Source organism: Clostridium sulfidigenes (assembly GCF_000732635.1).
In the GTDB taxonomy this organism is placed as follows: Bacteria; Bacillota; Clostridia; order Clostridiales; family Clostridiaceae; genus Clostridium_J; species Clostridium_J sulfidigenes.
This window is the reverse complement of sequence record NZ_JPMD01000041.1, coordinates 1-42,574: the sequence shown is the minus strand read 5'-3', so window position 1 is coordinate 42,574 and position 42,574 is coordinate 1. Positions and strand designations below refer to the sequence as shown.

The following is a 42,574-nucleotide window of genomic DNA, read 5'->3' as shown; positions in this document are numbered from 1 at the left end:
ATTAATTATGATTATAATTAATAATAAGCATATAATTATTGTTATTTGGAGGCAAGATTTATGAGTATAAAAATAATAACAGATAGTACTAGTTATATACCAAAGGAGCTCATAGAAAAATATGATATTACTGTAGTTTCTTTAGGTGTTGTTATAAATAATATAGCTAATAAAGAAATAGAAATTGAAAATGATAAGTTTTATAAAACCTTGGAGAAGTTAGATAGTATACCTACTTCATCTCAACCAAGTGTAGATGATTTGTTTAATAGCTTTGACCAGGTTATAGGTGAAGGACATGAAGCATTAGGAGTTTTTATATCCTCAGAAATGAGTGGTACATATGCTACTTGTAATCAACTAATAAAAACAATGATAATGGACAAATACCCTAAGGCTAGGATGGAAGTTATAGATTCAGCATCTAACTGTATGCAAATGGGATATGCAGTTTTAGAAGCAGCAAAACTGGCTCAGGAAGGTAAATCTATGGAGGAAGTTATAGCTGGAGTAGAGGCTATAAAGAGTAAGAGTAGGTTTTTATTTGTACCAGATACTTTAGAATATTTGAAAAAGGGTGGTCGTATAGGAGGAGCAGCCGCTTTATTTGGAGCACTTCTTCAAATTAGACCTATACTTACTGTAGAAGCTGGAAAGACTTCAGTTTTTGATAAAGTTAGAACAAAACAGAAGGCAATACTTAAAATTATAGAAAAATTACAAAAGGATATAAAAAATAGAGGACTTGGACAGGTAATAGTTCATCACATAAACTGTGAAGAAGAAGGAAGGGCTCTAGCTAATAAAATCAAAGAAATATTAGGTATAGATGTAGATATACAATGCATTGGGCCTGTGATAGGCTGTCATGTAGGACCTAAAACTGTAGGAGTTGTTTATTATACTGAAAAATAAGATTGATATTTAAACATTAATAAAATTTATTTTATAAGGAGATGTTAAAGTGGATATTAAATCAAGAATTGAAAGTTTAAGAAGTTTAATGAAAGAAAGAAGTATAGACGCTTTTATTATTCCAAGTTCAGATAATCATGGAAGTGAGTATGTAAGTGACTATTTTAGAGTGAGACAATGGATTTCAGGATTTACTGGATCTGCTGGAACAGTTGTTATAACGGAGAAAGAAGCTCATTTATGGGTAGATGGAAGGTATTTCCTTCAAGGGGAACAACAAATTCAAGGTACAGAATACATACTAGAACGTATGGGTGAACCAGATGTTAAAACCTATACACAATGGATCTGTGATAATGTGAAAACAGGAGGTACTGTCAGCTTTAATGGAAAGGTGTTTACAGTTTCTCAGCTTCATGATTTAGAAGAAGCTTTTCAAGAAAAAGGGATTAAAACAAAACCTGAAGAAGATATTTTTGATATTATTTGGAAAGACAGGCCAACTATGCCTAATAAAAAAATATTTATTCATGAAGATTCTTATGCAGGAAAAACTGTAGAAGAAAAGCTAACTTTAGTAAAAGAAGAAATGAAAAATATTAATGTAAATAACTTATTATTAGCATCTTTAGATGATATAGCATGGCTTCTAAATTTAAGAGGCGGAGATGTGGAATGTAATCCTGTATTCTTAAGTTATTTCTTAATTAGTGATGACAAGTATATTCTATATGTAGATAAGGAAAAATTAAATGAAAAAATTATAAATCTATTAAGTATCAAATCAATATCTATAAAAGATTATAATGACATAGTATCAGATCTTAAGTTAATTAAAGGAAATATAACCTTTGATCCAAGCAAAACTAATGTATGGCTTAAGGAATCTATAAATAAAGAAGTTAACACAATAGAGAAAAGGAATATAACTACGGATTTAAAAGCTAGAAAAAATTCTGTAGAGCTTAAAAATATAGAAAATGCCCATATAAAAGATGGAATAGCTATGGTAAAGTTCATAAAGTGGGTAAAAGAAAATGTAAATAATGAAGAGATAACAGAAATATCAGCGGCTGAAAAACTAAAAAAACTTAGAGCGGAAGGTGAGGATTTTATAGATATAAGCTTTGATACCATTGCGGGATATGGTCCTCATGGAGCTATAATTCACTACAAAGCATCTGAAGAGTCTAGTCTGAAACTACAACCAAAAGGATTGTTCCTAGTAGATTCTGGAGCTCAATATTTAGATGGAACTACGGATATTACAAGAACTATAGCCCTAGGTGAACTTACAGAAGAAGAAAAGGAAGATTATACTTTAGTTTTAAAAGGACATCTAAATCTGTCTACAGCAATATTCTTGGAAGGAACTCCGGGATGTAGTCTTGATGTTTTAGCAAGAAGAGCTCTTTGGAGCAAAGGATTAGACTTTAAACATGGAACAGGACATGGAGTTGGCTATTTACTTAATGTACATGAGGGTCCACAGGGGATAAGAAGAGAATTAAATCCAATTGCTTTAGAAGAAGGCATGATAGTATCTAATGAACCTGGAGTTTATAAAGCTGATAAACATGGGGTAAGAATTGAAAACTTAATAGCTGTTCAAGAAAAAGAAAAAAATGATTTTGGAAAATTTATGTGCTTTAAAGATTTAACTTTATGTCCTTATGAATTAGATGCAATAAATATATCATTACTTAATGAAGATGAAAAATCTTGGTTAAATGATTATCATAAAAAAGTATTAGAAAAGTTAAGTCCCTATTTATTAGAGGATGAGGTTTTATGGTTAAAAAATGCAACCAAAGAGATTTAAAAAAAGTAAGAAACCACAATGGATATTTGTGGTTTCTTATTTTTCTTACATATTTATTTTATTATGGTGAAAAATAAAATAAGATTACTTATTTAATAAGTAATTAGATAAAATTAAGTTTTTAAACTTAATTTAGCTACAAAGGAGGAAAAGTAATGTCATCAAAGAAAGGTAGTACAGAAAAGTTATCTATCACAGCACTGATATTAATGATTTTTACATCTGTATATGGCTTTAATAATATGCCCAGGTCATACTATTTAATGGGGTATGGTTCAATACCCTTCTTCATCATAGCTGCAATATTATTCTTTATTCCATTTGCATTTATGATGGCTGAATATGGAGCCGCATTTAAAAATGAAACCGGAGGAATATATTCATGGATGGAGAAGTCGGTAAATGCTAAGTATGCATTTATAGGGACATTTATGTGGTATACGTCAACGGTAATATGGATGGTTAATGTATCTTCTGGAATATGGGTAACTTTATCTAATGCAATTTATGGTACAGATACAACTAGTACATGGAGTATATTTGGTTTTGGAGGGCGTCAAACGCTTGCCATACTTGCTGTTCTTTGGATTATATTTGTTACCTTCGTGTCAACTAAGGGGATAGAAAAAATTAAAAAGATTACTTCAATAGGAGGTACAGCTGTAGCAGCACTTAATATATTGTTAATACTAGGTTCCATAGTTATATTAATAGGAAATGGTGGAGAATTAGCACAACCTATAGTTAATTCTACAACTTTCATATCATCGCCTAACCCAGCTTATCAAAGTTCAATATCAATATTATCATTTATGGTATTTGCTTTATTTGCCTTTGGTGGTATAGAGGTAGTTGGAGGATTGGTTGATCAAACGGATGAACCAGAAAAAAACTTTCCTAAAGGTCTTGCTATATCTGCTATAATCATAGCTGTTGGATATGCAGTAGGATTATTCTGTGTTGGAATATTTACAAATTGGGATGCTATACTTGGAACAAATGGTAAGTATGGAGATATAGTTCACATGGGAAATGTAGGTTATCTTATAATGAATAACTTAGGTTATCAATTTGGAGTAACCTTTGGAGCAACTGAAGCTATTTCAGTACAAATTGGTAACTGGATAGCTAGATTTGTTGGATTATCAATGCTACTTGCTCTTACAGGAGCATTCTTTACTTTAACATATGCACCACTTAAGCAATTAATAGCAGGAACTCCTAAGGGGTTGTTCCCCGATTCAGTTGCAAAAATGAAAAAAGGTATGCCTGTAAATGCAATGCTTATTCAAGCTATAGTAGTAATAATTATGATTTTATTAGTAGGATTTGGTGGCGAAGCTATGGAAGAATTCTTTAGTATTCTTGTAGCCATGACAAATGTAGCTATGACAATTCCATATATGTTTTTGTCTGGAGCGTTTATATCATTTAAAAGGAGGGAGGGAATACAGAAACCTTTCCAAGTTTTCAAAGGTAAAGGATATATAATACTCGTAACTATTGTAGTAACAGCTACAGTTGGATTTGCTAACTTTTTCTCAATAATCGAACCAGCTATGAATGGAGATATGGCTAAAACTATATGGAGCATTGCAGGACCAATAGTCTTTTCAATAGTTGCCTTAGTACTTTTTGCTAGGTATGAAAAGAACTTAAAGAAAAACGATTAAGAAAAATTTGAAATGAAGAATATGTTTTAAAGATTATAAAGTTCAGATAAATAATATCTGGACTTTATTTTATAAAAACAATTGAATCTAAAATTTATTATTTTAGAAGTTTTAATATGTCTTTTATTTTGGTAAAAATTTTATAAACATTTATTTATATTTATCAAATTTATTTATAAATTATAAACTTAGCTAGACAATGCTTAGGTATTGAGTAATAATATTAATATCAAGTGAAACTTAGCTTAGAAGGAGTTTTATCTCCATTGAAGTTTAGTTGAACATATACTCAAATAGTCAGTAGCTCTAGTTGATGACATTATTATTCCTTACATGGTGGCTAACCACAGTGTTAAAGCAGCTAGGCTCTAGATAAAAAGTTAAATTAAACAAAGAGGTGGAACGGTTGAATAAAATCATAGGAAGCAAAATTAAAGAACTTAGAACTAATAAAAAGATGACATTAAAGGAACTAAGCGAAAAAACATCTTTATCTACTGGGTTTTTATCTCAATTAGAAAGAGGTCTTACCAGTATAGCTACAGATTCTTTACTTAATATAGCAGAAGCTTTAGATGTTGAATTATCTTACTTTTTACTATCAACTAGTAAGAGGAGAGAAAGATTTATACAAAAGAGTTACGAAAGAGATATATATAAAATAGATAATGCCCTTCATATTAACTATGTATTATCAAATAATCCTGAAGATAAAACTATATTGCCTAGATTAATTGAAATATTGCCTACTAATACAGAGGAAAATTTAAATACTTATCAGCATGAAGGTGAAGAATTTATATATGTATTAGAAGGAATTATAACTTTATTCATAAATGATGAAAAGCAGTATCTTTACCCCGGTGATTCAGCACATTTTAAATCTTCTATTAATCATAACTATGCAAACTATACTAATAAAATATGCAAAATTTTAGTTGCAAGTGTTCCTAATCCTGCAGCAACTAGCAAAAAGTAACATCATATAAATTATAGAGAAATGTCATGTATGACTAAATAAAATAAGGAGAGTGAATGAATTGTCTTTAAAAAAACAGATGAAATTCCTTCAGCAGTGTGAAAACAACTTAGGTAAATTGAATTTTTATCTAGATATTACAGACAGTAAGATTACCTGTGAACCCTGCTTAATGATAAAGCATTATTATAACTGGTGTGTTAAAAACATATTTAGAATAGATGTAAATGAAGTAAATCTTACTGAGTTTTTTAAAAAAATTATAGAAAAGTTAGATTATAAAGTAATTGGGAATATGGAGTATGAGGATTTTAGAAATCTTATAGTATCATACTACTCACTAGGAGAAATATATTTTGAGAGAAAAGAATTTGAATTATCAAAGGATTACTTTTCTAAAGTAATAGAGGTCATGGAGGAATTCTTAAAAAGTGGAAATAAATTTCAAACCGAAGAAATTCAATGTAAAAGTGGAGTAGTATTTTTTGAACTATTAATGTGGGCAAGAAAAAATCTTGGTGATATGGTTGAAGTTGAAGAAGCTTTATACTTATATGAAAGTATAATTGGAGAAGAAGAAATATTATACATACAAAAAAACTATTGCGTATATAGAGCAAGTAAAGAATTAAACATTATAGATAAAGCAAATGAGGCAGCTAGAAATTTAATAAAAATATTATCTTCATTTAAAGGAATAAATATAGATGTTGTAGAGTATTTTACAACAGAAAAATCTTACTCTAATGCCATAGATATCTCAATAGAGGAATATTGTAAGGATAGTATCCCTCATTGGATAAATGCAATGAATACTATATGCACAAAAGCACAATCCCTAGATATAGAATGTGTAGATAAGATTATAAAGTTCTGTAATATATTAATGGAAGATCTTAAAATTGTAGAATGGAGTACTTTAATTTTAAGCTTATACAAAGGTATCAGACAAGAGGAAGAGCAACTTATTAAAGTATTAAGTTATCTAAGACAAAGTTTTAAAATTATAGATTATAAACACGGAGATTTTATAAATTGTTCTCAAGCAGTATGTGTGTTAAATGAAATTTATGAAGATATAAGAATAAGAAAGTATAAAGAAGTATTTTTAAGAGAGTATGAATTTGACTTTGCGTTTTATTTAATGAATGCTGCGGTTCAAAACAATAATTATGAAAAAGCAATTGAAACTTCAACTAAGTTATCTTCCATAATCAATATATTCAATATAAATAAGGAGCTACTTAATTATATAGAAGAATGTAAAGAAATATCTATAGATGGAACTAAAAGGGAAAACTATAATTTAAAAGAATATCCTTGGCTATACTTATATAATAATGTAAAAGATATATGTACAAGCTATGGTATAGAATCTAAATTTGATACTAGTGACTTTATTAGAAGTAGTAGTAAAAAAACAATAATAGGTATTAATGCAATTCAAGATAGAGAGGTAGAAGAAACTTTAAACAATATTGTTGGAGAAAAGATATTTTTACAAGATAAGGATATTGTGTTTATTAGCAATGAACAACTTGAGTTAAAATCATATATTAAAGATTATTATAGTTGTGAAGTTATTACAAAGAATAATTTATTAAGAGATCCTAATAAATGTATTATAACTTATGATAAGTCTATTCATGGTAAAATGGCAGATAAAAATATTATTGTAATAGATGGTCATAAAGAGTTAAGGGATATTGATGTAACTTATATTAAACATATATTGGAAGATTGTAACAATTCTATATTGGCTATTCTTATTAATACAAAAAGTGGTGATTATAAGGCTGAAGCATTAAGTTATAATAAAGCTTTATTGGAAAATATGCTAGATTATAAAAGAGAAATTATATTATTTGACCAAAAAGACTTTTCTGATTCTAGAGAGTTATTAGAAACACTTATAGGACAAACTTCAGAAAACATAATAAGTATGAAATTTAATGACTTTAAGACCAATATAAATAAAACTTTACATGGAATTAGAGAAGACATAAAATTTAAAAATGGAGTTTATAAGGAAAGAAGATATACCCTTAAGGAATGTGTATCAGAATATATAAACCTAGCAGATGAAGTTAAATCAAACTATAATGAATTTCTTACAAAAATTCAGGGTGATATAGAGTTTTTAGGAAAATATGCTGAAGAAAAGATATCAATAATTATCCCTGATCTTATAGAGAAAAAGCTAGATGCTATAGATGACTTAGAAGAAACTTCAACACTTAAGGATAAGGCTGAAAAGATATTTAGTGAAACTATTGTAAATTGGTGTAATAAAAATATATATGATTTAATGTTAGAGCAATTTGAGGTTTATATAACTAAGTATTCAAAGCTATATGGATACCATCAAGAGACTATAGAAAAGATAAAGGATAATAGAGATACTGTAATATCTGCCTATGGTGATTTTACAAGTAAAATTAAGCCCATAGATATAAAACCACTTGAAGAGCTACTGAAGGAATTTTTAGTATTACATGATGAATTCTTAAATAGTATTAATTATGAAGTTACTGTAATACCAAATGAGAAATTCTTAAGTACAGTAGCTGGTGGAATTAAGGTAATGTTTATGAAGTCAGAAGAAAAGGCAGAAAGTACTAGAATAAAAATTAAAAATCAAGTCATAGAAAATAAGGATAATATTGCTGCTATATTAAGCAATAACATAATGGAAAACTTAAGAGGACTTTCAGACAAGTTAAAGGAAGAAATAAAAGATATATTTGAAGGGACTCTAAATGATATTACAATAGATAAAAATATAGTTGAGCAAGCAGAGATGGATATGACAAAATCTCATGAAGAGATTACTAAAAAGAATGAGGAATTAGAAGTTCTTATGAAATTTGTAGATGTAGAGGTATTAAAATATATCAAACAACTTGATCATAATATGGTATATTTTAATAGTAAATGCTATAAATTAGTTTAAAATAAATGGCTATGGGATTACCATAGCCATTTATTATTCTTTTATTTCATAATTATTATTTGTAAGGGTAAATGCTTTTTTAAAGCCATTAGTTAGGTATAGTTCATGGTTCTTAGTTATAAAAATTGCCTCAACATCATCTAATGAGTTAATAAGTTTTAAACCTTCATCTACTCCAAGGGCAAATAAAGTAGTTGATAGAGAATCACCATCTATAGAGTTATTAGATAATATAGACACACCTAAGATGTTGTTGTCATATGGATAACCTGTATCTGGACTTAGAATATGGTGATAGTTTTTACCATCTTGCTCAAAGTATCTTTCATACACTCCAGAGGTTACAATAGATTTATTACTAACACTTACAAATCCAATAGTATCACTACCGGATTTTTCAGGGTTTTGAACTCCTACCTTCCAAGGGGTACCATCTATCTTGTCACCGAGTACATAAATATTACCACCTAAATCAATAATTGCACTGGATACTTCAGCATTTTTTAGAATTTTAACTATTTCATCAGCAGCATACCCCTTTGCAATTGCACCTAAGTCTATAATCATATTGGAATCTTTTAAAAATATACTTTTTTTTGATTCATCTATTTGAATTTTATTATAATCAATTAAAGCCTTTTTTTCATTAATTTCTTTTTCTGAGGGAAGCTTAGCATTATCTGTACCAATTCCCCATAACTTTACCAAAGGTCCAATAGTGATATCTAGTGAACCACCAGACAGTTTAGAATATTCTAGTCCTTTTTTTACCACATTAAAAGTATCATTACTAACCTCAACAGGTTCTATTCCTGCCATATTATTTACTTCATCCAATTCGGTATTAGACTTACTTATACTTAATATATTTTCTAGTTCTCTTAAACGAGCAAAAGATTCATCTATTATAGTTGTATCACTTTTATCATATATGGTTATGGTACACACTGTACCAATGACTAGCTCTGTTTTAGTAATTGGCTTAATAGGTAATCTTTGATTTGCACATCCTGCAACAATAATAATAGTTATAAATAGAACTAAAATGCAAGAAAGTTTTTTAAAAAGTTTCATAGGGACCTCCTTAGTTATATGCATAGTAATATAAAGTTTTAATATTTAAATAAAAAAATTTATATATTGTTAAAACATTATTAAAGTGAATTATATCTTTATATTAATAATAACATTATAATTTATTAGGTGAAACTTTTAAATATAAAATACATAGAATTTTTTAAACTAGTAATAACTATATAAATATGGAGAAATAAATATAAGACTTCAGGATATCCTAAAGTCTTATTACTATACTATTTATGAAAATACTATTTTTTAGCTTTAACTACTGCAGTTTCAGTTTTACCATCATTTGCATGTTGAATAGCTGCATCGGCTAAAAGTTTAAAATCATCTCCAGAAGTAGTTGCTCCAGTTATTGCATCAACTGTTGCAGGGTCTTGTTTCTCTACAAGAGCTTCTGCATATTGAGTTGAGAACTCAACAGGGCCAATTCCAGATACTTTTGTCATTTTTTCTTGATATTCGGCATCTTTACTCTTTAGATCACCAGATTCATTTACATAGTCGAATTTAGCATCAGTGATTTTTCCATCAGCAACTGTAATTTCAACTTGTCCTTTCCAACCGTGATCATCAAAAGTGTCAAATTCAGATTTATAGCTTCCATCTTTCATTCCTTTTGAACCACAACCAACTAACATTCCAGCAGTTAAAACTACTGATGATAATAAAGCTAGAACTTTTTTATTCATTAATGTTACCCCCTAAAAATATTTCTGGTTTAAAAAACATACTATTTTTATGATTTAATTATAAACTAAACTAAAATAATAGTAAATATATTTCCAGGAAATTTGTTAAAAAATTATTTACAATTTATGATTAAAGTTAACATTAATAACATAAAAATACATTGGTGTATGTATATTTTTTTAGGTTAAAGATTATTTTTCTGAAATTTTTTAATCACTAAGGAATTTAGGTGAACATATTGATATAATAACAATAAAAGATTAAAATTACTTTGTTTAAACTATTGTTAGATAGGAGAAGAATGAATATGAAATTAATAAAGAAAATGGATATAGTAATAATTGTAGTGTTACTAATAGTGTCATTTATACCTTACATAATGCTAAAAAATTATCAGAGTAATTATAAAGGAATAAATTATGCTGTTATTTCTATAGATGGCAAAGAGACAAAGAGAGTGGAATTAACGAAGGGATTAGATGAAGAATTTACTATTAAATCTTCCTATGGATTTAATAGGGTTGTAATTCATGATATGAAAATAGGAATTGTAGATGCAGATTGTAAGGATGAAATATGTGTAAATGAAGGATTTATAGGAGCGGTTGGAGAAAGAATAGTATGTCTGCCTAATAGGTTAATCATTGAAATAGTAGGGGAACAAAAGAGTAGTGAAGGGGAAGATGTAATTTCTCGTTGAGGTGAAGAAAATGAATAGTAAAGAAGCTAGTAAAAATATTAGAAAAATGATATATATATCCCTATTAGTAGCAATGTCCATGGTGCTACACATATTTGAAAATATGATACCAGTACCATTTATAACTCCGGGCACAAGACTAGGTCTTGCTAATATTATTACGGTAATAGCATTATACACCTTAAGTTATAAAGAGACTTTTTTAGTCATGTTTTTAAGAATTTTGCTTTCCGTAATGTTTGGAGGAAGTATATCTAGATTAATGTATAGTTTATCTGGTGGGATTTTAAGTTATATATTTATGGTATTTGCAAAACACCTTGGAAAAGAAAAGATAAGTATTGTAGGGGTAAGTTGTGCGGGGGCAGTATTTCATAATGTAGGACAATTACTTGCAGCATCACTAATAGTAAAAACCATGAGTGTTATGCTCTATTTACCTGTTATGAGCGTGGCAGGGATAGGGACTGGCATATTTGTTGGAATTACAGGCAATTTTGCAGTAGAACATTTAAAAAAAGTTTTTGGTGTAAATAACAATTGGTTTTAAAATAAGTTTAATTAAAATAGCTCAAATGGATATAAATATATTAAATAAGGATATAGTTACACTTAATATATAGAAACGTAAAATAGTGTATTTTATTTAGGAGGAAAAACATATGAGAGTTGATGAAGAAATACTCAATTTTGCATTTAATAGTTTAAATGAATACATTGTAGTAGTTAATGAAGATGGAATTATAACAATGATGACAGATGGATACAAGAAGTTTTTAGGTTGTAAAGAACCAGAGGGTAAACATGTAACTAAGGTTATTCCAAACACAAAATTACATCTTATAGCTAAAAATGGATTTAAAGAAGTTGGAGATATTCAAGAGGTTAATGAACATAAAATGATATCTATGAGAGTTCCTATAATAATTAATGGAAAAATTAGAGGCGCCATAGGTAGAGTTATGTTTAAAGATATAGATAATTTTAAAATATTAAGTAGTAAGATATCCCATTTAGAAAAAGAGGTTCAATTTTACAAAAATGAACTCACTGTAGAGAATAAAGCAACCTATACTTTTGATAAAATAATCGGAAATAGCTCAAGTTTCTTAACTGCTATAAAATTTGCTGAGAAGATTGCAAGAGGAGATTCATCTGTATTAATTACAGGGGAGAGTGGTACAGGAAAAGAATTAGTTGCACAGTCTATACACAATAGTAGTAAAAGAGCCAGAAAACCCTTTGTTAAAATAAATTGTGGAGCTATACCAACAGAACTATTTGAATCAGAAATGTTTGGCTATGAAGAAGGAGCATTTACAGGAGCGAAAAAAACAGGAATGAAGGGTAAATTTGAGCTTGCAGATGGAGGAACTATTCTTTTAGATGAAATAGGAGATATGCCTCTTTTTATGCAGGTGAAGTTATTAAGAGTTCTTCAAGATAGAGAAATTGTAAGAGTGGGTAGTAATGATGTAAAAAAGATAGATGTTAGGATTATAGCATCTACAAATAAAAACTTATTACAGTTAACTCAAGAGGGTAAATTTAGACAAGATTTATACTATAGATTAAATGTTATGCATGTTAAGCTTCCAGCACTAAGAGAAAGAATTGAAGATGTGGGACCACTTGCAGAGGCATTAAGAGTTAAGCTATGTAATAAGTATGGAATATATAGTGAAGGTATATCAGAAGAAACCTTGGATTATCTTAAATGTTATAACTGGCCAGGTAATGTTAGGGAACTAGAAAATGTTATTGAAAGAGCAATAAATTTACTTAATACAGAGCTTAAAATATTACCAGAGCATTTACCAGCAAAGATATTAGATTGTAACAAAAGAAAGGTTGATTATGAAAATAAACAACTTAAAGATATAGTAGAAGAAATAGAAAAGCAGGTAATTACAGAAACTTTAGAGAAACTTAATGGTAATAAAAATGAAACTGCTAAGGTTTTGGGTATTAGTAGGCAAGGTCTTTATAAAAAAATGAAGAGGTTTAATATGGAACTTTAAAAAAAGTGTAAACTAAAGCACACATGTAAACTAAGTTTACATGTGTGCTTTACTTTGGAGAATTAACCCTTTAAATAGATTAAATGTATTAATAAGTGATGAAAAAAATCTGCTAATTATTGATTTTGCTTTAGGTGATTTATTTAACATTGAAGTTATAATATTAACAAAGATTTGTTTAAGGAAAAACCGTAAACTGTAGTTTACAGTGTTATTTGCCCTAATTCACGAGAAAGTAGATATTTAGGGGATTGTAGAAGTTGGCACGGAAACTGCTATATAAATAAGAGTAATAAACATAGACTTTGTAACCCTATGTAGATATATAAGCAGGGGATAAAATAGTTTCTAACGTAACGAATTATTTAAAGAAAAAATTTTTAAGAAAAGGATGGAGTTAAAAATGAAAGAAGTTGTTATTGTAAGTGCTGCTAGAACAGCAGTAGGATCATTTGGAGGTTCATTATCAAAATTATCAGCAGCAGAAATTGGTGCTGTAGCTGCAAAAGAAGCAATAAAAAGAGCAGGAATAGATCCAGCTATTATAGATGAAGCTATTATAGGAAATGTTATAAGTGCAGGGCTTGGACAAAATGTTGGAAGACAAGTAGCTTTAAAGGCTGGTTTAAAAGAAGAATCTACAGCAATTAGTATTAATAAAGTTTGTGGTTCAGGAATAAAAGCTGTAACATTAGCAGCTCAAGCAATTAAATCAGGAGATGCAGATGTAATCCTTTGTGGTGGAACAGAATCAATGAGTAATGCACCATATGTATTACCAACATCTAGATGGGGACAAAGAATGGGTGATTCAACAATGGTTGACACTATGATTAAAGATGGTCTTTGGGATGCGTTCTATGATTATCATATGGGAGTTACTGCAGAAAACATAGCTGAAAAATGGGGTCTTACAAGAGAAATGCAAGACGAATTTGCTTTAAATAGCCAATTAAAAGCTGAAAAAGCTGTAAAAGAAGGAAGATTTAAAGATGAAATAGTACCAGTTGAAATACCTCAAAGAAAAGGAGATCCAATTGTATTTGATACAGATGAGTTCCCTAAATTTGGTTCAACAATAGAGAAATTAGGAAAACTTAAGCCAGCTTTCAAAAAAGGTGGAACAGTTACTGCTGGTAACGCTTCAGGAATAAATGATGGAGCTGCTATGTTCATAGTTATGTCTAAAGAAAAAGCTGAACAACTAGGAGTTAACTATCTTGCAACTATAAAATCTTATGCATCAGCAGGTCTTGATCCACAAATAATGGGATATGGACCATTCGAAGCTACAAGCAAAGCTTTATCTAAAGCTGGATTAACAGTTGAAGATTTAGACTTAATTGAAGCAAATGAAGCTTTTGCAGCACAATCATTAGCAGTAGCTAAAGATTTAAAATTTGACATGAATAAAGTAAATGTTAATGGTGGAGCAATAGCTATTGGACACCCAGTTGGAGCATCAGGAGCTAGAATATTAACTACTCTTATCTATGAAATGATTAAGAGAGATAACAAAAAAGGTCTTGCTACACTATGTATAGGTGGCGGACAAGGAATCGCAATAGTAATAGAAAGATAAGTGACACTCCAAATCTATGATTTGGCCAGTGGAACTTACTCATTCGAACGAATGTGAGAAGGAGTGTCCTTACGAGCAAAGCGAGAAAAGAGAATCTATGATTTGGTCAGTGGAACTTAAGTGACCATCTAAATCTTATGATTTAGTAATGGGAACTTACTCATTTGAACAAAATGAAAAGGAGTTTCCTTACGAGCAAAGCGAGAAAAGAAAAATATTAATTAGCTATAACTTTTTAAGTATAAATAAAAAAAATCAGTTCATTGTAAATTTACAATGAGCTGATTTTTTATTTTAGCTAGAATATTTCATGAAATACTACACAAGCTAATTTAAATACCATGAGAGGAGAATTTTATATGGAAAAAAGAAAGCAGAGAAGAAAAGGAAATAAAAATATTTTTTTTATTATTATTGCTTTAATAGTTGTTTTTATTGTAGTATATTTTGTATTTTATTACGGATATATGAAGCGTACCGTAGGTAGTTATGCAGATAAAATTTATCCTCAAGTTTTTGTAGAAGGAATTGAAGTGGGTGGTAGAACTAAGGAAGAATCTATAAAGCTTTTAAATGAAAAAACCAAAGAACTTATCAATAATGATATTAAGGTAAAGGTAAAAGATAAGGAATATAAAATTGATTATGAAAGCTTAAATATAAAAAGCAACTTACAGGAAACTCTTATGGAAGCTTTGGATTATGGAAAGGATTTATCTGTAAGGGAAGGTTATAAATTGATAAAAAATCCTAAAAAAGTAGATTTTGATATTGAGTATAGTTATAATATAAATTTTGTAGATTCCTTGTTGGATGAAGTTGAAAAAACTCTCAACAAGGAAGTTAAAAATGCAACTATCATCAAGGAAGATGGAAAACTGAAAGTAAGTGATAGTTCTTCAAAAGAAGAAATAAATAGAAAAGATTTTATTTCTCAGGTTGAAGAAGTTGTAAAAAGTAATACTGAGAATAATAAAGGTGATGTTACTCTCAGATTACCTATTAGTATTGAAAAGCCGGAAATAAGCACTGAAGACTTGAAAAGAATTAATACAATAATATCTAGTTTTAGTACAAACTTTGTAGATGATGTTAGAGCTACTAACATTAAAGTAGCAACTGAAGCAGCAAGTGGTATAGTTTTAATGCCAGAGGAAGAATATAGTTTTAATAAACTAGTAGGTGAAAGCACTAAAGAAAAAGGATATGTAGAAGCACCTGTTATAAAAGATAATAAGCTTCAACCTGAATTAGGTGGAGGGATTTGTCAGGTATCTACGACTCTTCATAATACAATAATAAGAGCAGGAATTTTGCCTACAGAGAGAACGCATCATTCTATGGCAATAGGGTATGTTGATAAAGGAATGGATGCAACTATTTATTATAATATTGTAGATTATAAGTTTAAAAACACTTTACCATATCCCATTTATATAGATGGTATAGTAGAAAATAATAAATTAATATTTAATATATATTCTTATAAAGAATTAGAAAATATAAAGTATGAAGTCATTAGTGAAGTCTATAAAGAAATACCTCTAAAGATAGAATATAAAAAGGATATAACCTTGGATGAGGGGGAAGAAATAGTTGAGAATCCAGGCAGTAAAGGTTATAAGGTAAAGGTTTATAGAAAAACCTTGGAAAATAAGAAGGAAGTAAAAGAAGAGGTAATATATGATGAGATATATGAACCTGTAAATAAAATCATCAGAAGAAATGGATAGGAGTATAAGTAAGGAATTGCATATATAGAATACTTATGTTAAAATTTTACAATAGCAAATTATTATGTAATGAAATCGTAATAATAATATAAATGAAAATATGATTAACATATGATATAATTTATATGTTAAATCAATTTTTTAATTGCAAAATGAAAGGAATGTTACTATGGATATGAATCTAGAGAAGGGTGATAATGGATCAAAGCTTTCACTAACCCCAGGGAATAAAAAATCTAATAAAAAAGCTAAGATCATAGCAATTTCTTCCGTAATAACTATAGTTCTTTTAGTATTTTTAGGTACAACAACATACATCCATACTACTGTATCAAAATATGAGAATTTAATTATGCCAGGTGTGCAGGTTGAAGGAATAGATGTAAGTGGTAAAGCCAAGGACCAAGTTGTGCAAGAACTAAATAGTAAATATAACGATGAAATTGGGAACAGAAGTATTAAAATTAAAGCTGGAGATAAGGAGTATGCTATTAACTACACTGACTTACATGTAGAGTTTGATATAGATGAAACTGTAAATGAAGCTTTTAACCATAATAGAGATCTTGGGTATTTTGACAAGTTTAAAGCAATAAAGAGTTCTGAAAAAAAAAGACTTTCCAATAACATTTACCTATAATAACGAAATTATAAATACTGTTGCTAAAAAAATGGAAAGTGAAGTTAATGTTGCTAAAAAGGACGCTACTATATCGAAATCAGGCTCAGGATTTAACATTACTGAAGAAGTAGTTGGTAAGACTTTAGATGTACAAGCATTAGTTAAAGATATAAATGCTAAGGTATCAGAAAGTAAAGCAGGAAACATAGAAGTAACTGCAACTATAAAAAAAGATGTACCTACTAAGACTAAAGAAAAGTTATCAACGATTGACACTAGAATTGGAACTAAAACTACTAACTTTGGAAGTTCTGATTGGAGTAGAAGTACCAATATATCACTAGGAGCTCAAACTGTAAATGGTATAGTACTAATGCCAGGAGAAAGTTTTAGTTTTAATACTATAGTGGGTGACACAACAGCAGATAAAGGGTATCAACCAGGAGGAGTTTATGTTGGAAATAAGGTGGAGATTGGATATGGAGGTGGTATTTGCCAAGTATCTTCAACACTTCACAATGCAGTATTAGACTCAGGAATTCTTCCAGATCAGAGATTAAATCATAACATGGCAGTAGGATATGTTCCATTAGGACTTGATGCAACTATTGCTTATGGAGGAATAGATTATGTATTTACAAATCCATACAAATATCCAATATATATTGAAGGATATACTGGTGGTGGAAATGTAACCTTTAATATATATTCTAACTCTGCAGCTAAGGGTGGAAAAACTTATAGTTTTAGCTCAGAAACCTATGAGACTATTCCTGTAACAGTAAAATATGAGGATGATCCAACTTTACCTATAGGAACAGAAAAGGTTACTCAGAATGGATCTCAGGGATATAAGGTTAAGGCATATAGAACTACTTATGAAAATGGTAATGTAGTTTCAACAGATCTTATGAATACTGATACTTATGTACCACTACCTAAAATAATAAAAAGAGGTACTAAAAAAGTAGAACAAGCTCCTGTTACAAAACCAGCAGAAAAACCGGCAGAAAAACCAGCAGAAAAACCTGCTGAAAAGCCAACAGATAAACCTGCAGGTAACTAAAATTATGATAAAGAAATGAAAGAAAAAATAAAGATATTTATTCTTGAATAATCAATACCCTATAGATAGACAAGATATCCGTCTATACTGTAGGGTATTTTATCATAGTAAATATTTAACTGAATTTAAATAATTGGTTACAATATAATGCTAATAAAAATATATTGTGTATAACAGCATAAGAAAAAATTTCATGACCTATTATATTAATAGGAAATATTATATATGTAAATAATATTAATTATATAGGTATGATAAGAAGGGAGAAAAGTTAAATGAATTATTTTGAAGAATTTACAAAGCACCTTTTAGAAGATGAGAAGCCGTCCATATATTTTAATAACTTAGTAGAAAGTAATGGTTATCCAGATATATATCCCTATAACATGGTTTTAAAGTTAAAAAATGTGGAGCAAAATCCTAAACATCACCCAGAAGGCAATGTTTGGATTCACACTATGATGGTTATAGACGAAGCAGCTAAAAGAAGAGATAGAAGCAAAGAGCCAAAGGGATTTATGTGGGCAGCATTTTTACATGATATAGGTAAGTTAACTACTACAAAGTTAAGAAGAGGCTACCTCACTGCCTATGACCATGATAAAGTTGGAGCAAGAATGGCAGAAGAATTTTTAACCCACTTAAAACTTCATGAAGATAAAGGATTTTATGATTATGTAGTAAATCTAGTTAGACTTCATATGCAGATTCTTTTCGTAGTAAAAAATAATGAGTTTGCAGATCTTAATAGAGTTGTTAAAAGTGGATACATTGAGGATATAGGACTTCTTGGAATATGTGATAGATTAGGGAGAGGGCCAAAGACGGAAGAGGAAGTAAGAAAAGAAGAGAGAAATATTGAAATTTTCTTAGAAAGATGCCAAAATTATATTGATAAGAGAAAAAGAATGGCAGAGACATATAATTTGCCTGAGAAATAAGAGAGCTTAGGAAGGTAAGTATTTAATGAAGAAGAAGATATTGAATATACTTAGAAAAAGTAAGGATGAATATATTTCAGGGGAAAGACTTAGTGAGGAATTAGGAATTACTAGGGCTGGAATATGGAAGCATATAAAAAGCTTAAAGGAAGCAGGATACGTTATAGAATCAATTTCTAATAGAGGGTATAAACTGGTAAGTACTCCGGATATTATAGATGGTGAAGAGATTTTACCTCTTCTTACAACTAAGTATATAGGGAGAAACTTCATTCATTTTGATGAAGTAGACTCTACTAATGTTCAGTGCAGAAGAGAGTGTAGTAATAATCCTATAGAAGGAATGGTAGTTGCTGCAGAGGAACAAACTAGTGGGAAGGGGAGATTGGGTAGAAGTTGGATTTCACCTAAAGGAACAGGAATATGGATGTCCATAGTATTAAAACCAAATATATCTCCTATGGTAGCACCTAGAGCTACTTTAATTGGTGCAGCAGCAGTTTATACTGCTCTAAAGGAGATGGGCATTTCTGTAGGAATAAAGTGGCCTAACGATATAGTCATTAATGGCAAAAAGATATGTGGCATATTAACTGAGATGAATGCAGAAATAGAAAGAGTAAATTATGTCATCATGGGAATTGGTATAAATGTTAATATGGAATCATTTCCAGATGAGTTAAAGGAAAAAGCCACATCCCTTAAAAACGAATTAGGAAATGAAGTTGATAGAAAAAAACTTGTAGCTAATATATTGAATAATTTTGAAATGTTTTACGAAGACTTTAAAAATACAGGAGATATAAGTAGAGTTATAGAAATTTGTAGAGAAGGCTCATTACTTATAAATAAAGAGGTAAGAGTAATTAATGGAAATAATGAAGTCATATGTACAGTAATAGATATTGATGATGAAGGAGAATTAATAGTAAAACATAAAGATGGTACTATTAATAGAGTAATATCAGGAGAAGTATCTGTAAGAGGAATCTATGGATATATTTAAATTTAAAAACATAATGTAAATTATTTATTTTAATTTAAATTAAAAGGATTGAAGTCTATTTTATAGGCTCAATCCTTTTACTCTATGGAATAATGAATTTTTTAGCTATTTAAAAAAGTTTACTGAAGCTGATATGGGACAATTTTTATTAAGCTCTAAAATTATATAAGAAAACCAAGGTTCTTTTCTTTTGCTAGTAGACGATCCAGGATTTAAATACATTGTTTTTCCTTTAGTAAAAATACAAGGTTTATGGCTATGACCATATATTATTATATCAAGCTTATCCTTCTTAAAAGTATCAACCACATTATCTATAGTTTGCTTTTTGGTACCATCCCCATGACAAATACCAATTTTATAACCTTCTAAAGTCAATATGTGTTTTTCAGGAACTAAACTTCTTAAATTCGATTTATCATTATTTCCATAAACACCTATAAATTTTGATTTTTCCTTAATCATAGATATTACTTCAGGGGAGGTATAATCTCCTGCATGAATTATTAAATCTACATCTTTTAACTTATCATCTAGTATATGTTTTAGCCTTGAAAAATGTTTATTCATGTGAGTATCAGAAATAATTCCGATTTTCATTTTAAGCTTCACCTCCACTTAAAAAATATATATACATTATTAGTATAAGCATAAAATTTTATTTGTGTAGTTTATATTTAAACAGTTAATTGAAACTTTACTTAAAAAAGTAACACAAGTTGAAAATACTGATAAAATTAAAATGTTACTTAAAAAGTTAATGTAATCAATAATTATTATTCATTAAATAGTAGAAAAAACTCTTAAATTCGGGTATACTATAATTAAGATAAATTTATTATAAACATTGCATTATTGTAATAAAGTATGGCTTAATTATATTTAGTTTATGTATATAGTTAAGCAGGAATAACATAATAATATTTACTTAATTTCAAAATGTCATAGGAGTGATAAAATGAAAGATAGTATAATGAATATTATTAAGGACAAGACTTTAACTTATGAAATGAAAGTTTTAAATTTAGCTAGGGAGTCAGAAAATAGTTTAGATGTATTAAATAAATCTGACAAAACAAAAATGTATGAAAATGCAGGTGTAATATGTGACCTTAATGAAGGTAACGCACCCTATAGACCTAGATACATTGTACCTGACTATGAAAAGTTTATGAAAAATGGAAGTAAGTTTTTAAGCCTAACTCCTCCAGAGGATATATGGGATGCAGTAAATAATTTACTTATTCTATATAAGCATGTACCATCAGTTACATCTTTCCCAGTATATGTAGGTAATATTGATATTCTTTTAGATCCATATATTGAAGATGAAAAAGAAGCATATAAAGCAATTAAATTTTTCTTAAAGCATATAGACAGAACCATAACTGATTCATTCTGTCATGCTAATATTGGACCTAAGGATACTAAAGCAGGAAGAATAATTCTAGAAGTAGAGAGAGAACTTCAAAATGCTACTCCTAATATAACCTTAAAATACTCAAAGGAAACTAGTGAAGAATTTGCAGTTGAAGCAATAAAAACAGCTCTTACTTGCGCTAAGCCAAGCTTTGCTAACCATGAAATGTTTAGCTCAGAACTAGGAGAAAAGTATGGAATAGTAAGTTGCTATAATGGACTTAACCTTGGTGGTGGAAGTTATACATTAGTGAGAATGTTACTTTCAAAACTAGCTAAGATGGCGTATAATGAAGAACACTTTTTAAACACTGTATTACCAGATGCTGTAGAAGCAATGCTTGATTATATGGATAAGAGAGTTAAATTCATAGTAGAAGAAAGTAATTTCTTTGAGTCAAGTTTCCTTGTAAGAGAAGGTTTATTATCAAGAGATAGATTTACTGCTATGTTTGGATTAGTTGGCCTTGCAGAATGTGTAAATACACTTCTAGGAGCAACAGATGAAAAAGATAGATTTGGATATGGTGAAAGAGCTAACAAGCTAGGTGAAACTATTATAAATAAAATGTATAATATGGTTAATGCCCATGAAAATAAATATTGTGAAGTTACAGATAATCATTATCTACTTCATTCTCAAGTTGGAATTGATTCTGATACTGAAACAAGTCCAGGATGTAGAATTCCAATAGGAGAAGAGCCATCATTACCAGAACACTTGATTCAAAGTGCAGTATTCCACAAATACTTCCCATCTGGAATTGGTGATATATTTAAATTTGATGAAATGGCTAAGAAGAATCCAAAGTCAATTTTAGATATAATCAAAGGTGCCTTTGCACTAAATATGAGATATTTCTCCCTATACTGTGATGATTGTGACGTTATAAGAATTACAGGATATCTTGTTAAGCGTTCAGATATAGAAGCTTTAGATAGGGGAGAGCAAGTACTTCAAGATACAGTAGCCCTTGGATATGGAGCAGTTAAAAACTCCAAGATCCTTGAAAGAAAATTAAGAAGTTCTGATAAATAGAATTCTTACATTAGAGTTGTTAGTCATAGGATTAAAAGGATTTTTATAATAAAGGCCGCTTCGATACAATTGTAGCAAAAGCTTATAGTATTGGAGCGGTTCTATGTTATCAGGAAATGAAAATATATGAGCACTGGGGGAAGAAGTATGAATGATAAGCAAGAAACTATAGGTTATGTTAATAAAATAATACCTTTTAGTAATGTAGATGGAGAAGGCAATAGAATGGCCATATTTCTTCAAGGATGTAATTATAATTGTCTTTATTGTCATAATCCAGAAACTATAAATAGATGTGTCAATTGTGGTGAATGTGTGCCAGTCTGTGAATATGAAGCTCTATCAATGGTAGATGGTAAGGTTCAGTATGATATTGATAAATGCGTTAACTGTGATGCTTGTATTGCTACTTGTAAGAAAAATAGTAGTCCTAAGATAACAAAAATAACTGCCTCAGAACTAATGAAGAAAATTGAAAAGGTAAAGTTTTTTATATCAGGAATAACGGTTTCAGGAGGAGAATGTACTCTTCAAAGGGATTTCCTAAAGGAGCTATTTACAAAAGTAAAGAGTCTTGGTTTAACAACTTTTATAGACACTAATGGGTCCACACCTATATATATGGATAAAGAACTATTAGAAGTAACAGATAAAACTATGATAGATTTAAAAGCTTTTCATCCAGAAGAAAATAAGATACTTACAGGTCTCACTAATGAAACAGTAATAAAAAACATAAGAGAGCTTGGAAAACTTGATAAGATATATGAAATTAGAACAGTAGTAGTACCAGAAGTTCTTAATAATAATTATACTGTAGACATGGGAAGTAAGCTATTAGCTGAAATTAATCCTAATATTCAATATAAGCTTATTAAATATAGACCTATGGGAGTAAGAAAGGAATTACTTGAGACTACAGTACCTACTAATGATTATATGAAGGAATTAGAATCCATAGCTAGAGCTAATGGATGCATAAATACAATCATAGTTTAGTAACAAGATTTATAGAGGGCAAAACTCTCTTGATTTTACGAGTAAAATGTTTAATATAATAATTAACCTATTACGATAAAGGGTAAAGCTACAATTCAAATTAATTGAATTGTAGCTTTAAAAATGTTTATAAATTTATTTTAGGGAGATATTATAGTTCTGAAAGAATTTCAGCGATGTTAACAGCATGATCGCCAATTCTTTCAAGGTTACTAATAATATCTAAGAACATAGCACCTACTGTAGCACTGCATATGCCAGTGTTTAATCTTCTAATATGAGAAGATTTTAAGCTCTTTTCTAAGGAATCTATTTCGCCTTCTATAGATCTAACAGACATAGCTTTTTCTATAGTATAGTGAGAAAAGCAATCTAGGCTATACTCCAATGAGCTTATACATAATTTGGACATTAGATTAAGTTCGTCCATAGCAGCACTTGATAAATCAATATTTTTTGAAGCTTTTTCCATAGCCCAATCTGCAATATTTTCAGCATGATCACCTATACGTTCTATGTCATTTACTACATGAAAGTAAGAAGCTAAAATTGCTCTTTGTTCATCGCCTATATCAGAATTGGATAGTTTAACTAAATATCGGGTTATATCAGTTTCAAGAATATTTATTATGGATTCATTTTTATATACTGTATTTATAACATCTAGATTACCTTCATTAAATCCTTTTAAGGCTGTTTCTAGGTTTTCTTTTGCTAAACTTCCCATTCGGACAATCTCATTTGTACATTGTCCAAAAGCTATTGTAGGGGTTTCTAATAATCTATCATCTATATATTTTACTTCAACAATTTCTTCTTCATTTTCACCAGGTAATATAAGATTAACTAGATCTACTAAGTATTTAGTGAAAGGTAAAAGTAAAATAGTATTTATTACATTAAACACTGTATGGGCATTAGCAATTTGTTTAGCTACCACTTCACCACTAACTCCTGGAGTAAGGGTTGTTACAGTAGTTAATAATAGGTTTGAAATTGGTGGAATTATGAATATAATACTACCAATAACATTAAATAGTAAGTGAATTAAAGCTGCTTTCTTAGCTGTTCTTGAAGTTCCAACACAGGAAAGTAAGGCAGTTACGCAAGTACCGATGTTTGTGCCATAAAGAATAGGTATAGCAACATCAACTGGAAGACTTCCAACAGAAGCTAAAGCTACAAGAATTCCAGTAACAGCAGAAGAACTTTGAATTACTGCTGTTATGCATAGTCCTAATAAAAGGCCTAAAATTGTTTTACCTTTTAAGCTTAATATAAGTTGTGTAAATATTTGAGAATCTCTTAATGGTGTCATGGCATCAGACATTAAAGTAAGACCTAGAAAAAGAACACCAAAGCCAAGGGCTATACTGCCACCTTCATTAAGTTTTTTATTTTTACTAAATAGTACTAAAATAGCACCACCGGCAATAAATACTGGTGTAATTGCACTAAAGTCAAAGGTTATGAGCTGGGCAGTAACTGTTGTTCCAATGTTGGCTCCCATAATTACATAGGTAGCTTGGAATAAATTCATGAGACCTGCATTTACAAATCCAACTATCATAACTGTAACAGCACTACTACTCTGAATTATTCCTGTAACTACAGTTCCAGTTAATACTCCTTTAAGTGGATTTGAAGTAATTTTATCAAAAATACTCTTTAGTTTTTCTCCAGCTAGATTTTCAAGACCATCTCCCATAATTTTCATACCATAAAGAAATAATCCAATTCCTCCAAAAAGATTAATAAGCAAAGTTAACGTTTTCAACATAATTAACCTCCATAGGTTTCTAAATTTTATAAATTATATTAATAATACCTATAATTAAAATACAATATAAAAACCATAATGTTAATAGAATTTTTTGCTATTTAACATAGCATAAAGAAAAATTAACTTGAACTTAACATATGTAGGTAAATACACTATAATAGAAAAAGCTATAATTTAAAGATTTTCAATCTTTAAATTATAGCTTTTGTGAGAATATTTTTTTGTTAGGCCTGTGAAAGTATTTCGGCGATATTAACAGCATGGTCGCCTACTCGTTCAAGGTTACTAATAAGATCTAAGAATATAGTACCTACAATGGCATCACATGAACCGCTATTTAATCTTTTAATGTGAGATACTTTTAAATTTTTTTCTAATAAATCAATCTTTTCTTCTAAGCCGCGTACATCTAAAGCCTTTTTATCACTATAGTCAGAGAAACATTCTATACTGTGGTCTAATGCTTCTATGCAAATATTCACCATTACTTTAAGTTCTTCAATGGCATCTTTAGAAAATTTAACATTCTTAGAAAGTTTATCTTTAGCTAAGTCAGCAATATTTTCTGCATGGTCTCCGATACGTTCTATATCATTAACTACATGGAAATATGCAGCTATAGTAGTTCTTTGCTCATCTCCAATATCAGAATTAGATAGTTTAACTAGATATCTAGTTATATCTGTTTCTAATAGATTTATTAAAGCTTCATTTTTATATACTTTGTTTATTGAATCTTCATTATTGTCAGTAAAACCCTTTAAAGCAGTTTCTATATTTTCTTTAGCTAAAGTACCCATTCTAATAATCTCATTAGTAACTTGACCAAAGGCTATAGTTGGAGTTTCTAAGAGTCTGTCATCTATATACTTAACTCCATCAACTTCTTTTTCATCTTCTCCTGGGAGTATGAAATTAACTAAAGCTACTAAGTATTTTGTAAATGGTAATATTAATATAGTGTTAACTACATTAAACATTGTATGGGCATTAGCAATTTGTTTTGCCACAACTCCTCCAGCTACACCAGGGGTAAGAGTTGTTACGGTAGTTAACAGTAATTTAGAAACTGGCGGAACTAGGAATATTATACTACCTATTACATTAAAGAATAAGTGAATTAGTGCTGCCTTCTTAGCAGTCTTACTAGTTCCTAAACAGGATATTAGAGCAGTAACACAAGTACCAATATTAGTTCCATATAACATTGGTATAGCTACATCAATTGGAAGACTTCCAACAGAAGCTAAAGCAACTAAAATTCCAGTAACTGCAGAGGAACTTTGAATTATAGCAGTCATTCCTATTCCCAAGAAAAGGCTTAATAATACATGTCCCTTTAGACTTAAAATAAGTTTTGTGAATACTGGTGACTCTCTAAGAGGAGACATGGCATCAGACATTAAAATAAGACCTAAAAATAAAATACCAAATCCTAAAATAATATGACCTAATTCTTTAGGATTTTTCTTTTTAGTAAATAGTACTAAAAACGCCCCTATTGCAATAAACACAGGAATTATAGCATCAAAATCAAAGGTAATTAATTGAGCTGTTATAGTTGTTCCAATGTTAGCACCCATAATTACATAAGCTGCTTGAGATAAGTTCATAATACCTGCATTAACAAATCCAACGACCATAACAGTTACCGCACTACTACTTTGAATTATAGCAGTAACTATAGCACCTGTTGCCACACCCTTAAGTGGATTAGAGGTAATTTTATCAAAAATACCCTTTAATTTTTCACCGGCTAGGTTTTCAAGACCGTCCCCCATGATTTTCATACCAAATAGGAAAATTCCAAGACCTCCTAAAAGGTTAATAATTAAAAACAATGATTCCATATGGTAACCCTCCAGTAAATAATTATATACTTAAAAAATATTGATTTTAAAAACACAATATTAAAGATACAATAAAACTAACTTAATAGTAATATAAAACTCTTTAATTTAACAATAATTAAATTAAAATTAACTTAAACTTAACAAAGTATATATTCTTCAAAAAGTTGATAAACTTATTTTGTGTATTTTAGTGAAAAATAATGTATATAATATAGAAGGAATGTTTAAAGAAGCCTAGAATTATATAATATAAGAAAGGAAGTGGGCTTATGGAATTTAAAGAAATAATAAAAAGAGTTAAAAAGACTGAATATTTAGGATATTTTGATGTCATCGAACATAGAGAGTGCATTAAAAATCTAGTTATTTTTGAAAGTGAAGCTGATAACCTTGAAAAAGATATTCCTGAACCATGGTTTGTTAGGAAAAAGGAGTTTGATCGTGCAAAGGATGATTCACCAACCTTAATTAAAATAAATATATATAATAGAGTGGCAGATGCCATAAATGACATGGTTATGTATGATAATATAAATGAAAGTGATATAGAGCTGCTAAAGGAGTATCCAGACATTACAAAACGAATTATTGAAAGAAAGTATGAAGATTTAGATAAAAGTATTAGTAAAATTAAAGAAGATAAAAAGGGTAAGTTAATTCCAATAATGAATAAAGCAAAAGCTTGCCTCGAAGAAATTGGAAAAAGACTTAATTAATCATATAAAAATTATAAAGGATATTTTAGAGGAGAAAAAGCTGAGAATTTAATTCTTGGCTTTTTTGTGTTCACAATTATATACTAGTCACTTATTTACCATAATAAAAGGTTATATATTCAAAAATTGTAATGTTAATGTAATATTTCACACCTACTTACCATGTATAATTAAATAGTTGATATTACTTAATATATAATTTTTGTTAAATAATATATTAAATATAAAAATAAGGTAAATGGAGTATTAATATGAGAAAAAGTAAAAGGCGTAGAAAATTTATTAAAAAGAGGATTATACGATTTATAATACCAATAGTGAGTATATGTATTGTAATTATAGGAGTTTATTTTTTTAAGTTGTTAAACAATTGGTCTAAAAATAATGAACAGGCTATTAGCACTATGGCAAATAGTAATAGTGTGAATTTAGCAAATCATAAAGACATGTTAGAAGTAAGTCGATTTACTGAAGAAAATCCTGAAAAAACAGCTATAAGTATGTGTCAAAAAATATGGAAAAGTTCTGATATGTCGATTATAATAAATAATAAAAATTTTATGGAAGGATGTTTATCCTTATCACTAAGTAAAAAGTATAATGCACCAATCCTTTTAAATGAAGGAGAAGTGTTGAGTGATTTAGTAAAGAATGAGATTAGTAGATTACAATCAACTAAAATAATTATAATTGGAGAAGAAAATTCAATTACTAAGAATATAGAAAATGAACTTGTAGAAAAGGGATTAGAAGTAAATAGATTTCAAGAAAAGAATAGTACTAATCTTAGCATCAGAATTGCAGAAGAATTTAAAGGTAATAATACATATATTCTTTCAAAAGGTGATAATCTTAAAGAAGTAATGTTATTATCATACATTGGAATAATGAATGAGACACCAGTAATAATATCAGATAATTATTTGTCAACATATAAATTTCTAAGAAGTAAAAATAATTCAACTATATATTTTGCAGGAAATGAGGATACTTTATATAGGACATTTTCTAATCTTAAGATGAAAAAAATAGATATACCTAATTATTTTAAAAATGTAGATTTAAAGTTAATGACTAAGAATATAAGTTTATATCATTATGGTGAAATTATGATGGCTTCAAGTAATAACCCATCGGAATTTATATCAGCATGTGCAGCAAGTGGTGTTCTCAATATGCCTTTAATTGATGTTGGTTCAAAAATGTTAAATAAACCTATGGAAGAATTTATGATTGAAAAGGGAAATTATATAAATCATGTTATTGCTGTAGGGAATGAAAGAGCTGTTAGCGAGGATTTATTAATTGTACCATCTTGGGGTAAATTTTATACTAATGCTAAAAGTCCTTTAGTAACTCCAACTTATGATGGAAGTAATCAAGCAGTTCATCCAGATGTTTTATATACCCAAAATGGTTGGAATGGATATAAGTATTTGATGGGACTAACACCTTACCCTAATGGGAATGATGACTATGAAAATCCACAAATATTAGTAAGTAATGATGGAAGTAATTTTAATTATTTAAAAGGCTCTAAAAATCCTTTAGATATTCCTAAAGATGTTGCAAATGGAGGTCATTACTCTGATATAAATATTTGTTTAGTGGATGATATATTAGAAGTGTATTTTAGATATAATCCACCTTGTAGTAATAATAAAAATACAGATAATTGTACTAATATGGTTTATGTAATGAAAAGTAAGGATGGCATAAGGTGGAGTGATAAAGAATTAGTTCTAGCCCCCGATACCTTTAATAAAAAATATGACTATGTGTCACCAATTATAATTTATGATAAAGGTGTATATAAAATATGGTTTTCTAACTATAGTAGTGATTTATATTATACTGAAACTAATGATTTTAAAAACTTTAAGGATATTCAGGTATGTAAATTTCAAGACAAGCTATCTACATTTCATCTATGGCATCATGATTTAATAAAAACAGATTTAGGATATGAGATAGTTATTAACGGCTATAATAATAATGAAGTGGGAAATCAAGGCTTGTATTATGCTGTGTCAAAAGATGGAGTCAATTTTTTACCAATGAAAAATTTATTCAATCCTTCAGAAGGTGAAGAGTCTTTTGATAACGGTACTCTATATAAATCAAGCTTAGTAAGATTGAAAAATAGATATTTGCTTTATTATTCCGCAAGGAGTAAATCGGGACAATGGAGAATTGGTTTAGCAGAAGAAAAAGATATTACAGAATTAAATTAAAGATAATATGTAAATAGAAAATATCAATATTACATGAGAATAAATAATAAAATTAATCTTCTGAAAATCTCTGAAACACTTGAAATTCAACACTTTACATTATATAATGAGATTGAACAAAATAAGAGTGACAGTTCGTAAGCCTCCTGTCTTTAAATAAAACTACGGCATTGAAATCTTTTAATTAGCTCATCATAAAAAGGTAGAGCTTTATTTATGTACAAGGATTACAAGGCTGTCATTTGGATGACGGCCTTTATTTTTTCTATAATATATATAAATATATATTATAGGAGTATATAATTTAATCACCAATAAATATGGGGTGGTATTTTTTAGATAAAGAAAATGCTGAGTTAAAGATAGGTGCGGAGCTAGTGAGGTGACATAGCTAGACTCATTATTTTATTAGTAGGTTTGTATGGGGTTAAATAGGGCAATATATGAATCTAGTAAGGCTAAGAGCTTACACTATTAAAAAATGAGGAGGGTATTATATTTATGAATACTAGCAACAATACTAAAAAATTATTAAAGATGGCTCTAATTATAGCTACTTATGTAGCGGTTACTGCTGTTATCGCACCCTTTGCCTTTGGAAATATTCAATTTAGATTATCAGAGGTAATGGTACTTTTGGCATTTATAGACCCACTATATATTCCAGCCTTAACTATAGGATGTGCCATTTCAAATTTTCTACTTAGCCCTATGGCAATAGTAGATATGATATTTGGAAGCTTAGCTAGTTTAATAGCTCTAGTTTTAATTTGGCAAACTAAGAAGGTTTTAACTAAAAAAGAAGGCTATAATAAAACACTTGTACTATTTATAGCATCTTTATGGGCAACTATTTCGAATGCTTTAATTATAGGAGCAGAACTTTACTACATGATAAATCTACCATTTTGGCTTTCTGTATTACAAGTTGCCATAGGAGAATTTGTAGTAGTTTCAATTATAGGAGTTTTAGTATTTAAATTTATTATTAAAAATGAGAATTTAAGTGATATATTAAAGCTTAACTAGGATAACCTAAAAAGTATTAAAATTTTGAGAATCATATACTATTATAATGATGAAAAAACCTAAGTATATCTATGCTTAGGTTTCTTTATGTGAAGGAAAGTTTTTTTGAAACGTAAGGATTTTGTAACCAAATATTAAGTTTGTTGTATTAGAATGATTAAGGAAGATAAATATTAGACAGAAGAGGAAGATAACATGAAGAAAAGAAGTTTTCGAATTATGACAATTATAGGAATAATATTAGTAGTGATAATAGCAGCAATAGGTATACATACCTTTATAGAGAATAAAAAGGTCCATATGAATGAAAAACAAAGAGTACTATTAGGGAGAAAGCACTTGAAGGATTTAGAACAGGCTGATTTAAGTGTAATCCAGGATAAGATAGAGAAACATCATACTCCTGAAGTTGTGGTAGAAGATAAAGATGTTGATTTTTATAAGTTCTATGAGAATACAGTGTTTATGGGAGATTCTATCACAGAAGGTCTTATGGAGATGGAGCTAGTAAATCAATATAATGTAATAAGTAATAAGGGAGATACTGTAGTTAAAGGAAAAGAAAACATAGATAAAGTTGTATCTTTACAGCCTAAGAATGTAGTACTTTTATATGGAATGAATGATGTAATAGAATTTGATGGAGGTGGACCTGGGGGTCCAGATAAGTTTAAGGCTCATTACTTAGAATTTATAAATGATATTAAGACAAAATTACCTAATACTAATATATACATACAAGCACCTCTACCAGTTATGGATAGGGCTATAGAAACTAATGGAAGGCTTACTAATACTAATTTAGATGAGTTTAGAAAATTAGTTTATGAAGTAAGTGAAGAAACAGCAGTTAATTATTTAAATATTGATGTATTGGTAAGGGATAAGGCTGAGCTCTATGAGCAAGATGGTATACACTTAAAATATGATTTTTATTTAAAATGGTTATCTTATTTACACCAAGGAATTACATCAAATAATTAGGAGATAAATATGAAAAAGTATAAAAATTATTATTATATATTGATAGCAACAGTATTAATTACATTTATAGCCCTGTACCAAGTTCTTAAAGTTAAAGATGCAGATATGGATAGCTTAAGAAAGAATCTTTCACAGGTTATAGATGATGAACAGATGGATATAGGTGATAGTTCAAAGCTAAGAAAGTTATATTACATAAGTAAAAATGAAATAGAAGATTTTATTTTATACGCACCTAAGAGTAATATGGATGCTAATGAAGTTCTCGTATTGAAAGGGAAAAGTGAAGAAGTTATACAGCAGTTAAAGGTCAAAGTTGAGGGAAGAATAAAAAAACAATCCGATAGTTTTAATAGCTATAGGCCCGATGAATATGACATAATAAGTAATCGTGTATTAGATATAAAAGGAAAGTACTTAATATTGATCATTTCAAGAGATTCGGCAACCATAGAAGCAGCAATAAATAAAGAATTTAAGTAGTAAGTATATTTTAATTGGAGTGATTAATTTGGTTTTTAGTAGTTTGATATTTTTATTTATGTTTTTACCAATTACCTTAATAATTTATTATATATGTCCTAGGAAATTTAAAAATCTAGTAATTCTTATAATGAGTTTGATTTTTTACGCTTGGGGAGAACCTATATATATCTTCTTAATGATAGGGTCCATATTAATTGATTATATAGGTGGCCTTATGATAGAGGCAAATAAGGAAGATAGTGAAAAAAGAACAGCTATATTTATTACTGTAATTGTACTAAATTTAAGTTTTTTATTCTTCTTTAAGTATTATGGATTTTTAATTGATAATATCAATGGAATTTTTGGTGTTAATCTTCAAATAAGGAATTTACCCTTACCACTGGGAATATCTTTTTATACATTCCAGCTCATATCCTATGTAGCAGACGTATATATGGGAAAGGTGGTTGCACAAAGAAACATTATAAATTTTGGGGCATACATTACTATGTTTCCGCAACTAGTAGCTGGACCAATTGTCCAATATAGTGATATAGAAGATCAACTTAATAACAGAAGTGAGTCTATAGATAAATTTGGAGAAGGGGTAGAAAGATTTATTGGAGGTATGGGAAAAAAGGTTCTTATTGCTAACAATATAGGCATGATTTGGACTTCTATTAAGGGGCTTCCTATTGAAGAATTATCTATATTAACAGCTTGGATAGGTATAATTGCCTTTACACTACAAATATATTTTGATTTTAGTGGTTACTCTGATATGGCAATAGGTCTTGGAAAGATGTTTGGATTTGAATTTTTGGAGAACTTTAATCATCCCTATATGTCTAAGAGTATCAGTGAGTTTTGGAGAAGATGGCACATATCCCTAGGTTCATGGTTTAGGGATTATATATATATTCCTTTAGGAGGAAATAGAAGAGGGAAGGCTGTACAATTTAGAAATTTACTTATAGTATGGTTTGCCACAGGACTATGGCATGGAGCTAGTTGGAATTTTGTAATTTGGGGCCTATATTTTGGAGTATTCATATTCCTTGAAAAATTATTTTTAGGAAAAATTCTTAATAAAGTCCCTGATGCTATTGCTCATATGTATACTGTAGTTTTAGTAATTATAAGCTGGGTATTCTTTGATACATCAAAGGTTAATGATGCTCTAAATTACATAAAGCTTATGTTTGGAATGGGAAAAAATATATTTATGGATAATATGGCTAAATATACTTTGAAAACAAATCTAATACTTATAGTAATAGCAATTATTTGCTCTACGCCTTTGATTAAAAATTTAATTGCATATATAAAAAAGAATTATAAGTTAAAGGGCGTATATATAGTTATAGCTATGAATATGTTAGTATTAATTTTATCTATAGTTTATTTAGTTAGTGAAAGTTATAATCCTTTCCTATATTTTAGATTTTAAAGAAAGCAGAGTGAGAGAAATGGATAAAAGTAACAAGGTAAATAGAAGGCTAATGGCAGTAGTATTTCTCTTATTTATAGCTATAATGTCTATAAGTAATATATTAAGAAGAGAAAAAACATTTTCGGAAGCAGAAAATAGAAATCTGGCTAGTAGACCAGAGTTTTCTTTAGGAGCACTTCTTAGTGGTGACTATATTAAACATTATGAGAGTTATATATCAGACCAATTTCCAGGAAGAGGTTTATTTATAAATGCTAAGGCTAAGGTAGATAAACTAATGGGTAAAAGTGAAAGTAATGATGTATTTATAGGAAAGAATAATCAACTTATTGAAGACTTTGAAGAGAGAGCACAAGAAGAAACTGACCATAAGGTTTTAGCTATTAATGAATTTGTAAAGAAACATGAAAATATAAATACAAGCTTTATGCTGATACCAACAGCTACAGAGATTCTAAAGGATAAGCTACCTAAATACGCACCAGTGGATAATCAGTTGGAATATATGAAGTACATAGAAGGAAAGTTAAGTTCTAATGTTAAATATATTAATCCCTATAATGCACTTATAAATAATAAGGATAAATATCTATACTATAGGACAGACCATCACTGGACTAGCAAAGGGGCTTATCTTGCCTATGTGGAATTTTGTAAGAGTTTGGGGCTAGAGCCTAAAAAAGAGGGAGAGTTTCAGGTTGAGTTAGTTGCTAATGATTTTTATGGAAGCTTAACTTCAAAAATAGGAGATAAGAGAGGAAAGCCAGATTGTATAAATGTATATATACCTAAAGAAAATGGGGAAATGGTGGTTAATTATATAACTGAGCAAAAGAGAACAACTACCTTATATAGCAGTGAGAATTTAGATAAAAAGGATAAGTATGAAGTATTTACAGGAGGAAATCATTCACATATTAATATTAAATCCTTAGGAGATCCAAAGAAGAAGTTATTAGTAGTTAAAGATTCCTATGCCAATAGTTTTCTACCTTTTCTAATTTCCCACTATGGAGAGATAGACGTGGTAGATCTTAGGTATTACATGGATAATATGGAAGAGTTAATTGAGTCGAAGGATATAACAGATATGTTATTCTTATACAATGCAAATACCTTTAATTCTGACGATTCTATATTAAATCTTAATTAATAATAACGTAATTAATAATAAATAGGAGCTTAGATATATTAATATCTAGGCTCCTTTATTTAATTAAGATTTTGTATATATTCTAAGTATATTATTCAAGTTTTTTGCTTCCTTTAATTATTCTAGTGATAAAAAAGGCAAGTGTACCAAATACAGCAATTAAAACTATAGGTGTAAATAAAACACTTAAAGAACTTTTAGTTGCTGAACATATTGTCATATAAGAAAAATCAGAAACTAAGATTAATTTTAAAACTATCAGCATAGTTTTTAGATTAGTATATACAAAATTCTGATTTTTTTCTGTGATTTCTACAGGTGCATTCCATATATTGGGAAACAGTGTTATGGTTGTAAGTCCTGTATATAAAATTATTGAAATTATAGGCATTATAAGTAGCATACCTTTCCCACTCCAGTTGGTAACAACTCCTTTAGCATTATAGTGAGATGGGATAGTATCAGGAAGGGTGCTCCAAATGAATATTAGATAGATTATTGATCCTAGTAAGATTAATAGAGCTAGAGTTTCAAGGAATTTTTGAAATTTAGTAAAAGGGACTTTCTCTTTCATAGAATATCCTCCAAACATATAAAAAATTAATAGATATTAAGCTATAATATAATATTATACCAAATGTTAGATTATAACAAATACAAAATTTTTCACCAATAGTTGACATTCTAAAATCATGCACATATAATAATAGATAACAAGTGTTTTGAATAAATAATATAAACTTGAAAATACTAGTTAATAGATGAAAATAAAGACTGTGATGAGAAGAGTAGATATGAGAAGTAGTTAAAGCGAGTTGACGATGGTGGAAGGTCAATATGAAGCTCTTATTGAAGAACATCTCGGAGTTTCTAACCGAAATCTTAGGAGAGTAGACTTAGACGGAATCTCACCGTTAAAAGAGAAGAGTATCAAGAGAGATCTTTGTACTTGTTGAGTTGATCAATATGATAATTTGGGTGGTACCGCGGAATGTATCCTTTCGTCCCTGTTTTTTAGGGAAGGAAAGGTTTTTTTATTGTCTTAAAATAGAATCATATTACCTCAACAGGCAATAATCAAATTATAAAAGGAGGATTTTATTATGGAAACAGTCTTAGTAAAAAGTCTTTACAGAGAAAGTGAAAAATACGCAGACCAAGATGTTTGTATTTCAGGATGGATTAGAACTTTAAGAAGTTCTAAAGCTTTTGGTTTTATAGAAGTTAATGATGGTAGCTTCTTTAAAAACCTTCAAGTTGTATTCGAGGATAGCCTTGATAACTTTAAAGATATAGAAAAGTTAAGTATTAGCTCATCTATAATAGTTGAAGGAAAGCTTGTGTTAACTCCAGGAAGTAAGCAACCTTTTGAAATTAAAGCTACAAAAATAATAGTAGAAGGTGAATCAAGTAATGATTATCCACTTCAAAAGAAGAGACACACCTTTGAATATTTAAGAACTATAGCTCACTTAAGACCTAGAAGTAATGCTTTTTCAGCAGTATTTAGAGTACGTTCTTTAGTTGCTTATGCAATTCATAGCTTCTTCAATGAAAGAGGATTTGTCTATACTCACACTCCAATAATTACAGGAAGTGACTGTGAAGGTGCAGGAGAAATGTTCAGAGTTACAACTATGGATCTTGAGAACATTCCAATGACTGAGGATAAGAAAATAGATTATAAAAATGACTTCTTTGGTAAGGAAACAAACCTTACAGTTAGTGGTCAGCTTGCAGCAGAAGCATATGCTCTTGCATTTAGAAATGTTTATACTTTTGGACCAACCTTCAGAGCTGAAAACTCTAACACTGCAAGACATGCGGCAGAGTTCTGGATGGTAGAGCCAGAGATAGCTTTTGCAGATCTTAAGGATGACATGACATTGGCAGAAGATATGATAAAGTATATCATAAACTATGTTCTTGAAAATGCTCCAGAAGAAATGGAATTCTTCAACAGCTTTGTAGATAAGGGATTACTTGAAAGATTAAAACACGTAGCAACTTCTGACTTTGGTCATGTAACTTATACAGAAGCTGTAGAATTATTAAAGAAAGCGGATAAAGAGTTCCAGTACCCAGTAGAATGGGGTTGTGACCTTCAAACAGAGCATGAGAGATATCTTACTGAGGAAGTATACAAAAGACCAGTATTCGTTACTGACTATCCAAAGGAAATCAAAGCTTTCTACATGAGAATGAACGATGATAACAAAACTGTAGCAGCTATGGACTTATTAGTTCCTGGTATAGGAGAAATCATCGGAGGAAGCCAAAGAGAAGAAAGATACGATCTTCTTGTAGACAGAATCAACGAATTAGGATTAAACCCAGAGGACTACTGGTGGTACCTAGAATTAAGAAAATTCGGTGGCACAAAACACGCTGGATTTGGTCTAGGCTTCGAAAGAATGATAATGTACGTAACTGGAATGAGCAACATCAGAGACGTAATACCATTCCCAAGAACTACAGGAACTGCAGAGTTCTAAGATGAAAATTTAATAGAATAAATATGAGGGTAAAACGAAAGTTTTGCCCTCTTTTGCGTTTAAGCATATATAAACTAATTTAATAGCACAGTCTAATTTATAAAGAAATTTAAAGTTACAATCTTAACTATGTAAAATTATAACTATATTAATATTTTTATAGGAAACTAGCTTTATATTTAACAATAAAACTATTTAACTATTTAACTAGTTGTAGGCGCCATGGGGGTTTCAAGGATTTTATTACATATTAAAAGAAACTGAAAGCATGTTAAGTTAGAGTTAATTAAAGATTCAAAGGCTTCACCTAAGTTTTATGAAGAATAGATAAAAGTATTTAAATGATTATGTTTATGATAAAATGATAATGATTAATTTAGGACATGATATTATAAAATCTTTTTAAAATGGTAAAATAAATCATATAACATTATAGGTTTTATATAATATAAGGGGTGATTTTTTGAATTTAGATGGAGAAATAGTAGATTCAATTATATCTATATCAAAAAAATATAAAGGTATAAACAAGGTGGTACTTTTTGGCTCAAGAGCTAGGGGTGATAATGAACTAAAAAGTGATATAGATTTGGCTGTATATGCTGATTGTGATATATTTGAGTTCATAGAAGAAATAGAAAATACCAGTCCAACTTTATTAGAGTTTGATTTTTCAAATATGAGAAGAATAGATGATGAGCTATTTATAGAGCAAGTAGAAAGGGAAGGGGTAACCTTATATGAGAAGTATAGAGTTTAACCTAATTGTGCGAAATTCTCCCATCCTCTATAGGTGGGAGATGGATAGCACTTGCCGATAGGCAACAAATATAATAAACTATAATCAGTTACATTAACTGAAAGGTAGTGTTATCAATGCAATTAGACAATAATAACCATTCAGTATTCTTGTTAAATTATCATTTGGTATTAGTTATAAAATACAGAAGGAACGTTATAGATGACCAAATATCAAATAGATTAAAAGAAATATTCGAGTATATATGTCCTAAATATAATATTGTTTTAGAAGAATGGAATCATGATTTAGACCATGTACATTTATTATTTAGAGGTTCACCCAATACAGATATATCAAAATTTATTAATGCGTATAAAAGTGCCAGTAGTAGACTTATAAAAAAAGAATTTCCGAAAATAAAAAATCAGTTATGGAAAGAATATTTTTGGAGTAGAAGCTATTGCCTTATAACAACTGGTGGTGCTCCTATAGATATAGTTAAAAAGTATATAGAAAATCAAGGAATGAAATGAAGTGAGGATATGTTAAAAGCTTATAAATATAGGATTTATCCTAATGAAGAACAAAAATTATATTTAGCAAAAACTTTTGGTTGTACTAGATTTATCTATAATAAGATGTTGGCTGATAGAATTAAGTCTTATGAGGAAAACAAAGATTTAGATGTTAAGCAAATTAAGTATCCTACACCTGCACAATATAAAAAAGAGTTTGAGTGGCTTAAAGAGGTTGATAGTTTAGCACTAGCTAATGCACAACTAAATTTAGATAAAGCATATAAGAATTTCTTTAGAGATAAATCAGTTGGATTTCCTAAGTTCAAAAAGAAAACCAATACTAATAGTTATACGACAAATAATCAAAACGGAACTGTGTCTGTAGAAAATGGATATGTAAAGATACCTAAATTAAAATCAGTGATAAAAATGAAACAACATAGAGAATTCAAAGGATTAATAAAAAGTTGCACTATATCTAAAACACGAAGCGGCAGATATTATATATCAATTTTAGTTGATACAGAAAATTTTATATTGCCTAAAGTAGATAAAAAAATAGGTGTTGATGTTGGACTAAAGGAATTTGTAATATGTTCAGATGGATACAGGGAACCTAATCCAAAACATCTTAGAAAATCTGAAAAAAGACTAGCTAAACTTCAAAAAGACTTATCACGCAAGCAAAAAGGTAGTAATAACAGAAATAAAGCTAGAGTGAAAGTTGCTAAACTACATCAAAGGATAGCAGACCAAAGGGCGGATTTCTTGCATAAGTTATCAATTAAACTAATTAGAGAAAACCAATCTATAGTAATTGAGGACTTAAAAGTAAAGAATATGCAACAAAATCATAAATTAGCTAAAGCAATAAGTGAAGCTAGTTGGTCAGAATTTAGACGAATGTTAGAATATAAAGCTAGTTGGTATGGTAGAAAAATAATTATAGCACCTTCCAATTATGCTAGTAGTCAGCTATGTTCTGAATGTGGATATAAAAATGAAGAAGTAAAAAATCTAGCACTTAGAGAATGGATATGTCCTAATTGTGGAGTACACCATGACAGGGATATAAATGCAAGTAAAAATCTACTGAAATTAGCTATATAATTTTGGTAATAAGCGAGGTTGGTTCGACCTTTTGAGCGTGGGTAAACTTGCTACAGTAGTAGTATTGACCACGAAGTCCCCACTTCAACGAAGTAAGTGGGGTGTAGTTCACTATCCGATGATAAAGTTTGGATTAATTTATTAGAAGATAGAAATTCCACTTCTCATATTTATAATGAAAATTTAGCAAATGAAGTTGCAGATAGAATAATAAAGGATTATGTTAATGCAATAGGTGAATTAGTGGAGAATTTGGAGAAGTTACTATAATAGATTAATATTAAAAAGAGTATTTTGGTATAAATGCTCTTTTTTTATGTGTAAAATTCTATCTTAAATTTCTACTTTAAAACTTAATTACAATGGTGGAATTTATTAAAAGTAACCTATATTATTATATAAGTAGTAATTATTTTGAATTTAAGATAAAAATGTCAGAATTGTAAGTTCTCATTCGTTATGTTTAGTAAGAGGACTCTTAAACAGCAAGGAGTGATTAGGTGGAGATTTCATCGGATGAAAATTTCAAAAATAATATGCTAGCACAGCTCTATGATGTATATGAAAATAAGATGTATGGTATTGCATACTCAATTTTAAATAATGTAGAACAAGCTGAGGATGCAGTTCAAGATGCATTTATAAAGCTAATTCCATATATCTCGACTATTCATGGGGTAGAAAGTTTAAAAACTAAGAGATTGGTTGTATATACAATAAAAAACATATCCATTGATTTATATCGTAGAAATAGGAAAGAAACTCAGTTATTCACTAAAGAGGTAGAGGAAAAAGTGACAAGTGAAAACCAAAAGGGGGTTCCTTCTGTAAAAACAGTAGAAGATAGACATATGATTACACAATTACTTTCTAAATTACCATCAAAATATCGTGAGATAATTCAGTATCGTTGCTTTTATGAACTTAGCTATAGAGAAATATCATCATTACTACACATTAGTGAAGATGTTGCAGCAAAAAGATATGAACGTGCTAGAAAGATGGTAAAAGAAATGATAGGAGATGAATTGTATGGATAATAAACCAGATCTTGATAAATTGATGTATCTTTTAGGGCAAGAAAATGCTGTAGAAGAGTTAAAACGCACTATTGAGCCTCATGAATTTTCTCGAAAATATAAAAATAAAAAAGTTAACATCATTGAAAATCAAGATTTTATTCAAAGGGATAATAATACAGACTCTATTCAGAGTATTAATAAAAAGGGGAAAAAAATTATGAAGAAAAAGATAATAGTACTTATTGCAGCTATTACGGCTACATTAGCAATATCTGCAACAGCCTATGGTGCAGTTAAACATTATTTAGTTACAACAAGTAAGAATGAAGAAACAGGAACACTTACTTGTGATATTCAAACAGAAGCTGCTCCTACTAAAGTACCTGCAATGAAGGTGATTCCTGGGTATATTCCAGAAGGATATATAGAGACTGCAAATGCTCTTGGAAAATATCATCCCAATGGTGACCATAGTGTAGGGGGAATATCTATTTGTCCACCTGTATATACAACGCATTTTGAGCAAATTTACGTAAGTGATGTAGAAGAAACTACCCTTGGTGGCGTAAAGGCGCAAATTCTCACAAGAGAAGGACTGGAGTATAACCATATTATCAATATGTTTTATGAAAAGGATGGATATGTCGTTACAATTTATGGTGCTGACAATACTTCTTTAGAAGAACTTAAAAAAGTAGCAGAAAATATTAAATGTGAAGAGATTCCTGGAGAATTTGTAGAGCTTGAGGCTAATGATATAGTAGACAATAAAGATAATTATATTGAAACAATTGAAACTAAGAATCCTAAAATTACAGATAACAACATATTCAACATTGGGGAAGAAAAAAATGATCTTATAGATTCAGCATCAGGCTTAAACTATACTGTAAATAGTATAGAAGTTATGGACAAATTACCTGCATTAGATAAAAGTAAGTTCTCTGATTATAATGAATATCTTGAATTTATAAATGAAGATGGAACTTTAAAAGATTATGAAAGAATTAATTCTGAGTGGTGGGAAAATAATAAAATGAACAGAGAAACTGAAATGGTAGGAATGAAATTTATTTATGTAACTTTAACTATGACGAATCCTTCTGAAAAAGATATTAAAGAGATATATTTTGCACCACGTATAATATTTTTAAAGAAAAATGCCAATGATACACTTGAAGAGAATATGGAATATGGTGGTAGTAAAAATGCTCTTCAAATTGAAAATTGTCCATTTTACTTTGACAAGTCTGGTTATGAAAGGAAGGGGTTCCGATTCTGTGATTTTGATGGAAAGGAAACTAAGGAAATTCATTTAGCATATGCAGTAGATGAAGACCATATAGATGATGCTTATATTTCATTTAACACCCATCGTTTCACTATTATAGACGCTCGTAAGCCTGGTGAAAGCTATATTAAAGTAACTAAATAAAAATTTAAAGGTCTATCTCAAAATATTTTTTGAGATAGACCTTTTTTACATTAATAATATAATAGAGTCATTGATAGAATAAATAGATTTATCAACAGTTTCTGAGGCTTTTTATTGTTAAAAATAACTTAAATAAGAGTTATAAAGTTAACAATTATCTCATATTAAAAAAACTTACAACTAATTAATGTAAATAGAAATATAAAAATACATAAAAATACATAAAAATACAAAATAAATGAATAAATAAACAAATTAAACGGTAAACTTTATTGAAATTTCACAAAATTCATGATATATTCAATATATTAAGTGGATATTTATTCATAATTA

At 29.2% G+C, this 42,574-nt stretch carries 36 protein-coding genes and 1 other annotated feature; of the genes, 30 read left to right on the top strand and 6 right to left on the bottom strand.

Annotation, left to right across the window (positions count from 1 at the left end):
• Positions 1–60: 60 nt before the first annotated feature.
• The 5 genes from IO99_RS15635 to IO99_RS15615 all read left to right on the top strand — a co-directional run bounded on the left by IO99_RS15635 (position 61) and on the right by IO99_RS15615 (position 8,342).
• Positions 61–915 carry a DegV family protein gene (locus IO99_RS15635; protein WP_035135106.1) on the top strand — a complete coding sequence of 285 codons (855 nt, stop codon included), beginning with the start codon at positions 61–63 and terminating at the stop codon, positions 913–915.
• Between the two features lie 49 nt (positions 916–964).
• The gene (locus tag IO99_RS15630; RefSeq protein WP_035135104.1) at positions 965–2,737 is read left to right on the top strand and encodes an aminopeptidase P family protein; all 1,773 of its coding nucleotides are present in this window, start codon (positions 965–967) and stop codon (positions 2,735–2,737) included.
• Between the two features lie 155 nt (positions 2,738–2,892).
• On the top strand, positions 2,893–4,410 hold the full coding sequence (yjeM, locus tag IO99_RS15625; RefSeq protein WP_035135102.1) for a glutamate/gamma-aminobutyrate family transporter YjeM: 1,518 nt from the start codon (positions 2,893–2,895) through the stop codon (positions 4,408–4,410).
• 406 nt (positions 4,411–4,816) lie between these two features.
• The gene (locus IO99_RS15620) at positions 4,817–5,389 is read left to right on the top strand and encodes a helix-turn-helix domain-containing protein (RefSeq protein ID WP_035135100.1); all 573 of its coding nucleotides are present in this window, start codon (positions 4,817–4,819) and stop codon (positions 5,387–5,389) included.
• A gap of 61 nt (positions 5,390–5,450) precedes the next feature.
• Positions 5,451–8,342, top strand: a complete 2,892-nt coding sequence (locus tag IO99_RS15615) for a hypothetical protein (protein WP_035135098.1) — start codon at positions 5,451–5,453, stop codon at positions 8,340–8,342.
• Positions 8,343–8,375: 33 nt separating this feature from the next.
• Here the strand turns inward: IO99_RS15615 and IO99_RS15610 are convergent, their stop codons facing one another.
• Both IO99_RS15610 and IO99_RS15605 read right to left on the bottom strand, forming a co-directional pair.
• Positions 8,376–9,416 (bottom strand): FAD:protein FMN transferase, encoded by a 1,041-nt coding sequence (locus IO99_RS15610; protein WP_035135096.1) that lies wholly within the window; start codon positions 9,414–9,416, stop codon positions 8,376–8,378.
• Positions 9,417–9,670: 254 nt separating this feature from the next.
• On the bottom strand, positions 9,671–10,066 hold the full coding sequence (locus IO99_RS15605) for an FMN-binding protein (protein ID WP_198028602.1): 396 nt from the start codon (positions 10,064–10,066) through the stop codon (positions 9,671–9,673).
• 359 nt (positions 10,067–10,425) lie between these two features.
• Between IO99_RS15605 and IO99_RS15600 the strand changes: the two genes are divergently transcribed.
• From IO99_RS15600 to IO99_RS15565, 9 genes are all read left to right on the top strand, one after another.
• A complete protein-coding gene (locus tag IO99_RS15600) occupies positions 10,426–10,818 on the top strand; it encodes a NusG domain II-containing protein (protein WP_035135092.1) in 393 nt (130 codons plus the stop codon).
• Positions 10,819–10,828: 10 nt separating this feature from the next.
• Positions 10,829–11,368, top strand: coding sequence for a Gx transporter family protein (locus tag IO99_RS15595; RefSeq protein WP_035135090.1), 540 nt, complete (start codon positions 10,829–10,831; stop codon positions 11,366–11,368).
• Between the two features lie 112 nt (positions 11,369–11,480).
• Complete coding sequence (locus IO99_RS15590; RefSeq protein WP_051824230.1) at positions 11,481–12,839, top strand: sigma-54 interaction domain-containing protein; 1,359 nt, start codon at positions 11,481–11,483, stop codon at positions 12,837–12,839.
• Between the two features lie 403 nt (positions 12,840–13,242).
• Positions 13,243–14,421: an acetyl-CoA C-acetyltransferase gene (locus IO99_RS15585; protein ID WP_035135088.1), complete on the top strand. Its 1,179-nt coding sequence runs from the start codon at positions 13,243–13,245 to the stop codon at positions 14,419–14,421.
• A 359-nt stretch (positions 14,422–14,780) separates the two neighbouring features.
• Positions 14,781–16,154 carry a VanW family protein gene (locus IO99_RS15580; RefSeq protein WP_035135086.1) on the top strand — a complete coding sequence of 458 codons (1,374 nt, stop codon included), beginning with the start codon at positions 14,781–14,783 and terminating at the stop codon, positions 16,152–16,154.
• Between the two features lie 169 nt (positions 16,155–16,323).
• The gene (locus IO99_RS18520) at positions 16,324–16,794 is read left to right on the top strand and encodes a peptidoglycan binding domain-containing protein (RefSeq protein ID WP_051824225.1); all 471 of its coding nucleotides are present in this window, start codon (positions 16,324–16,326) and stop codon (positions 16,792–16,794) included.
• A gap of 31 nt (positions 16,795–16,825) precedes the next feature.
• Positions 16,826–17,842, top strand: a complete 1,017-nt coding sequence (locus tag IO99_RS15575; protein ID WP_051824219.1) for a VanW family protein — start codon at positions 16,826–16,828, stop codon at positions 17,840–17,842.
• A 275-nt stretch (positions 17,843–18,117) separates the two neighbouring features.
• Positions 18,118–18,783: an HDIG domain-containing metalloprotein gene (locus tag IO99_RS15570; protein ID WP_035135084.1), complete on the top strand. Its 666-nt coding sequence runs from the start codon at positions 18,118–18,120 to the stop codon at positions 18,781–18,783.
• A 25-nt stretch (positions 18,784–18,808) separates the two neighbouring features.
• Complete coding sequence (locus tag IO99_RS15565; RefSeq protein ID WP_035135083.1) at positions 18,809–19,789, top strand: biotin--[acetyl-CoA-carboxylase] ligase; 981 nt, start codon at positions 18,809–18,811, stop codon at positions 19,787–19,789.
• A 105-nt stretch (positions 19,790–19,894) separates the two neighbouring features.
• Here IO99_RS15565 and IO99_RS15560 read toward each other — a convergent pair whose 3' ends face one another.
• Positions 19,895–20,389, bottom strand: coding sequence for a metallophosphoesterase family protein (locus IO99_RS15560; protein ID WP_084178209.1), 495 nt, complete (start codon positions 20,387–20,389; stop codon positions 19,895–19,897).
• A gap of 358 nt (positions 20,390–20,747) precedes the next feature.
• Between IO99_RS15560 and IO99_RS15555 the strand changes: the two genes are divergently transcribed.
• Together IO99_RS15555 and IO99_RS15550 are read left to right on the top strand one after the other, a co-directional pair.
• Positions 20,748–22,247 carry a YjjI family glycine radical enzyme gene (locus IO99_RS15555; protein WP_035135081.1) on the top strand — a complete coding sequence of 500 codons (1,500 nt, stop codon included), beginning with the start codon at positions 20,748–20,750 and terminating at the stop codon, positions 22,245–22,247.
• A 147-nt stretch (positions 22,248–22,394) separates the two neighbouring features.
• Positions 22,395–23,246, top strand: coding sequence for a YjjW family glycine radical enzyme activase (locus IO99_RS15550; RefSeq protein ID WP_035135079.1), 852 nt, complete (start codon positions 22,395–22,397; stop codon positions 23,244–23,246).
• A 151-nt stretch (positions 23,247–23,397) separates the two neighbouring features.
• Here IO99_RS15550 and IO99_RS15545 read toward each other — a convergent pair whose 3' ends face one another.
• Positions 23,398–25,023, bottom strand: coding sequence for a Na/Pi cotransporter family protein (locus IO99_RS15545; RefSeq protein ID WP_035135116.1), 1,626 nt, complete (start codon positions 25,021–25,023; stop codon positions 23,398–23,400).
• A gap of 230 nt (positions 25,024–25,253) precedes the next feature.
• Positions 25,254–26,879 carry a Na/Pi cotransporter family protein gene (locus tag IO99_RS15540; protein ID WP_035135077.1) on the bottom strand — a complete coding sequence of 542 codons (1,626 nt, stop codon included), beginning with the start codon at positions 26,877–26,879 and terminating at the stop codon, positions 25,254–25,256.
• A gap of 272 nt (positions 26,880–27,151) precedes the next feature.
• On the opposite strand from IO99_RS15540, the gene IO99_RS15535 reads away from it, so the two are divergent.
• The 7 genes from IO99_RS15535 to IO99_RS15505 all read left to right on the top strand — a co-directional run bounded on the left by IO99_RS15535 (position 27,152) and on the right by IO99_RS15505 (position 34,919).
• A complete protein-coding gene (locus IO99_RS15535; protein ID WP_035135075.1) occupies positions 27,152–27,598 on the top strand; it encodes a hypothetical protein in 447 nt (148 codons plus the stop codon).
• Positions 27,599–27,849: 251 nt separating this feature from the next.
• Positions 27,850–29,832: a cell wall-binding repeat-containing protein gene (locus IO99_RS18515; protein WP_051824214.1), complete on the top strand. Its 1,983-nt coding sequence runs from the start codon at positions 27,850–27,852 to the stop codon at positions 29,830–29,832.
• A gap of 501 nt (positions 29,833–30,333) precedes the next feature.
• On the top strand, positions 30,334–30,861 hold the full coding sequence (locus IO99_RS15525; protein ID WP_035135073.1) for a QueT transporter family protein: 528 nt from the start codon (positions 30,334–30,336) through the stop codon (positions 30,859–30,861).
• Positions 30,862–31,056: 195 nt separating this feature from the next.
• On the top strand, positions 31,057–31,845 hold the full coding sequence (locus IO99_RS15520) for a GDSL-type esterase/lipase family protein (RefSeq protein ID WP_035135071.1): 789 nt from the start codon (positions 31,057–31,059) through the stop codon (positions 31,843–31,845).
• Positions 31,846–31,854: 9 nt separating this feature from the next.
• Positions 31,855–32,328, top strand: a complete 474-nt coding sequence (locus IO99_RS15515; RefSeq protein WP_051824213.1) for a DUF4358 domain-containing protein — start codon at positions 31,855–31,857, stop codon at positions 32,326–32,328.
• A gap of 28 nt (positions 32,329–32,356) precedes the next feature.
• Complete coding sequence (locus IO99_RS15510; protein WP_035135069.1) at positions 32,357–33,763, top strand: MBOAT family O-acyltransferase; 1,407 nt, start codon at positions 32,357–32,359, stop codon at positions 33,761–33,763.
• A gap of 19 nt (positions 33,764–33,782) precedes the next feature.
• Entirely contained in the window at positions 33,783–34,919 is a 1,137-nt protein-coding gene (locus tag IO99_RS15505) for a DHHW family protein (RefSeq protein ID WP_035135110.1), read from the top strand.
• 91 nt (positions 34,920–35,010) lie between these two features.
• Here the strand turns inward: IO99_RS15505 and IO99_RS15500 are convergent, their stop codons facing one another.
• Positions 35,011–35,493, bottom strand: a complete 483-nt coding sequence (locus tag IO99_RS15500; protein ID WP_035135067.1) for a DUF1648 domain-containing protein — start codon at positions 35,491–35,493, stop codon at positions 35,011–35,013.
• Positions 35,494–35,686: 193 nt separating this feature from the next.
• Positions 35,687–35,931 (top strand) — a binding site (T-box leader).
• Between the two features lie 91 nt (positions 35,932–36,022).
• Between IO99_RS15500 and asnS the strand changes: the two genes are divergently transcribed.
• The 7 genes from asnS to IO99_RS15465 all read left to right on the top strand — a co-directional run bounded on the left by asnS (position 36,023) and on the right by IO99_RS15465 (position 42,241).
• Positions 36,023–37,414 carry an asparagine--tRNA ligase gene (gene asnS, locus IO99_RS15495; RefSeq protein WP_035135065.1) on the top strand — a complete coding sequence of 464 codons (1,392 nt, stop codon included), beginning with the start codon at positions 36,023–36,025 and terminating at the stop codon, positions 37,412–37,414.
• A gap of 463 nt (positions 37,415–37,877) precedes the next feature.
• Complete coding sequence (locus IO99_RS15490; protein WP_035135063.1) at positions 37,878–38,174, top strand: nucleotidyltransferase domain-containing protein; 297 nt, start codon at positions 37,878–37,880, stop codon at positions 38,172–38,174.
• 116 nt (positions 38,175–38,290) lie between these two features.
• Positions 38,291–38,689 carry an IS200/IS605 family transposase gene (gene tnpA, locus IO99_RS15485; protein ID WP_035135061.1) on the top strand — a complete coding sequence of 133 codons (399 nt, stop codon included), beginning with the start codon at positions 38,291–38,293 and terminating at the stop codon, positions 38,687–38,689.
• Between the two features lie 9 nt (positions 38,690–38,698).
• Positions 38,699–39,784 carry an IS200/IS605 family element RNA-guided endonuclease TnpB gene (gene tnpB / locus IO99_RS15480; RefSeq protein ID WP_035135059.1) on the top strand — a complete coding sequence of 362 codons (1,086 nt, stop codon included), beginning with the start codon at positions 38,699–38,701 and terminating at the stop codon, positions 39,782–39,784.
• A 96-nt stretch (positions 39,785–39,880) separates the two neighbouring features.
• Positions 39,881–40,054, top strand: a complete 174-nt coding sequence (locus tag IO99_RS18805; protein ID WP_084178207.1) for a nucleotidyltransferase substrate binding protein — start codon at positions 39,881–39,883, stop codon at positions 40,052–40,054.
• 230 nt (positions 40,055–40,284) lie between these two features.
• Positions 40,285–40,824 (top strand): RNA polymerase sigma factor, encoded by a 540-nt coding sequence (locus tag IO99_RS15470; protein WP_035135057.1) that lies wholly within the window; start codon positions 40,285–40,287, stop codon positions 40,822–40,824.
• Positions 40,817–42,241 (top strand): hypothetical protein, encoded by a 1,425-nt coding sequence (locus IO99_RS15465; RefSeq protein WP_035135056.1) that lies wholly within the window; start codon positions 40,817–40,819, stop codon positions 42,239–42,241. The genes IO99_RS15470 and IO99_RS15465 overlap by 8 nt, the downstream gene beginning before the upstream one ends.
• The last annotated feature ends 333 nt before the right edge of the window (positions 42,242–42,574 follow it).

Excerpts from the sequence above, each read along its gene's own strand:
- IO99_RS15635 (WP_035135106.1), top strand. The coding sequence starts at position 61 with ATGAGTATAAAAATAATAACAGATAGTACTAGTTATATACCAAAGGAG.
- yjeM (WP_035135102.1), top strand. The coding sequence starts at position 2,893 with ATGTCATCAAAGAAAGGTAGTACAGAAAAGTTATCTATCACAGCACTG.
- IO99_RS15610 (WP_035135096.1), bottom strand. The coding sequence starts at position 9,416 with ATGAAACTTTTTAAAAAACTTTCTTGCATTTTAGTTCTATTTATAACT.
- IO99_RS15605 (WP_198028602.1), bottom strand. The coding sequence starts at position 10,066 with ATGTTAGTTGGTTGTGGTTCAAAAGGAATGAAAGATGGAAGCTATAAA.
- IO99_RS15600 (WP_035135092.1), top strand. The coding sequence starts at position 10,426 with ATGAAATTAATAAAGAAAATGGATATAGTAATAATTGTAGTGTTACTA.
- IO99_RS15595 (WP_035135090.1), top strand. The coding sequence starts at position 10,829 with ATGAATAGTAAAGAAGCTAGTAAAAATATTAGAAAAATGATATATATA.
- IO99_RS15590 (WP_051824230.1), top strand. The coding sequence starts at position 11,481 with ATGAGAGTTGATGAAGAAATACTCAATTTTGCATTTAATAGTTTAAAT.
- IO99_RS15585 (WP_035135088.1), top strand. The coding sequence starts at position 13,243 with ATGAAAGAAGTTGTTATTGTAAGTGCTGCTAGAACAGCAGTAGGATCA.
- IO99_RS15580 (WP_035135086.1), top strand. The coding sequence starts at position 14,781 with ATGGAAAAAAGAAAGCAGAGAAGAAAAGGAAATAAAAATATTTTTTTT.
- IO99_RS18520 (WP_051824225.1), top strand. The coding sequence starts at position 16,324 with ATGGATATGAATCTAGAGAAGGGTGATAATGGATCAAAGCTTTCACTA.
- IO99_RS15575 (WP_051824219.1), top strand. The coding sequence starts at position 16,826 with ATGGAAAGTGAAGTTAATGTTGCTAAAAAGGACGCTACTATATCGAAA.
- IO99_RS15570 (WP_035135084.1), top strand. The coding sequence starts at position 18,118 with ATGAATTATTTTGAAGAATTTACAAAGCACCTTTTAGAAGATGAGAAG.
- IO99_RS15565 (WP_035135083.1), top strand. The coding sequence starts at position 18,809 with ATGAAGAAGAAGATATTGAATATACTTAGAAAAAGTAAGGATGAATAT.
- IO99_RS15560 (WP_084178209.1), bottom strand. The coding sequence starts at position 20,389 with ATGAAAATCGGAATTATTTCTGATACTCACATGAATAAACATTTTTCA.
- IO99_RS15555 (WP_035135081.1), top strand. The coding sequence starts at position 20,748 with ATGAAAGATAGTATAATGAATATTATTAAGGACAAGACTTTAACTTAT.
- IO99_RS15550 (WP_035135079.1), top strand. The coding sequence starts at position 22,395 with ATGAATGATAAGCAAGAAACTATAGGTTATGTTAATAAAATAATACCT.
- IO99_RS15540 (WP_035135077.1), bottom strand. The coding sequence starts at position 26,879 with ATGGAATCATTGTTTTTAATTATTAACCTTTTAGGAGGTCTTGGAATT.
- IO99_RS15535 (WP_035135075.1), top strand. The coding sequence starts at position 27,152 with ATGGAATTTAAAGAAATAATAAAAAGAGTTAAAAAGACTGAATATTTA.
- IO99_RS18515 (WP_051824214.1), top strand. The coding sequence starts at position 27,850 with ATGAGAAAAAGTAAAAGGCGTAGAAAATTTATTAAAAAGAGGATTATA.
- IO99_RS15525 (WP_035135073.1), top strand. The coding sequence starts at position 30,334 with ATGAATACTAGCAACAATACTAAAAAATTATTAAAGATGGCTCTAATT.
- IO99_RS15520 (WP_035135071.1), top strand. The coding sequence starts at position 31,057 with ATGAAGAAAAGAAGTTTTCGAATTATGACAATTATAGGAATAATATTA.
- IO99_RS15515 (WP_051824213.1), top strand. The coding sequence starts at position 31,855 with ATGAAAAAGTATAAAAATTATTATTATATATTGATAGCAACAGTATTA.
- IO99_RS15505 (WP_035135110.1), top strand. The coding sequence starts at position 33,783 with ATGGATAAAAGTAACAAGGTAAATAGAAGGCTAATGGCAGTAGTATTT.
- IO99_RS15500 (WP_035135067.1), bottom strand. The coding sequence starts at position 35,493 with ATGAAAGAGAAAGTCCCTTTTACTAAATTTCAAAAATTCCTTGAAACT.
- asnS (WP_035135065.1), top strand. The coding sequence starts at position 36,023 with ATGGAAACAGTCTTAGTAAAAAGTCTTTACAGAGAAAGTGAAAAATAC.
- tnpA (WP_035135061.1), top strand. The coding sequence starts at position 38,291 with ATGCAATTAGACAATAATAACCATTCAGTATTCTTGTTAAATTATCAT.
- tnpB (WP_035135059.1), top strand. The coding sequence starts at position 38,699 with ATGTTAAAAGCTTATAAATATAGGATTTATCCTAATGAAGAACAAAAA.
- IO99_RS15465 (WP_035135056.1), top strand. The coding sequence starts at position 40,817 with ATGGATAATAAACCAGATCTTGATAAATTGATGTATCTTTTAGGGCAA.